Source organism: Bacteroides reticulotermitis JCM 10512 (genome assembly GCF_000517545.1).
In the GTDB taxonomy this organism is placed as follows: domain Bacteria; phylum Bacteroidota; class Bacteroidia; order Bacteroidales; family Bacteroidaceae; genus Bacteroides; species Bacteroides reticulotermitis.
In genome coordinates this window covers 1-57,671 of the sequence record NZ_BAIV01000012.1, presented here as the reverse complement: position 1 = coordinate 57,671, position 57,671 = coordinate 1, and the positions used below count along the sequence as shown (strand labels likewise).

Sequence of the window (57,671 nt, the reverse complement as noted above, 5' to 3'; positions counted from 1 at the left end):
CCCAACCGATAAGAAAGGAACTCCCGAGCCGGATGGGGATTCTATGCTATATTTCATAATAACGATTTTTATAAAATTCCCGACGGAGGAGCCGGAGTGATTTATCCTGATGGTACATATGCTGAAATGCTATTTGAATACCGACCTGGAACAGGCAACCAACGCGAAGCTTTGTTTGGTGCACCGAGTTGTGGAGGTAACGGCAATGGTGGCTATATCTATCACGATATGGTAGAACAATTCCCAATGAAGGATGGTAAGACTATAAATGATCCAAGTTCTAAGTATTCTTATAACCCATTGAAACCTGATGAAGGACGAGATCCGCGTTTTGCTAATACGGTGGTTTGGAATGGATCGAAATTAACTAGTGCAGGTGATATGAATCATGTGGTATATACTCATGTGGGTGCAGGTGTCACCTCCGATTCTTTTGGATCGGGTACGCCAACTGGATACTACATACGTAAATTTGGTCATCGTCAATTGGCCGGTAATCATTGGTTAGCCACTTCTCAGGCATTCGATTTGATTCGTTATGCCGAAATCTTGCTAAACTATGCCGAAGCTGCTAACGAATACTACGGACCAAACCACGAAGAAGTGTTGGGAGAACATATTGTAAGTCCATACAATGTATTGAAGACACTTCGTGAACGTGCTGGAATTGAACCGGGAGACGATGGAATGTACGGATTAAAACAAAATATGACTTACGAAGAGATGCGAGATGCTATTCGTTTGGAACGCTATATTGAGTTGGCCTTCGAGGGGCATCGTTTCTTCGATGTACGGCGCTGGATGATTGCTGAGCAAACTCAGAATAAGCAAATGCGGGGATATAAAATAGAGAGAAGTACTAATGGAATTGAAAAAGGAACAATAGTGAATGTGCGTAAACATACTTTCCGTAAAGCAATGTATTTCTTCCCTATTCCATATAAAGAGACGGTAAAGAGCAAAGAATTGCTACAGAATCCTTATTACGAATAATTTTTTATTTAAAAAGTGTATAATATGAAACTGAATATGCGATTTGTAATTGGGGCATTCTTGACATTGGCTCTAAGTGTCAGCTCTTGCGACACGTTTAAAGATGAAATGAGCCCTGAAAGTTATTCGGAAGCAACTAAACATATAGATGGCAATTGGCAATTGTCCGCTGTTTCCCGAAACGGGGTAGATATAACGAAATATATGGATTTCACTCGCTTCCGCATTGTATTGAACAAAGACAATACATATGAAATGAAAAATTATTTGCCTTTCATTGTGAGAAATAACGGAACATGGCAGGTAGACGATCCACTATATCCATTTCACCTCTCTTTTAAAGAAGAAGGAACGAACAAAGATGTAAAGACTGAAATCGGATTTTTGACCGTAGATGGAGAACGCAGGTTGACTATTAAGTTGAGTCCGGGGTGTTATACAAATAAGTATCTCTATACTTTTAAACAAGTAGCAAAATAACGATTTAATGTAATCTTATGAAAACAAGTAGTAAACAAAAAAATAGAAGTTATAGGGCAGCCGGTCTTCTACTGTCGATTATGTTTATAGTGGTCGGATGTGTTTATCTCGATTATGTCAACATCAATCAAGGTACTGCAGATGAACCTATTTATTGGGTTAAAGCTGGAGAGACTGCCACTTTTACCGTAAAAGGGCATATTGAGGCTGCTGAAGATCAGACAAGAAGATTTCTCGTGGCAATATTAGTTCCTAAAACCTGGAATGCACGCGAAAATACCACGGTAACCTATGTGGCCGATGGTGTGGAAGATGGCGTTACTTCGTTTCCTATGTCACCGGTAGATACCAAATTGGTACCGAAGAATGCAACAGTACCTTGGTCGGAGTTATTGATGGCAGAATATGGAGTAAGCACCAATGTACTCAATGATATGGAATGGGTAGCTTTTCGTACTGATAAGCTCTATCCCATTAAAAATCACGATTACGCCAACATTACGATCACTTTAAAGTGTAAAGCCGGTCCTAAAAATCTGCGTTTCAAACCAGCCTTCTTCATTAATTTCGCGGAAGATGACTTTCCTGGAGATGATAGATATAAGAAGTATAGTCCTGGTAGCCAGTGTTTTGATGTCGTAGAGGGAGATGGGGGAGTAACAGACTTCTGTGCTTTCCATTTCAATAAAGTAGAACCATTGGCAGCATTGCAGGATGATTTTGTCACATTCTCTTTTTTGGGTGACATCTATACCAATGAGCTTGTGAATGCTGATGCTATCTATATGGAAGCTATAGCATACACCGACAATGGCAAAGTATATACCGTGGCTGAAAAGAATGAAAAAACGTTGATGGCCAAAGAAGATCGCGCATTTAGTAATATTTATAATCTTACCATTTGGCCGGCAGGTTTCTTTGGGATCTCGGAGGGTGAGACCATTACTCGAATCGACTATATATTCACAAACGCAGACGGTACGGTCAATATTACTGGAACAGATGACAAAATAGCTGCGGAAGGGGGCGAAGTAGAAGGAGAAGAAGAACCATTTACCAGTGAACTTATATGTGAATAAACTGTCAGTATTATTCTTTTTATTAATATTAAAAGATAGATGAATTATATGTATAATATAGCAACTAAAAGAAATGGTCGGTTTTATTCTGCATTGTTTGCTGTCTGTATGCTTTTGGGATTGATGGCTCCAAATGTATTGGCACAAGAAACAAGTAATACCGCTGATATAACCGGAAGGTAGTCGACCAATATGGTAATCCGGTTTCGGATGTGACGATAACCATGAAGAATAAAGATTTTAAGGTAATAACCGATAGCGATGGCATTTTTAAATTTGAATTGAAGAAGGGAGACGTATTACGTCTGTCGCATCCGGGGTTTCTACATAAAGAGTTGAAGGTGGGCAAACTAAAGAGTACTGAGCGTATTTTTAGAGTGACATTAAGCGAACAGTTTATTAAAGAGACAAAAACGATTAACAGGCCATATGATGTAACAGATAAAAAGAGTTTCTTAGGGGCGGCCTCTACAGTTTATACGGACAAACTCTCGTCTATGATGGGAACCACCATACTTCCTGCTTTGGAAGGTCGTCTTCCTGGTTTAAACGTTACTCAGTATCGAGGTGCACGTGCTCATCAGACTACAGCCAATTTCAAAGGCGATATAATAGGCAATATTCCCTTGTTCGGTACAGGATTTTATAGTGACAATACTGAATTCAATGTCGGCTCACGTGGTATAGGTCCGGTAGTGGTGATTGATGGTATTCAAAGAGAACTTTATTCGATAGATCCGGATGCCATTGAGTCTGTATCTATCCAGAAAGATGCTTTATCATCCATGTTTTTGGGTATGCGCAGTTCGCGTGGTGCATTGGTGATTACAACCAAAGAGCCTATTAACCAAGGATTCCAATTGTCGTTTACCGGACGCTTTGGGGTTCAAAGTGCACTTAAAACGCCTAATCCTTTGTCGTCGCACCAATACGCCTACTTACTGAATGAAGCATTGCAGAACGATGGCAAGGACCCGTTTTATACATATGATGATTTCAATAAGTTTCGCACACAATCCAATCCTTACACGCATCCTGACGTGAACTGGTTTGATGAAATTTTGAATAAGAGTGCCATTACCCAATCATATAATCTGAATGTGACTGGTGGCAACAAATTTGCACAATACTTTGTCAATGTGGGCTATGTGGGCGAAAAAGGGCTATTCTCAAATCCTTCGTCAAGCGATGCACACGACACTAATCTGTCGTTCTCCCGCTATATGATTTCCTCAAAAGTGAATATCAACATAACTGATGATTTTACTGCAAAAGTAACTTTGCTGGGGCGTGTAGAAGACGGTAATCAGCCTGGTGTGTCTTACGGCAATCTAATAAATTCAATCTATACCACTCCCAATAATGCATATCCTATTAAGAATCCAAACGGTACATGGGGTGGTAATGTGTCATTCGACAATAACTTGATATCACAAGCTATTAACTCTGGCTACATTACAGATTCTGCTCGTGATATGGTGGGAGGCATTAACTTGAAGTACAGTTTTGATAAATTGGTGCAAGGATTATCTGCTCGTATGGTGGGCAATATATCTATTCAGAACCGTTCGTATATCCAACGTAGCAAGCGTTCTCCGATATATGCTATAGTATTGATAAAGACGGTAAAGAGATATATACTCAGTATGGATCAAGCGATACGCAGTCTAATAGCTTCAACTCGGTAACTAGCTATCAACAGATGTATGGTCAGCTTGCCATAGACTATAATCGTCGCTTTGGTGCACATGGCGTTAAAGCTACGGTAATGGGAGATACTCGTCATACATTGATAAACTATGATTTGCCACAATTACCCTCTAATATCATCACGGATGTAACTTACGATTATGCTGAGAAGTACTTTGTGCAGGCTGCGTTAAGCGAAAGCTATTACAATCGATATGCTCCGGGCAAACGATGGGGAACTTTTTATGCTTTTGGACTTGGATGGGATATAAGCAAAGAAAATTTCATGGAAAACGCCGATTGGCTTAATCAACTGAAGATACGTGGAACATTTGGTAAAACGGGTAATGGTATGGATAACTCCGGTTACTATATGTATCAGCAAACTTTCTCACACAGTGGAACGTCTGGTTATCCGTTAGGTACTGAAATGTCGAGTTTGGGAAATGTGACGATGGAGAATACTCCGTTGGCGAATCCTTTTATGACTTGGGAGAAGGCGCATAAATTGAATGTGGGAGTAGATGTGGCTATGTTTAATAATCGACTGAAACTTACAGCTGATTACTACAATGATAAATATTTCGATTTATTGCAGAATAGAGGCAAGAGTATCGAACTGATCGGTCAGTCTTATCCGGTAGAGAATATTGGAAAAATGCGTCGCTTTGGTGGAGAATTGTCTGTTACCTATCAGGACCGCGTAAGTGATTTCAACTACTACGTTTCCGCTAATTGGAGTTGTGATCAGAGTAAGTTGCTCTATATGGACGAACAAGAGGTTCCGGAAGAATATTTGCGCCAAACTGGACGTCCTGTAGGGGCTATCTACGGACTGGTAGCCGATGGTTTCTTTACTACTAAAGAAGAGATTGCAGCCAGCCCTGTGATTGACGGATTCGACATCCAACCGGGTGACATTAAGTACAAAGATTTGAATGGTGACAATGTGATCAATGAATTTGACCGTACTGTGATTGGTGGCGATAAACCCTATTCCTATTTCGGAATTGATTTAGGATTTGAATGGAGAGGAGTAGAATTTTCTATGTTCTGGCAAGGAGCTTACAATCGTGATCTTTATTTGCAGGATTGGACTTTATTAGAAGGATTCCAAGCAAATGGACGTTACTACGGACAAGCTTATGAAAATATGTTAGGAAGATGGACACCGGAAACGGCAGGGACCGCTACACTTCCGCGACTGACTGCCGGTGGAAATAATTACAATCGTGGTAATGATTGGAACTCTTCTTTCTGGTTGCGCTCAGGAAACTTTATCCGTCTAAAGAATATTAGCTTGGGATATAATTTACCAGATTCATTCTGCCGCAATTATTTGGGTGGGCTACGTGTAAAAGTATTTGTTAACGGGCAAAATTTGTTCACAAAATCAGCGTGCGATTTGGTCGATCCGGAAGTTGGCTTCACAAGCTATCCATTACAGCGTTGCATTAGTACAGGTATTAATCTCAGATTTTAATGAATTATTGTATGATACGAAATAAATATTTAACATTCTTAGGGGCAAGCTTATTATTCATAGCCTCGGCTTGTAATGATGGATACGAAAAAGATCCGGTAGAACGGTTTACACTCGATTATTTGTTTTCAAGAGTCGATTCGGCAGGAGTACAGTCTCGGTACTTCTTGAACAACATCTATTTAGAACATTTATTCAGTGGATACAACCGTGTAGATGATGACTTCTTAGATGCCGCTTCGGACGATGCAATTTCTATCGATAATACTGATCCTACAGTTTATAAGTTGCTAATAGGACGTTACTCAGCCATTTCGCGATTGACAGATATGGAATGGGGAAGTTACTATCAAGGTATTCGTAAAGCGAATCTCTTGATTGATAATATTGATGTGGTGCCTTTTAACATAAAATACATCAATGCATTGGGGGAAATGAAACCGTTGAATGCTACAATGAAGGCAGAAGCCCGTTTCTTAAGGGCGCATTTCTATTTCGAATTGGTGAAGCGCTATGGAGGTGTTCCTTTGGTGAACGATAATATATATGAATTAGGAGATGATTTGCAGCTTTCGCGTAATACATTTGCACAGTGTATTGACTACATTGTCAGTGAGTTGGACGAAATTAAAGATGATCTTCGTTCGTTACCGATGTCGGACGCTACTGAATTTGCACATGCTCCTACAAAAGAGGCTTGCTTAGCAATGAAAGCTAGAGTGTTGTTGTATGCAGCTAGTCCACTATTCAATGAGAGCCCCTTAAAAGTAGGGAATGAATTAATAGGTTATGCGTCTTACGACCGCGAACGTTGGAATTTGGCAGCTCAGGCAGCTAAGGATCTGATTGATCAATTCGGACCGAAAGGAAAAGGGACGTTGAATTTAGCTCAAGATTATCGCAATATCTTTTTGAATTTCTATGGTGCGAACAATCCGGAACTGATATTCTTTCGTCCGGTAGGCAAAAACAAAGCAATAGAAACGGCTAATGGACCATTAGGATTCTCAGGGAACTCCTTAGGTAACGGAAATACGAATCCTACACAGAATTTGGTAGAATCATTCCCGATGAAAGATGGCAAAATGCCAGGTCAGAGCGATAAATATATCTATAATCCAGTAGATGATCCGTTTAAAAATCGTGATCCGCGCTTGGACTTAACGGTGTTGCACAATGGTTCTAGGTGGCTGAACACGACCCTTGAAACTCAAGTAGGTGGAACACACAATCCTTCGGGAGCAAAATATAGTCGGACGTGTTATTATATAGCGAAGTTTGTAAAGGATTACCAGTCTACCAGTGATTATGCGGATGATACGCACTTATGGGTAATGTATCGTTATGCTGAAGTGTTGCTGAACTATGCCGAAGCACAGAATGAATATTTGTCAGTACCCTCGAAAGAGGTCTATGACGCTATTATTGCATTGAGAATACGTGCGGGTATTGAGTCGGGTGATAACAATTTATATGGTTTGAAAGCGAATATGACACAAACGGAGATGCGTACAGTTATTCAGAATGAGCGTCGTGTAGAAATGGCTTTCGAGGAACAACGTTATTGGGACATTCGCCGTTGGAAAATTGCGGAAAATGTATTCAAGAAGCCTTTGAGAGGTTTAAGCATTCAGATTACGGGTGCTAAAACTAATTATTATGAAATAGATGTGATGTCTGCTACATTTGACGCGAAACGCTATTTCTATCCGATTCCGTATTCGGAAGTGATAAAGAATAAAAATATGGTTCAAAACCCGAATTGGTAATATGCTATGAAAAGAATATTTTTAATATTATTGAGTCTAAATCTGTTTACGCTTGTCTTTGCACAATCGTTAACAGTAAAAGGGAAGGTTTCTTCTACTGATGGAGAATTGCTTCCGGGGGTAAACGTAAAAGTGAGGAATACTGCAATTGGTACAATTACGGATTTTGACGGTAATTATCAGTTGACAGTAAATAAAGGTGATGTGTTGGAATTCACTTACATTGGTTTTAAGAAGCATACGTTGAAAGTAGAAAATCAGCGTAATTGGAATGTGGAACTTATGCCGGATCAGACTAATCTTGACGAAGTGGTAGTCGTAGCATACGGTAAGGCGAAACGCATTACGCTGACCGGTGCAGTGAGCGGTATACAGGCACGTGAGATTCGAAATGTGCCAACTAGTAGTTTGCAGAACGCTTTGACCGGTAAATTACCGGGATTCTTCAGCCAGCAGTCTTCTGGGCAGCCGGGTAAGGATGCTTCCGACTTTTTCATTCGTGGTGTCAGTTCTTTGAATAATGATGGTAATAAACCATTGATTATTGTAGACGATGTGCAGTATACATATGATCAGTTGTCACAAATCAATGTGAATGAAATTGAAAGCATCTCAATCTTAAAAGATGCATCAACAACAGCTATTTATGGGATCAAGGGTGCAAATGGCGTATTGGTGGTGAAAACGCGAAGAGGACAAGAAGGAAAACCGCAGATTAACGTGCGTTTGGAAGGTGGTATGCAGACTCCCGTGCGGACGCCAAACTTTTTAAACTCGTACAATACGGCAATTTTGGTGAATGAAGCATATGAAAATGATGGTATGCCCAGATTGTTCTCGAAGGCAGATGTGATGGCATTTAGAGACCACACTGACCCGTACGGGCATCCGGATGTGAACTGGTATGATGAGATTTTTAAAAAGAGCGCCTTTCAGGAGAATGTGAATGTGGATATTTCTGGAGGTTCTAAAAAATTGAGATATTTTGTTTCTGCCGGTTACTTTTCACAAGATGGTATGGTGAAGAACTTTGGTACAAAAGAAAATGGAGTGAATTCGAACTACTTTTACCGCCGTTTCAATTATCGTACCAATATAGACTTTGATGTGACGGACAAATTGAATATGCGCCTAGACGTATCTTCACGTTTTATGAACATTAATGAGCCGTGTAATATGAACGCAACAGGTGAGATCTATGACTTTTCCAAGATGCATCCCTATTCAGCTCCGGTAATGAACCCAAATGGTTCTTACGCTTTTCTAAATGATACGGAAGGATATAGACCTACGCTGAATGCCCGTTTAGCAAACGAAGGTTACAAACGTACTCGCCGTAATGACAATAATATGTTATATGGAGCTACTTGGAAGATGGATTTCTTGACAGAGGGTCTTGCTGCGAATTTCCGTTTGGCTTATTCAAGTGTAGACGAGAATTACCGACAAGTTAATCGCGGAGATTATCCTACTTATCACTATAATTCATCAACAAACTAACATGTCATTAATCCGAATAAGAAATACGACTATGGGACATACTCGGTAACCAGCGGTACGGAAAAAGCTACCAAGGATTTGAATATTCAGGCCTCGTTGAATTACGCTCGTGTATTTAAAGAAGATCATGATCTTAGTGCTATGTTCTTGTACAACCATCAAAGTACTACGGTGGATAGGGATGGTGGGGTATCAGCGGCTGTTCCTAACAACTTCGAAGGATATACCTTAACAATGGGGTATAAATATAAGAGTAAATATTTGATTGATGTCAATGTTGCTTATAACGGTACCGACCGCTTTGGTAAAAATAACCGCTTTGGGTTCTTCCCAGCTGTAGGTGTTGGTTATGCCATTTCAGAAGAAAACTTCTTTAAAAATGTGGATTGGTTGGAAAAGAACGTTCAGTTACTGAAGGTAAGAGCTTCTTACGGTTTGGTGGGATCGGATGTTGCTGCTGGCAACCGCTATTTGTATGAGCAAGTGTATCAACAGAGTGGCAACTATCAGTTTGGCGACTATCCTGGGGATACACCGATTATCAGAGAAGGTGATTTAGGTACACCCAACGTTACTTGGGAAAAAGCGAAGAAATTTGATGTTGGTTTGGATATGAACTTATTCAATAATATCTCATTTACTATTGACTACTTCCTCGACAAACGCTACGACCAGTTAGTTACAAGAGCTGATGTTCCCTTAGTGATTGGGATTGGATATGCTCCTAGCAATGTGGCTAAAACAACCAATCAAGGTTTTGATGGTCAGATTAGCTATCAGGATCGCTTTGGGAAATTCGATTTCAATACTAGCTTAGTGTTCTCTTACGCAAAGAATAAAGTTGATTTTAAAGCCGAAGCTCAGCAAAAGTATCCATGGTTGACGGAAACCGGAAAGCCACTGAACCAACCGTTTGGATATAAATGGATTGGATATTATACTCCAGAGGATATTGAGATGATAGCTGCTGCAAAAAATGATCCTACGATTAACGCTCCGGCAGTGCCTTATACGGATATGCCTGTTCAGGCTGGTGATTTGAAGTACGCCGATTTAAATGGTGATGGTTCAATCGATGACTTCGATAAAGGTGCTATTGGTAAGCCTAACCTACCTACTACTACATTGGGGTGGTCATTTGGGGGATATTGGAAAGGATTTAGTTTTAATGTCTTGTTCCAAGGGTCATTCGATTATAGTTTCGCAATTAATGGTACTGGTATAGAGTCGTTCAAAAGCCAATTCCAGCCTATCCATACTGGGCGTTGGACATTGGAACGCTATCAAAACGGAGATGAAATAACCTTCCCGCGTTTGACGACGAATCCTTCTACGGTTAATAGTGCGGGTACCTATATGTCTGATTTCTGGTTGATTGACGCATGGTATATTCGTCTGAAAACTGTCGATTTGGGATATCAACTTCCTAAAAAAGTATTGCCAAAATATGTGGATAATATTCGTTTTTATGTGAATGCTTATAACTTACTAACATTGACCGGTTATGACAAGTATCAACAAGATCCTGAGATTAAAACAAATACAGCAGGGGATGCGTATATGAACCAACGTGTTGTGAATTTTGGTGTACAATTGACATTCTAACTAAATGATTAAATGGATATAAATATGAACAGATATAAAATTGGAATATTCTTATTACTTCCTTTGCTGTGTGGCACATTGGCGCTTGCGATAAATTTGATGCTATTCCTTTGGAATATAAGAACACTCCGCAGGATGATGCACAAGAAGAAGTTCTAAAGACCATTGATCCTGCATGGAAATTAGAATTGATGGAACTAATGGTTATGTAATGGCTTTTAAGGATAAAAAGTACGATATGTTGTTTACTCGTACTTTGGGTTGGAACGGAGGTGATGGAGTATTGACTACCCAGTTGCCTGATGGAAATACATTCTGGTCATTTAATGATAGTTTTTATGGGGTTGTGGATGGGAAAACACGTGCACGTGGAAGTTGTAGTTTTCCTCGTAATACTTTAATGGTGCAAACTCCTGGTGATGAGGAGGAAAACCTTGTTTGGTTGGCCGATTTTGTACAGACTACTGACCCGCAAGCTCCTCGCTATTATCAAGCACTTACTCATATTCGTCATCCGAAAGCTAGTTTAGGAGAGGATAAAATTCAAGAAGGAGAGATTGACCAAGATTGGCTGTACTGGCAGGTGATGCCACAATATGCAACAATCAATTGCAAGTGCTTTGGAATGGAGTGGATAATACAAACTCGGCGGCATTGATGAGACATGAAGGCATATGTCTGGCAACATATAGTTTAGAGGGAAAGCCGGGTGATGCTAGTTACATGAAGCTAATTAGTGCAAATCATCATTTCAATGATGCTGATATATACGGATATGGTTCTACGTTATGGGAAGATGAAGATGGTCATATTTATTTATATGGTTCATATAATAATTATGATATGGTAGTCGCTCGTACCGCTAGACACGATCTTAGTAGTCCATGGGAATATTATGTTGGTGATGAACAAGGTAACTTTTCTTGGAAGAGCACTTATCCTACAGAGGCGGAAGTGAAACTTTCTAGAATTCAAGAAACAGATTGTAGTATGCCGTGGGTTTTTAAAAAAGGAGATACTTACTATATGTTGGCGCAAGCTAAATGGTTCGGACGCGAAATGCTGATTTTCCGAAGCAAAACGCCTTATGGACCGTTTGTTGACTGTCGAACTTTGTTTGGATTTTCAGATTACCTAGATAAATTGGGCCCAAAGGAGTATAATAATCTGTATATGATAAACTTGCATCCTAGCTTGTCACGTAATGGCGAATTAGTGTTTTCTACTAATACCGATCCAAAAGACTTTTGGGATAATTTCAATGCTGTAGGTAGTGCTGACTATTATCGTCCTTATTTCTATCGTGTATATAACTGGGAGAAAGTTTATGAAGAGTAATCTTTATCTGTTATAGATATCAGAGAACCATTTCTCGCTTAAATCAAGAAATGGTTCTCTTTTTAATTTAAAGAGTAAAATAGCGGGTATTAGTTTAGTGGTAAACGATGATTGGTTCGTTCCTAAACTGGTAAGATTAGTACCTAATTAATGCATACTTTTGCCATTGCGGTGGCAGAGGTTTACTTATTTGTAAATAATTTATAGATTAATTGATATATGAGAATGAATATGAAAAAGTGTTTTGTCTGGCTCTTTACTATTCTCTTTTCATCAGGAGCATATGCTCAGATGAAAGATCTTGTGCAGTATGTGAATACCTTGCAAGGTACCGATTCTCATTTCGGGTTAAGTTATGGGAACACCTATCCGACGACGGGGATGCCTTATGCCATGCATACTTGGTCTGCGCAGACCGGGAAAAATGGAGAAGGATGGAAATATCAATATGCGGTGGATAGTATAAGAGGCTTCTGTCAGTCACATCAATGTAGTCCGTGGGTGAGTGATTACGCGGTATACTCTTTCATGCCGTTGGTTGGTGAGTTGGTCGTTAATCAGGATAAGCGAGCAACGAAGTTTAGCCACAATAATGAAATAGCTAAACCTCATTATTATAAAGTGACATTAGATAATCATATTACTACAGAAATGGCACCCACTACCCGTGGCGTGCATTTACGTTTCTCATATCCATCCACCGGTGATGCTTACCTTGTCATTGATGGCTATACCGATATGAGCGAAATTAAAATAGATCCGGTAAAAAGGCAGATTTCCGGTTGGGTGAATAACCAGCGTTTTGTCAATGATTCGAAGTCATTTCGCAATTACTTCATAGTTCAATTTGATAAGTTGTTTGAAGACTATGGGGTGTGGGAGAATCAGAAAGATGAACTATTCATGAAGAAACTAGATGGTGCAGGAAAAGGATATGGTGCATACATCAAGTTCAAGAAAGGTTCGAAAGTGCAGGCTAAGGCAGCTTCCTCCTATATTAGCGCTGAGCAGGCTTTGCTTACTTTAAATCAGGAGCTAGGAAAAGATAAAAACTTGGAGGACACGAAAAAACGTGGACAAAAAAGATGGAATGAGTTGCTGAATAGAGTGTTGGTAGAAGGTGGAACGGATGAACAGATGAAGACTTTCTATTCTTGTCTGTTCCGTGCTAATCTATTTTCGCGTAAATTCTATGAACGGAGAGAGAATGGTGAACCTTATTATTATAGTCCTTATAATGGTAAAGTTTATGACGGGTACATGTATACAGATAATGGATTTTGGGACACATTTCGTTCACAATTTCCTTTGACTAATATTCTCCACCCGAGTATGCAGGGGCGCTATATGAATGCTTTACTTGCTGCACAAGAACAATGTGGTTGGTTACCTTCTTGGTCGGCTCCAGGTGAAACTGGAGGAATGCTTGGTAATCATGCAATTTCATTATTAGCAGATGCATGGGCTAAGGGGATACGTTCTTTTGATCCTGAAAAAGCATTGAAAGCTTATGCGCACGAGGCGATGAATAAAGGACCTTGGGGTGGTGCTAATGGACGTGGATTCTGGAAGGAGTATTTCGAACTCGGCTATGTACCTTATCCGGAATCAATGGGATCGAGTGCTCAGACCATGGAATATGCATATGATGATTTCTGTGGATATCAATTAGCTAAAATGGTCGGGAATAAGCATTATCAGGAAGTCTTTGCTCGGCAAATGTATAATTATAAAAATGTTTTTGACTCATCTATCGGGCTTATGCGTGGAAAAGGTGTCGACGGTAAGTGGCAAGAACCATTCGATCCGCTGGAATGGGGTGGACCTTTTTGTGAAGGGAATGCATGGCATTATACATGGTCAGTGTTTCATGATGTGGAAGGACTAATCAACTTATTTGGAAGTGATGAGAAATTTACCACAAAGATCGACTCAGTATTCACTCTACCTAGTACAATCAAACCGGGTACTTATGGTGGCGTTATCCATGAAATGAAGGAGATGGAATTGGCAAATATGGGACAATATGCACATGGAAACCAGCCGATTCAACACATGCCTTATTTGTATTGTTATGCCGGACAGCCGTGGAAAACCCAATATTGGGTACGCCAGATTGTAGAGCGTTTGTATAATTCAACCGAACGTGGGTACCCAGGCGATGAGGATCAAGGAGGTATGTCTTCATGGTATATCTTGAGTTCATTAGGCATCTATTCCGTGTGTCCGGGTACAGATGAGTATGTTATTGGAAGCCCGTTATTTAAAAAAGCTACGATAACAATGGAGAACGGAAATAAATTTGTGATTGAAGCAAATAATAATAGCAAGGAGAATCCATATATCCAATCCGCTACTTTGAATGGACGTGTATTGGATAAGAATTTCATCAGATATGATGATATCGCAGATGGTGGCACTATTCGTTTTGAAATGGGGAATCAGCCGAATAAAGAAAGATGTACCTCGAAATATGCTGCTCCTTTCTCTTTGTCAAAAGAATAAAAATAGTAAAGTATGAAAAATAGAGTATTAGTTGGTTTATTATTGGTCTTGATTGGAGTAGGATGGAGTGTATCGGCACAGAATACGGGTGATAGTTATGCCCGTCAGGTGAATACACTAATAGGTACGAAAGGAATCGGTCTGACTTCGGGATATCTTTATCCCGGAGCAACCTACCCCTATGGCATGGTACAGTTCACTCCTTCTTACTTTTCCAAGCGTTCCGGGTTTGTTATCAACCAACTAAGTGGCGCAGGGTGTGAACATATGGGGAATTTCCCTACTTTTCCGCTAAAGGGGAAGTTGAAAACTTCTCCCGGAAACTTCTTAGATCACCGTATTAATATAACAGAGGAACAGGGGCATGCCGGCTATTACGAAGCTATGGTGCAAGAAAATATCAAAGCAATGCTGACTGTAACTGAGCGAACAGGTATGGCTGCTTATGAGTATCCGGCAGGTCAAGAATATGGTACGGTAATTATTGGTGGAGGGATCTCGGCAACTCCGATTGAGCAGGCGGCTATCGTAATCACTGCACCGAATAAATGTGAAGGGTATGCGGAAGGTGGGAACTTTTGTGGCCTTCGTACACCGTATAAGGTGTATTTTGTTGCGGAATTCAATACAGATGCGTTGGAATCAGGAACTTGGAAAAGAAATGAGTTGAAGCCAAATACGACTTTTGCGGAAGGTGATTACTCCGGCGTTTATTTCACATTTGATGTCAGCAAGAAGAAAAACATCCAATATAAGATTGGCGTTTCTTATGTCTCGGTAGAAAATGCACGTGAAAACCTGAAAGCAGAAAATGGCGGATGGGACTTTGCGCAGATTCAGTCTCAGGCAGAGACAAAATGGAATCACTATTTAGGTAAGATTGAAGTGGAAGGGAGCAATCCTGATCGGATCACTCAGTTCTATACACACCTATATCGCTCTTTTATCCACCCAAATGTATGTAGTGACGTAAATGGAGAATATATAGGAGCTGACTTCAGAGTACATAAGTCGCGTACGAAGCATTATACTTCTTTTAGTAATTGGGATACATATCGTACGCAGATCCAGTTGTTGGCGATGTTAGATCCGGAAGTCGCTTCTGATATAGTTGTCTCTCATCAATTGTTTGCTGAGGAGTCGGGTGGCTCTTTCCCACGCTGGGTGATGGCAAATATAGAAACGGGTGTGATGCAAGGTGATCCGACTTCTGTCTTAATTTCAAATGCATATGCTTTTGGTGCACGCAACTATGATCCGAAACCAATTCTCAAGATAATGAGAAAGGGTGCGGAAGAGCCGGGAGCAAAGTCGCAAGCAATCGAAACGCGTCCGGGGTTGAGGCAGTATTTAGATAAAGGGTACTATGATGCTTCTATACAACTTGAATATACTTCGGCAGACTTTGCTATTGGGCAATTTGCGTTGCGGGCTGTTGGTGATGAGTTTGCCAGTTGGCGTTATTTTCATTTTGCTCGTTCGTGGAAAAATCTATATAATCCAGAAACAAGTTGGCTGCAATCTCGCAATTCTGATGGCTCGTGGAAACCTTTGACTGACGATTTTAGAGAATCGACTTACAAAAATTATTTTTGGATGGTTCCTTATGATATTGCCGGGTTAGTGGAAATTATAGGCGGAAATAGTAAAGCTGAAAAACGACTGGATGAGTTCTTTACTCGTTTGGATGCAGGCTACAATGATGCTTGGTTTGCTTCGGGCAATGAGCCTAGCTTTCATATCCCATGGATATACAATTGGATTGGTTGCCCTTATAAGACGCAGGCTGTGATTAATCGCGTACTAAATGAACAATATTCTAGTAAAATAGATGGGTTGCCCGGTAATGACGATTTAGGGACGATGGGGGCGTGGTATGTTTTTGCCTGTATTGGTTTGTATCCGGAGATACCGGGAATTGGTGGACTGACTATAAACACTCCCATCTTTCCATCAGTTAAAGTACACTTAAAAGAAGGAGACCTTGTGATAAAGGGTGGTTCGGAAAAGAATATCTATATAAAGTCGATGAAACTAGATGGGAAACCGTATGACAGTACATGGCTTGATTGGGAACGACTTTGTAAAGGTGCAACGATTGAGTATGGAACTTCAGGTAAACCGGATATGAAGTGGGGGGCAAAGATACTTCCTCCGTCTTTTCCTTAATTGAGTGAAATGAATAAAAAAGTATTTATAGTATGAAAAAGTCTTTTTTAAATAAGGTATGTTTGTTCGTGACAGTGAGTCTCATGTTGTCGTGTAGTGGAAGTAGCACTAAACATTCATCTGAATTCCCAGATTGGGCGTGGACCGATTTTCAACGTCCGGCAGAGATTAACCCGATTATTTCCCCGGATTCTACCACCTACTTCTATTGCCCGATGAGGCAAGACTCTGTAGCATGGGAAGCTAGTGATACATTCAATCCTGCAGCCACTATTTATGATGGGAAGGTGATCGTTCTTTATCGGGCCGAAGATAATTCGGCTGTAGGAATTGGTAGCCGTACTTCTCGCTTGGGTTATGCTTATTCGGAAGATGGATTGCATTTTTCCAGACAAAGTGTACCGGTTCTTTACCCGGGAGAGGATACCCAGAAGGAGTTAGAGTGCCCGGGAGGTTGCGAAGATCCTCGGGTTGCGGTAACAGAAGATGGTTTGTATGTGATGCTTTATACGCAGTGGAACCGGAAGCAAGCTCGATTGGCGGTAGCTACTTCTCGAAATTTGCAAGAGTGGGAGAAACATGGACCGGCATTTGCCAAAGCATATAATGGTCGTTTTGTGAATGAGTTTTCCAAGTCAGCTTCCATTATAACAAAAGTGGTTAATGGAAAACAAGTGATTGCAAAGATTGACGGCAAATACTGGATGTATTGGGGAGAGAAGTTTGTCAATGTGGCTACTTCTACGGATATGATAAACTGGCAACCCTTATTAGATGTAAACGAGGACTTTCTGAAAGTGATGCTTCCCCGGCAGGGTAAGTTTGATAGCGAACTGACGGAATGTGGTCCTCCGGCAGTAATTACTGAACAAGGTATCTTATTGCTTTATAATGGAAAGAATAAAGCGGGTACTGAAGGGGATACATTATATACTGCTAACTCTTATTGTGCCGGACAAGCTCTGTTCGATGCTAAAGACCCTACTAAACTGATCGATCGTTTGGATAAACCATTCTATATCCCCGAATCGGACTTTGAGAAGAGCGGACAGTATCCGGCCGGAACCGTCTTTATTGAAGGTTTGGTATACCATCACCAGAAATGGTTCTTGTATTATGGTTGTGCTGATTCCCGCGTGGGGGTTGCAGTCTATAATCCTATTAAATAACATATATACAGATGAAAAAGATAGCATACTATTTGTTGTTGACTTTTCTTGTACAGCAGCTTACGGCGCAAGAAAAAACGATATTCAAAAATCCGGTGATTCGTGGAGATATGGCAGATCCTTCGATTATCAGGATAGATGACACGTATTATGCTACTGGGACTTCGTCGGAATGGGCACCCCATTATCCGGTATTCACATCGAAGGATCTGGTTAATTGGAAACAAAAAGGGCATGTCTTTACAAAACAACCGGAGTGGACTCTTAATTCTTTTTGGGCACCGGAACTGTTTTATTATGCTAACAAAGTGTATTGCTACTATACCGCTCGCCAGAAAAGTACCGGAATTTCATATGTTGGAGTAGCTACTGCTAGTTCTCCTTTAAATGAGTTTACGGATCATGGGGCATTGGTGGAATACGGGAAAGAAGCTATTGATGCATTTGTTTACAATGATAACGGTCAGCTTTATGTTAGTTGGAAAGCTTATGGGTTGGATAGACGCCCCATAGAACTACTGGCATCTAGATTGTCGGCTGATGGGTTGAGAATGGAAGGAGAACCTTTTTCTTTATTGATAGATGATGAGGAGATCGGAATGGAAGGACAGTATCACTTTAAGAATGGAGATTATTATTATATCGTCTACTCTACTCATAGTTGTTGTGGTTCTCAGAGTGATTATGATGTCTGTGTAGCCCGAGCAAAGAACTTTGAGGGACCTTATGAGAAATACGCGGGAAACCCTGTCTTGCATGGAGGAGAAGGTGATTATCTCTCATGTGGCCATGGTACGGTTGTGATATCTCCTGATAGGCGGATGTTCTATATGTGTCATGCGTATTTAAAAGGAGAGGGATTCTATGGTGGTAGACAACCGATTCTACAGGAAATGGAAATGACTGCTGATCATTGGGTACGCTTTAAAACCGGAAACTTGGCTATTACCGAACAGCCTGTTCCTTTTAAAGGAGTTATTCAAAAAGAATTGCCTGATTTTGAAGATCGTTTTAATGGGAAAGATTTAAAAGTGGAGTGGACATGGAATTACCCTTACTCAGAAATCCACACAGTGATAAAGAAAGGGAAATTATATTTGTCAGGTAGTTCGAAAGGGGAAAATAAATATGGAACTGCTTTGTGTTTGCGCCCTCAATCTCCTCATTATGCGTGTGAAACGAAGGTTGCTAATGCCAATGAGAGTTTGAAAGGGCTAACCTTATATGGAGATGATAAGAATTTGATTGCATGGGGGCTTTCCGGGCAGCGGCTCTTGTTGAAGAGTGTCAAAGATGGTGTTGAAGTCGTGCACTACGAAGTTGCTTATAGTGCGAAGGACATTTATTTGAAGTTCGAAGTAGAGGGAGGCTGCATCCTCCGATTCTATATGAGTTTGGATGGCAAGAAGTGGCAGGAGGTACTGACGACTCCTTTGCATGGTGAATTTCTAGCTCGTTGGGATAGAGTACAGCGACCAGGTTTATTGCATATTGGTGAGAAAGAAGCACCGGCAGAGTTTGATTACTTTAAGATGATAAATAAATAATATAGTATTATAAAAAATAAGAGCATGAAAAAGATTTTAGTATTGGCGATGGCTATTTTTATCGCATGTGGAACAACATTGGCTCAACATGTGAAACCGTTCCGTGAAGGCGAACGAGCCGTATTCTTAGGAAATAGTATCACAGACGGTGGACATTATCATTCGTATATTTGGCTGTATTATATGACTCATTTCCCCGATATGCCTATACGTATATTAAACGGAGGGATTGGCGGAGATACAGCGTATGATATGAACAAACGATTGGATGGTGATATCTTTAGTATGAAGCCATCTGTGTTGATGGTCACTTTCGGTATGAATGATTCCGGTTATTTTGAATATAATGGAGATAACGGGAAAGAGTTCGGTGAGCAGAAGTACCAGGAGTCTATTAAGAACTATCAGATGATGGAAAAACGTCTGCAAGGATTGCCTGATACGCGTATTGTCATGACGGGAACTTCACCGTATGATGAAACCGCTCAAATCAAAGACAATACTCCTTTCAAGGCTAAAAATGAAACGATGAAGCGAATCATAGACTATCAAAGAGAGTCTGCAGCGAAGAACGGATGGGAGTTCGTTGACTGGAATGCACCAATGGTAGCCTTGAATCAGCAAAACCAGCAGAAAGATCCTTCATTTACACTTTGTGGTAATGATCGAATTCATCCGGATAATGCCGGGCATATGGTTATGGCCTATCTCTTCTTAAAGGCACAAGGCTTTGCTGGAAAAGATGTCGCAAACATCGAAATTAATGCTTCTAAGACACAAACCGTAAAAGCTGAGAACTGTATCGTTTCCAATATAAAGAAGATAGGCAAAGAGCTAAGTTTTGATTATTTAGCTGAATCATTACCTTACCCTTTGGATACGATAGCACGTGGTTGGGGTGCTAAAATGAGTCAGGCAGATGGAGTCAAAGTTGTGCCTTTTATGGACGAGATGAATCGCGAAATGTTGAAAGTCACAGGTCTGAAAGGTGCTTATCGGTTATTGATTGATAACGAGGAAATAGGTACATGGAATGCTGATGAGTTGGCTAAAGGTATCAATCTGGCGGCTGAATCAAAGACTCCTCAATATCAACAGGCATTGACTGTGATGCATCTCAATGAATATCGGTGGGAAATTGAAAAGAATTTCAGAGAATATGTGTGGTGTCAGTTCGGTTTCTTCCAAGAGAAAGGTTTGCTATTTGCTAATGACAGGAAAGCTATTGAAGTAATGGATGAGAATCTGGAGAAGAATATCTGGCTGAAAGGTCGTCGGGATATGTATTCCAAGATGATGTTTGAAGCTGTACGTGATGCTCGCGAACAAGAAATGGACGTTTTCATCAATAAGATTTATGAAGTGAATAAACCAGTTGTCAGAAAAATCGTTCTTCGAAAAGCAGAGAGATGAGAAATAATAGGTAGTTACTGAGTATTCCCCATATCTATATAGTCTAGAGTAGTTACATTACCAGTACGGTAGAGGCTGCTCTAGACTTTTTTTAGTTAGTTTCTTTTCCAGAATCCCGGAGTAAATAGCAGGAGTACCGTGAATAACTCCAGACGTCCGAGTAACATCAGAAAGGACAGTAGCCATTTGGCAGTGTCTGGCAGGTCACTCCACGAATAGGCAGGGCCGCAAAGTCCGAGTCCCGGTCCCATATTTCCGATACTGGAAACAACAGTTCCCAGAGATTCGAGGAAACCGACTCCGAGTCCCATCATCACTAAAGTACTTATGATGATGATTACCAGATAGAGAAACGTAAAAGCTAATACGGTTGATTGTAATGAAGGTGAGATTACTTGTTTGTTTACTCTTACGGGAAGTACTGCGTTGGGGTGGAGTATATGTTTAAACTCATTTTTGGAGACCTTAGTCAATATAACCATGCGAATACATTTAATACCTCCGGTAGTACTTCCGGCACAAGCGCCAATAATCATAACAATGATAAGGCTACCCCAGAGTATAGGAGGCCAAGTCATATAGTCAGTGGTGGCAAATCCGGTGGAAGTATGCAAAGAGATTACCTGAAATAGAGAATCCCGAAAAGCCTTTTCCAGAGTTATCGGATGAGTGTGGTATAAGCATACGGCTATGAATATGGTGAAAACTACCACTGAGGTGGTATACCATTTCAGTTCGTCGTCGTGGATGAATTTCTTTAATTTTCCATTCACTAATAGTAATAAGATCGTGAAGTTGATTCCGGACAAGAATGTGAATATTGAGATTACATATTCTATATACGCGGAGTTGTAGTAAGCAATACTAGCTTGTTTAGTCGAAAAACCACCGGTTCCCGTTGTTGCGAAAGCATGGCATATACTATCAAAAATATCCATTCCTCCCAGTACCAATAAGATGATTAGTAAACCGGTTACTCCGGCATAGATACTCCATATCCATTTAGCAGTAACACCAATCCGGGGATGTACTTTATCGTGAGTCGGTCCACTGGCTTCAGCTGCAAATATCTGAATACCGGCTACACCGAATATGGGAAGTACAGCAATCGTGAAGAATACGATTCCCAGACCACCGATCCATTGAGTCATTGAGCGCCAAAAAAGTAGGCCATGTGGTAGAGACTCTATGTTATTCAGAATTGTGGCTCCGGTACTACTGAAACCAGACATCGTTTCAAAGAAAGCATCTGTGATGTTAGGAATGTATCCACTCAGATAGAAAGGTAACATGCCGAAGAGAGAAAAAGCGATCCAGGATACTGTGACAATAACGTAACCGTCGCGGCGGCTCAACTGTTTTTCCGCGCCTCTTCCAATGAGTAAGAGTAAGAAGCCTACGATGGTGGTGATGGCGGCAGCATATAAAAAACTTTGCAAATCGTTTTCTTTGTAAATCATGGAAACGCCTGCGCAACATAATATCATGGCAGTTTCTATCAATAATAGAAATCCCATGATACGGTATATCATCTTTGAATTGATCATAATGCTATTTAAAGAAAAACTCTTCTGTTAGTTGAAGTATTTTTCGATTTTTTTAATCATCATATCTAGGCAGAATACGACAACGTGATCACCTGCTCTCACCTGCGTATCTCCATTTACCAGCATTCCTTCGCCATTACGGATCATCCCCCCGATAGTGGCTCCCTTAGGAAGGCCCAAGTCTTTGATGAGATGTTTGGTTATTTTAGCTCCTGCCGCTACGGTAAATTCTGCAACATCTGCATTGGCAAAAGTAAGACACTTTACGTTCGATACATCCGCTTCCAACATCATTTGATAGATGTGGCTGGCAGCAATCATTTTTTTATTGATAACAGTTCCTATATCCAGACTTTCTGCCATGCTGATGTAGTCAATATTCTCTACCTCAGCTACGGTTTTTTCCACACCCATGCGTTTGGCGGCCAGGCAGGCGAGAATATTTGTTTCTGAGTTTCCGGTCAGGGCGACAAAGGCTTCTGTGTTTTTTAATCCTTCTTCGATGAGAAGATTCATATCTCGGCCATCCCCATTGATAATCATCGTTTTATCATCTAATAATTCAGTCAGACGATTGCAGCGGTTAAGATCATTCTCTATGATTTTTACTTGCATATAGTCGGGTACATATTGGGCTGTTCGCACAGCGATGCGACTTCCCCCCATAATCATAACGTTGCGTACATCGGCATAGTCTTCTTTTCCGGCTATTTTCCGGATATAAGGGATGTATTTGCGGGTGGTAGTAAAGTAAACAATATCATAGAGCTGGATTACATCATTTCCCCGAGGAATAATGGTTTCTGTTCCTCGTTTGATGGCTACTACATGGTAGGGCGGGTTACTTGCACCTAACTGGTGGAGTGGAATATTGAGAATTTCTGCTTTCTCTCTCATTTTGGCTCCGATTAGGATTAACGCTCCTCCGCAAAACTCCCACCATTGGCGCACCCAACTCATTCGCATGGAAGAGACAATCTCTTTGGCGGCAAGCATCTCGGGATAAATCAGTGAGTCGACACCAAGCTTTTGAAAGAACTCTTTGTTCTTTGGTAGCAGATATTCGTAATTGTCGATACGTGCAACTGTCTTTTTAGCCCCCAGATTGGTAGCTAGCATACATGCGGTCATGTTCCGGCTTTCGTCGGGTGTAACGGCGATAAAGAGATAAGCTCCTTGATTCCTACTTCTTTCAATCCGGCGATAGAAGAAGGAGAAGCTACAACGGTTAATAAGTCGAAATTGGAACTAAGTGTGCTTAGTTTCTCTTCGTCATCATCCATTAAGATAATGTCTAGCTTTTCGCGTGATAGTAGCTTGGCCAAGTGCGTACCGACATTACCGGCACCGGCAATAATAATCTTCATTTCAAATATTTAGTTCTTTTATCTCTGTTAGGCACGGAGCGAATATATGACATTGCTTGAGAAGTGTTTTTAAAAGTCCTTCCTCATCCATACTGCAGAGATGATACAATTGATTCACACAGCCATGTTCCACAAACTGATCAAGAATACCTATCCGTTTTACAGTTGGATTATATCCATTGTCTGCCATAAATTCAAGAATGGCACCTCCCATTCCTCCTTTTATAATGCCGTCTTCAATGGTTATGATATGGCGGAACTTACGGGCTACTTCATGTAGCAACTCCTCGTCCAAAGGTTTGAGGAATCTCAGATCATAATGAGCGATTGAAAGTCCGGTTTTAATTTCCGCCTGTTCTATAGCGCGGGCTGCTGTATTTCCGATTGGCCCGATGGAGATTACTGCGAAATCTTTTCCATCCCGTAGTTTACGCCCTTTGCCGACAGAAACTTCTTCCAATGAGCATTGCCAGTCGACAAGAACACCTCTTCCTCGTGGATAACGAATAACAAAAGGTCCTTTGTCGGGTAATTGTGCGGTATACATAAGTCGCCGTAGTTCATGTTCATCCATTGGTGAAGCAATGGTTAAATTCGGAACCGGACGTAAACAAGCCATATCGAAAACTCCGTGATGCGTAGGTCCATCCTCTCCAACGAGTCCGGCACGATCGAGGCAGAATACTACATTTAGCTTTTGAATAGCTACATCATGGATAATATTGTCATAGGCTCGCTGCATGAATGAAGAATAGATATTGCAGAAAGGTAATAGTCCGTCTTTTGCCATCCTCCGGAGAAGGTGACAGCATGGCCTTCCGCAATACCGACATCAAAAGCCCGTTTAGGCATCTTTGACATTAATATATTCATAGAACATCCGGAGGGCATTGCTGGTGTGACGCCTACTATTTTCGAATTAGCTTTAGCGAGTTCTACCAGTGTGTTACCAAACACATCTTGGTAGAGTGGGGGCATTCCATCGGTATTGGTTACAAAGCGTTTGCCGGTAACCGGATCAAATTTGCCTGGTGCATGCCATTCGGTAGCATGTTTCTCAGCAGGAGCAAACCCTTTTCCTTTTGTCGTGTGTAGATGCAAGATCTTCGGACCTTTCATGTCCTTAATATCATGCAGTACGCGTGTGAGATTCTTTACATCATGTCCATCTATAGGGCCGAAGTAACGAATATTCATTCCTTCAAAAATATTTTGTTGCTGGGCGGCCATTGACTTTAGGCTATTGCCAAAGCGAATTAACGCTTTGCGGCGTTCCTCGTTCAGAATACCCAGTTTGAATAAGATGCGTGATGCTCTGAAACGCAACTGATTATATCGGTTGGATGTAGTTAGGTTAAAGAGATATTGTTTCATTCCACCTACGCTACGATCTATTGCCATTTCGTTATCATTCAGTATGATAAGTAGGTTGTTGGGAGTAGTCGAGGCATTGTTAAGCCCCTCAAAGGCCAAGCCTCCGCTCATCGAACCATCGCCAATAACTGCTACCACATGACGGTCTTTTTCTCCTTTTTGAGAAGCAGCAACGCTCATGCCGAGAGCTGCGGAAATAGAATTAGAAGCATGTCCACACGTAAATGTGTCGTACTCGCTTTCCTCCGGAGATGGAAAAGGACGAATACCTCCTAGTTTCCGGTTGGTGAAAAATGCTTCCCGGCGGCCTGTGAGAATCTTATGACCATAAGCCTGATGCCCTACATCCCACACAATACGGTCATAAGGTGTATTGTAGACGTAATGCAATGCTACAGTCAACTCCACTGTTCCCAAGCTGGCTGCAAAGTGGCCCGGATTACAGGACAGTTCTTTTATGATATCTTGTCTTAATTCATCACATATATCCGGGAGTCGCTCTGCATCTAACCGGCGCAGATCCTCGGGATAGTCGATTGTCTTAAGCAAGTTATATGTCGGTTCATTCTTCATGATTCGAGGAAATTTATGCAAAAGTAGTAAAAGAAAGCGGAAGCTAGTCACTTTTTATATGAAAACTTGTCCGAGAGACCGCTAAAGCCTCTGGTAAAGAACCTTGGCATACTGTGTGAAAAGCCCGATAACCCCGTCCGAATAGGGTGTTACATGTGTTTAGTTCTTATCTCCCATATTTGGTTTACCGGATTGCTTATGATAACAAAGAGAAGTTGGCTTATGTTCCTTTTATCGCATTGTTTTTCTTTTTTTTCATTAATACGGGTTAAAGATATTAGCAAATTCTTAGAAAACGCATAGCAAACGATACTTTCCGAAGTGGAATTTATACCTTTGCATTTAGAAATGGAAAATAAAATGAGATGTCTGTAAAGAACAACATAGAGTTCCGAACAGTAGTGGAATTGCCGAAGAGTCTGCCTGCTATTACATATGAAGGACGTGTACTCATGTTGGGTTCTTGTTTTGCTGAGAATATAGCGCATTACTGACCGCCCGAAAATTCCGGCTGGATATGAATCCATTTGGCATTTTGTATAATCCATGTCTGTGGCAGAAGCATTAAAGACGATTGCCAGCGGATATAATTATACGGAAACCGACTTGTTTTTTTATAAAGAAAACTGGCATAGCCCGATGCATCACGGTTCGTTTTCTGCTTCGACTCAGGAAGCGGCCTTGCATAATATCAACACGCGTATCATTTCCGCTCATCAAACCTATCCCGAACTTGATTGGCTGATGTTGACTTGGGGTACGGCCTATGTTTACGAACAAAAGAAAACTGGAAAGATTGTGGGGAATTGCCATAAACTTCCGGAAGATCAATTTATCCGTCGGCGATTGACGGTGGAAGAAATAGTAACTGAATATACCTCTTTACTAACTGGGATGATTATGCGTAATGATCGTCTGAAAATATTATTAACAGTTAGCCTATTCGCCACGTGCGAGACGGGATGCTGGACAACCAGTTGAGTAAGGCGACTTTATTATTGGCGATTGAGCACTTGAAGCTGCTTTTCCCAGATAAGGTGTTTTACTTTCCTTCCTATGAAATTGTGATAGATGAATTACGTGATTACCGTTTTTATGCAGATGATATGCTTCATCCCTCTACTCTGGCAATTCGTTATTTATGGGAACGCTTTTCGGAGACTTTCTTTTCATCGCAGACCAAGCAGTTGATGGCAGAGGTTGAAGAGATAGAACGTGATTTGGCTCATAAACCTTTTCATCCCGAATCAGAAGCTTATCAGCGCTTTTTAGAACAAATAGTGTTAAAAATAGAACGACTAGGCACAAAATGCCCGTACTTAGAATTTCAAAAAGAAATCGAATTATGTCATATGCGATTGAAACTATAGCCGAATATATCGGTGCACGTCGTATTGGAAAACACGACGCAATGATTGACTGGTTGTTGACCGACAGCCGCTCTCTCTCTTTTCCCGAGGAAACCCTTTTCTTCGCTTTGGTTAGCCACCGTAATAATGGTGCGCGTTATATTTCTGAATTATATGACCGAGGCGTACGAAACTTTGTGGTTAGGGAACAAGACTATGCAAAGATCAAGCAAGAAAACTGGGAGGATCTAAATGTTTTGTTTGTAGCTAACCCGTTGCAAGCTTTACAAAAACTGGCGGAAATACATCGCGAAAAGTTTCAGATACCGGTAATCGGTGTGACAGGAAGTAACGGAAAGACTATTGTGAAAGAGTGGTTGCATCAATTACTCAGTCCCGATCGTAACATTGTTCGTTCGCCACGCAGTTATAATTCGCAAGTAGGTGTTCCACTCTCAGTATGGCAATTGAATGAAGATGCTGAACTCGGAATCTTCGAGGCCGGTATCTCCGAAATGGGAGAGATGGATACTCTTCAGCGAATAATCAAACCATCTATTGGTATCTTGACAAATATAGGTGGTGCACATCAAGAAAACTTCGCTTCTTTACAGGAGAAATGTATGGAGAAACTCAGTCTCTTTAAAGACTGTGAAGTGGTAATTTACAACGGCGACGACGAGTTGATTTGCAATTGTGTTATGAAATCCATGCTTACTGCGCGCGAAATAGCTTGGAGTCGTACGGATATGGAGCGCCCGCTTTATATTAGTAGGGTGATTAAAAAAGAAGATCATTCCGTCATTTCTTACCATTATCTGGGAATGGATAATACTTTTTGCATCCCTTTCGTCGATGATGCTTCTATTGAGAATGCTTTGAACTGCCTTGCTGCCTGTCTCTACTTAATGACCCCAGCCGATCAAGTAACCGAAAGAATGGCTCGTTTAGAACCTATTGCTATGCGGCTTGAAGTAAAAGAAGGTAAACGAGGGTGTGTGCTTATTAATGATAGCTATAATTCTGATCTGGCTTCGTTGGATATCGCACTCGATTTTTTAGTGCGTCGTTCGGAAAAGAATGGTTTGAAGCGAACGCTGATTTTATCCGATTTACTGGAAACCGGGCAAGAACCGCTGTCACTCTATGAACGCGTAGCCCAACTGATACAGAATCGTGGAATAGACAAATTAATAGGAGTTGGCCCTGAACTCTCTCTCTGCGCTTCCTGCTTTGAAGAAACAGACGAACACTATTTCTTTCCCGACACCCCGTCTTTGCTGACTTCCGAAGTGTTTAGAACATTGCGAGATGAAGTAATTCTGGTAAAAGGATCGCGTATCTTCAATTTTGACGTGGTTACCGAAGAATTGGCTCTGAAAGTTCATGAAACCATTCTGGAAGTAAACCTGCAAGCAATGGTCGATAACCTAAACCATTATCGTGCGATGCTGCGGCATCCTGAGACAAAGGTTATTTGTATGGTCAAAGCTTCGGCTTATGGTGCCGGTTCGTATGAAGTGGCTAAGACGTTGCAAGAACACCATGTAGACTACCTTGCTGTAGCCGTAGCCGATGAAGGGTCCGAATTGCGTAAAGCAGGGGTTACCTCTTCTATTATTATAATGGACCCCGAATTGAGTGCTTTCAAAACTATGTTCGACTATAAGCTTGAACCGGAGGTCTATAACTTCTATTTGCTCGATGCTTTAATTCATGCAGCAGAAAAAGAAGGTATAACCAACCTACCTATCCATGTGAAACTAGATACGGGTATGCATCGTTTGGGCTTTGCGATTGAAGATATACCGAAATTGATTCGTCGTCTGAAAAATCAAAGTGCTGTAATACTCCGTTCGGTGTTTTCTCACTTTGTAGGAAGTGATTCGCCGGACTTTGATTTCTTTACTCGTCAGCAAATTGCTTTATTTACGAAAGGTTCACAGGAGTTGCAGAACGCATTTCCGCATAAGGTTTTACGTCACATTTGTAATACGGCGGGTATTGAGCGTTTCCCGGAAGCACAATTTGATATGGTACGTTTGGGTATCGGATTGTATGGCATCAGCCCGATTGATAATTCGATCATTCACAATGTGAGTACATTAAAAACGACCATTCTTCAGGTAAGGGATGTTCCCCAGGAAGATACCGTAGGATACAGCCGTATGGGGCATCTTACCCGACCTTCCCGAATTGCCGCTATTCCGATTGGCTATGCTGACGGATTGAACCGTCATCTCGGGCGTGGGAATTCATATTGCTTGGTAAATGGCAAGAAGGCCTATTATGTCGGCAACATCTGTATGGATGTCTGCATGATCGATGTGACAGATATCGATTGCACTGAAGGAGACAAAGCTATTATCTTTGGAGATGATTTGCCGATAACGGTTTTATCCGATAAACTAGATACAATCCCTTACGAGGTATTGACCAATATCTCGGCGCGGGTAAAACGAGTCTATTATCAGGAATAAATGCAATTATTTCTTCCATACTATGTACCATTTATTGTTTTTATCTATATTTGCACTAATTAATATCACCCTATAAATCTAACCGTATGACGAATTTATTATTAGGCTTTTTGCCAAGTGGTTCCGAATGGATCATTATTGCTCTTGTTATCCTACTCCTTTTCGGGGGAAAGAAGATTCCCGAATTGATGCGTGGCTTGGGTAAAGGAGTCAAAAGTTTCAAAGATGGCGTAAACGAGGCGAAAGATGAGATAAATAAAGCCAAAGACGAAATTGACGAACCTGCCAATACTGCAAAGAAAGAATAAACAATGGCGGAAATGACCTTCTGGGATCATCTGGATGATTTGCGCCGGGTACTTTTTCGCGTTATTGGAGTTTGGTTTGTGCTGGCAATAGGTTATTTTATTGCCATGCCTTACTTATTCGACCATGTAATACTTGCGCCTTGCCACAATGATTTCATTTTCTATGATTTATTGCGATATATAGGTGAAAGGTTTAACTTGACGGATGACTTCTTTACACAAGAGTTTCATGTGAAGTTGGTCAATATCAATCTGGCAGCTCCTTTCTTTATTCACATGTCGACAGCTTTTTGGATGTCGATAGTGACCGCTATGCCTTATTTGTTTTATGAAGTTTGGCGGTTTATCAGTCCTGCTCTTTACCCAAATGAACGAAAAGGAGTGCAAAAAGCATTAACTTTAGGCACTGGAATGTTTTTTATCGGAGTGTTGTTAGGCTACTTCATGGTTTATCCGTTGGCACTTCGTTTTCTGTCGACTTATCAGCTGAGTGCTGAAGTAGAGAATATCCTTTCTCTCAACTCATATATAGACAACTTCATGATGTTGGTGCTCTGTATGGGATTGGCCTTTGAACTACCTTTGGTTACTTGGCTACTTTCATTAATGGGATTGGTGGATCGGACTTTCTTACGTAAATATCGACGTCATGCAATCGTTATAATTGTTGTTGCATCTGCTATTATTACTCCGACAGGCGATCCTTTTACCTTGAGTGTAGTTGCTATTCCGCTTTATCTTTTATACGAGATGAGTATTCTTATGATAAAAGACAAAAAGAAAACGGAAGACGACATCGAACTTGTAGAAGAGTAATTTAGGATATGGAGCAGAACGAAGGAAGAGAATCTTATGATTTGCTTCAGGCGGTTTGCAACCTGTCTGATTTACAACTGGGGGTTGGTTATAAACAGATGCGCGATCTGCTTGATAGGCTTTGTCGCACTCAAATGCATAACGAAAGTTTGCAGATGACCGACCTTTCCGCTCGCATCAGTTTTGTTTCGGCAAAAGTTGGGCTTACTGTGGTGGAGCAAAACCGGCTTCATACATTTCGTTTGATGTCCAATGCAATTCTGAACCGTCGGGCAGAGCCGGAACGGACAAATTTGTTGCGGGATGCAAAAACACTGGCTTTCTTTATTCGTAAACTATCCGGTGAGGAAATACCGGCTGAGTTGTATCGTTTACTGCCGCGAACTGATGCTACTTATATCGTAGCACCTCCTGCTCGTAAACGGGTACAGCGAATGCGGGTCTGCTTTCAGTACGCGGACGAACAATATCTATATGTAACGGGTTTAGACGACATTGCCGAGCAGCCTTTGCGTGTACGTTATAATGTTCCGCAGGTAAACGAAGAGTTTGCCGACACCTGTCGATTGCTTTGGAAGCATGCACAAGTCAACCTGTTGGATGTAGGAATTGACGATTCCGGTCTGCTTACCCCTTCCTTTATTGTATTGGAGCCCGATTTCCTGCTTGATATCAGTTCGTTGGCCGAATGTTATCGGGATTACGGGCATCATCCCGGCAACTATTTCCTTTCTCGTTTACAGCCGATAGAGAATGCGCGTCCATTACTTCTGGGAAATATAGCCAACCTTTTTTTGGACGAATGGATTCACGCTGACGGAGAAGTCGATTACCGGAAGAGTATGCAGAAAGCTTTCCGTCGCTATCCTATTGAATTGGCCGCTTGCTCCGACCTGCGTGATCAGGAGAAAGAGCGCCAGTTCTTTGATGATTGTAAACTCCATTTTGATCATATTCGTGAAACAGTTCATGAAACGTTTCATGCTCCGGGCTACGAATTGGATAAAACTGATGCGGTGCTGGAACCTGCTTATATCTGTGAAGCGCTTGGACTTCAGGGGCGGCTTGACTATATGCAACGTGATATGTCCTCGTTCATTGAAATGAAGTCGGGTAAGGCCGATGAATATGCGATTCGCGGAAAGATTGAGCCGAAAGAGAATAATAAAGTTCAGATGCTATTGTATCAGGCAGTACTTCAGTACTCTATGGGAATGGATCACCGAAAGGTGAAAGCTTACTTGCTATATACGCGCTATCCGTTGCTCTATCCGGCACGTCCTTCCTGGGCTATGGTGCGTCGTGTGATCAACTTGCGCAATCGTATCGTAGCTGATGAATTTGCGGTTCAACTTCGGAATAGCCTGGAGTTCACCGCTCAAAAGCTAAATGAGATCAATGCTTCCGTTTTAAATGAACGTGGTTTGTCGGGACGTTTTTGGGAAACCTATCTTCGTCCATCCATTGATCAGTTTCAAGTGAAGCTTCAGCGATTATCCGATTTGGAGAGGAAATACTTTTATGCGCTTTACAATTTTATCACCAAAGAACTTTATACGGCTAAATCCGGTGACGTAAATTATGAAGGACGTACCGGATCAGCAGCTTTATGGCTCTCTACTTTTACTGAAAAATGTGAGTCCGGAGAGATTCTATGTGATTTGCGTATGACGGACAATAATGCAGCCAATGAGCATAAAGCAAGTATTACATTTGCTATTCCGGTCGCCTCTTACGATGAAGAGCAGGCTCTTCCTAATTTCCGACAGGGAGATGCTGTGGTTCTTTATGAACGCAATGTGACTGCGGACAACGTTACCAATAAAATGATTTTTAAAGGTAATATTGAAATATTGACCGAACAGGAAATTTGCATTCGCCTGCGAGCTACTCAGCAAAACATCTCTGTTCTTCCTGCCGATAGTCTTTATGCTGTTGAGCATGATGTAATGGATACAACCTTTCGCGGTATGTATCACGGGTTATATGCTTTTATGTCGGCTACACAAAGTCGGCGTGACCTTTTATTGTCGCAGCGCGAACCACGGTTTGATAAATCATTGGATGCACGGATAGCCGATGCTTCGGATGACTTCACGCGTGTGGCTTTGAAGGCGAAAGCCGCGCAGGATTATTTCTTGCTGGTTGGTCCTCCGGGTACAGGTAAGACTTCATGCGCTCTTAAGAAGATGGTAGAGATGTTCCACCAGGAGAAGTCCACACAGATTTTGTTGCTGTCTTATACGAACCGGGCAGTTGACGAGATTTGCAAGGCGCTTACTGCCATTTCGCCGGTAGTCGACTTTATCCGTGTAGGTAGTGAACTCTCCTGCGATGAGGCTTATCGCGATCATCTGATCGAAAACGAATTAGCCTCTGTACGCGTCGTTCGGAAGTTTACGACCGTATTCAGAAGTGCCGCATCTTTGTGGGCACAGTGAGCGCTATTTCGGGTAAACCGGAGTTGTTTAAGTTGAAGTGCTTTGATGTAGCGATTGTAGATGAGGCTACACAGATTCTGGAACCACAATTGTTGGGCATATTATCTGCCCGCAGAGATAGTGGAGAAGATGCTGTTGGACGCTTTATTTTGATTGGAGACCACAAACAGCTTCCTGCTGTTGTTATGCAGAACTCGCAACAGTCTGAAATATATGATGAAGAATTGCTTGCGATTGGTTTGCGTAATTTGCAAGATTCACTATTTCAGAGACTTTATCGTACATCTCTTTCCACACCCCGTTCTTACGATATGCTTTGTCGGCAGGGACGTATGCATCCTGAGGTCGCTAATTTTGTGAATCATACTTTCTATAATGGTAAATTGATATCGGTGGGGCTTCCTCATCAGTTGGAAGAAAGTAAAAGCCCCCGTTTGATTTTTTATCCATCTCAAGCTGAACCATTTGGAACATCGGCCAAAGTCAATCGTTCGGAAGCTCGGATTGCCGCTCAAATTGCTTTCCGAATCTATGAACAACATAAAGAAAACTTCAATGTGTCTCGCAGTTTGGGAATCATTACTCCCTATCGAAGTCAGATTGCGTTGATTAAAAAGGAGATAGAAACGTTAGGAATACCTTCTCTATGTCAAATCTTAGTGGATACCGTTGAGCGTTTTCAAGGAAGTGAACGTGATATTATCATTTATTCATTCTGTGTGAATCATCCTTATCAGTTGAAATTTCTTTCGAATCTTACAGAAGAGGAGGGGGTGTTAGTCGATCGTAAACTGAATGTGGCCTTGACTCGTGCACGGAAACGAATGTTCATAACAGGCGTGCCCGAGCTATTGAAACTGAACCCTCTCTACGAAAGTTTGTTAAAATTAATAGCTGGGCCTCAGCTAATTGGCTAATTTTTGCAGTTGTTAGTTTTTATTCTTTCTTTATGCAATTCATTAACACCTATATATTTTGCAAACGCGTATATTTGCAACACGTTTTTTTCATAGAGATTTAGATTTAAGGTTAGAAGAATTGTGGAAGTCGTGAGACTTCCCTTTTTTCATCTTAACGTTTGCTATCCTTTCTTTATTTATATGTTTCCCTAAGTGTGTTACAAAAAAAATAAAAGGATAAGTAAACCTAAAAAGCCATCTTCGTGAGAAGGGGCTTTTTTATTTTATACCAATTCGAGTCTGTTTACTATTGAATCGAAAGCTTTATTTGCACATATCTTTCATATTAAAATAAGTAGAGACGGATTAACTTCTTCTTTTATTTGCTCATCCTTTGTAAATGTTTATCTGGAACCAAGGGGAACTTGAAATTTAAAGGATGTGATTTGGATTACTAAGCTAGTCATTCGGTATGATCCTAAACCATGAAAGCTTTCATTAATCGGTATGATACGCTATTTTTCTATGCTAGGAGTTGTTTCTTGAGAACTACTTAATTTTCGGCTTCTTTTGTACACCGTACAATATCCATATGGCCGATCTGTGTCCAAAATTTCATCTTTAGGGTTTGATAGAAGTACTTTGCACAATGATACATCACTTTATGTTATAGTCACTTTTTTGTATATCGCGCTGTTTATCAGTGAGTTATTTTGCGTCTTCTTTTTAATATCACTTTATTCCGATGTTTGTTCCTGATTTCATCATCGGTGTGTGACATAAGTACTTTGTATGTTAAGGCTTCAGTTTGTTGTATTCGTCACATTCTTGCCTTTTTCTCAGGTGTTTCTCCCTTATGAAACAAAATTCTCTTCGTGATGAAACAACTGTTTCACCCTTATGAAACAAAATTCTCATGCCTATGAAACAGTTGATAACTCTGGATGAAACTAATTTTCGAGGCGGCGAAACTGTATACTCCTAACTGCTAGTTATGTAAAAGGACCCAATGAGTTGACTTTGTGTAGCTTCTACCTGTTATCAATTGACTTGTCTTTTTCTAGTTCTTTACGACTTAATACCGAAGAGGGTACTAAGTACACAGCTTTTGGAAATCGGTATTGTCTAGTGAATAGGTCAGTCTCAGAAAAGTAGGCGCATTGTATCGATTTGTCAATCAGTAGTTTGTGGTAAAAAGTGACTATGACTAGATATGCTTTTCCATTCTATCACTGACTTAAATTGCGTAATTTACTGATTAATTAGTTTATAGATGTAGTCTATCGTCCTAGATTTCATGCTGATCTCAGTTGCATACATTCTTCTGCCTGCATACTTCTACGACGTTTTGTGGTGAAGTGTGTCTGTATATATAATGTAGGACTCCCCTTAACTTTCCCGAGTCTAAACTGAAGCGGGAATAATTAAGAGGAGTCCTTTTATAAGAAGTTGTATCAGTCGATTAATTAATCAGTTTTGATTCAACTCCTTTTGATTAATTGGATTAATCCAAAATGATAGGTTTGTACTTTGGTACTAATGCCTTCATAACAATCCAACCGGTAAGGTAAGCTAATGCACATATGCAGAAGATTATAAAGTAACCGGCAGGTTTTCCTTGGAAGCCCATAAATGTCATTTGTGTGGCATCTGCATGCGTAAACAACATACCCGATCCCTTATTAATAAGGAAAGCACCTACACCTCCTGCCATACCGCCGATACCTGTTACAGTTGCAATGGCTGTTTTGGGGAACATATCACTTACAGTAGAGAATATGTTGGCTGACCATGATTGGTGAGCAGCACCGGCAATACCGATAATGATAATAGGGAACCAATAAGCATGTTCACCGAATACTTCTTTATTTCCCAATGGTTGGGCAAACAAAGCTAATAGAGGGAAGAATGCAAAGATCAGCATCGCACGCATACGGGCGGCATATGGATCCATTCCGGTTTTATTCATAATGATCGTTGGAAGTTTACCACCGTAGATAGACAACATGGTGATGGCGTACAGTACAAAGATCAAAGACATGGCTGTTCCGCTATCAGAAGAGAATCCGTATACATCACTAATGTAAGCCGGAGTCCAGAAAAGGAAGAACCACCATACACCGTCTGTCATGAACTTGCCGAAAGCAAAAGCCCAGGTTTGTTTATAGGTAAAGCATTGCATGAAACTCATTTTCTTTTCCTCTTTCTCGGTAGTGGATGATTGAGGTACTGTTTCATTGTCTTGCTCGATATAGTCTAATTCTGCTTGGTTTACATGCTTGCTCTTAGAGGGTTCGCTATACATAAATACCCACATAGCCATCCAGATAAAACCAAGTGCACCAATTACGATAAACGCCATTTCCCAACCATTTCCAACACCGATTCCTTTGAAATACTTAGCAAGCAACGGAATGGTTAACGGAGCGGCAAGAGCTCCTACGGTTGCACCGGCATTGAAGATACTGGTTGCATAGGCGCGGTCTTTTTTAGGGAAATATTCAGCGGTTACTTTGATGGCTGCCGGAAAGTTACCGGCTTCTCCAAGTGCTAAAACGAATCGGGCAGCAATAAAGAAGTATACACTGACAGTAGCAATTGTGAGCGCTAAAGTTGATCCTGCTTGTACAGCAATCAGCGCATCTGAGCTTTCAACACCTACCCATAGTTCGGTGGCGTATCCACAAACGGCATGGAGACATGCGCCTACCGACCATACACCGATAGCCCATAAATAACCTTTTTTAGTACCCATCCAGTCGATGAAACGTCCGGCAAATAACATACTAAAAGCATAGATGATAGAGAATACTGAGGTAATTGTTCCGTAGTCGTTGTCGGTCCAATGGAATTCGGGAGCGATAAAATCTTTCCAAGTCAAAGAGAGGACTTGGCGGTCGAGATAGTTAACTGTAGTAGCGAAAAAAAGCATGGCGCAGATTGTCCATCTGTAGTTTGTCTTTTTCTCGCCTGTTTTTTGAGATGCATTCATGATAGCGGATTTAAATAATTTTTAGTTTGCTGACAAAGGTCGGTATTTCTGCTGGGAAATATTTGTAATATTTGGTCGAATTCATGTATTAATCGTTAAATAACATTGCAACTCAAGTGTTTTCATGCTGTTATTTTCAAATCATACAAAATTCTGGTGGGGGATAAAGGTTACTAAAATGCAGAAAAGCTCCATCCTCTTTTGTGAAGAGAATGAAGCTTTCTGATATTATAAATATAGTTCAGAGGGATGCACTGAATTAGCGCATTTCTGTATATTTGATCTTGTCCATATCGCCGTAATCGAGGTTTTCACCTGCATACCCCAGATAAACATATAGTTGCTTGTTCCGGCAGCAGCGTGGATAGACCATTCAGGAGCCATGATAGCTTGTTCATTATGCATCCAAACGATACGCTCTTCTTGTGGTTCACCCATAAAGTGACAGATTGCGTTATCTTGAGGAACATTGAAGTAGAAGTAAGCTTCAACACGACGAGCGTGTACGTGAGCCGGCATTGTATTCCATACGCTTCCTGCTTTCAGCTCTGTCAATCCCATTTGTAGTTGACATGGACCTTCTTCCAATACGTTGTTTACGATTAATTGGTTGATCACGCGGTCGTTGCTTTCTTCCATCTTACCTGCTGCGAACGAGTTAGCTTTCAATGAGCCTTTGCGTCCGTCAATAGTAATCAGCTGAGTCTTATACTCTTTGTGAGCAAGAGCTGAGTTGATATAGAATTTAGCCGGATTGCTGGAATCTTTGCTTTTGAAAGTAACTTTTTGTTTGCCTCTACCTACATAGAGAGCTTCTTTAAAGTTCAGCGTATATTCTTTGCCATCCACAGTTACGATACCTACACCACCTACGTTAATCACACCTAATTCGCGTGAAAATAAGAAGTAAGGAGCTTTCAGAGGATCGATTGTTTCCAATACCAATTCTTTAGTAGCAGGTACTGCACCACCGAAAATGAATCGGTCGTACATTGAGTAAGTTACATTAATTTCGTTTGGCACCATTACCTTTTCCATCAAGAAGCTGCCACGCAGACGGTTTGTGTCGTACGTCTTTACATCTTGCGGGTTGCAAGCTACCTGCATCTTGTAATTCACCTGGGCTGAAGCAGATACTGCTGCAAGACCCAACATCATTGCAATTGCTAATTTCTTCATTTTTAAAAACTTTATATTAATACAATTTATATTGTTTGATTTTTTGCGGCTGCATCATTTCTAGTCATACGGATACGGTTGTAAATAGCCATTCCGAGTGCAAGAACTACTAAAATAATGGGGCCGATTATTTTTACGGTGTAAGTCAGGTGGAAAATACCCCAGCAGAAAAGGCTGGAAGCGAAGTCCAAAGCTCCTCCTTGGAAACCTTCGGGGATATTAACCGTTGGGTCGCCTGTAGCTAAATATACATCTTTAGCAGCAGCGGTAAAGAACCCGGCTAATTCAGTTACAAAGTATAAACCTACAATTAATGCTACTAAGCCAATGATGAATGATTTTATAACATTACCGTTTGTAATAGGTAGAATCATCGGGAATAAGTAGAACATACCTGCCAGAGATGCCAGTGGTAAAAACTGGTTGCCAGGTAGGATAACTGCTAAGAAGATAGTTACCGGAATCAAAAGTAGTGAAACAACCAAAGTTGTCGGGTGTCCGATAACCAATGCAGGGCTCATACCGATATTCAGACCGGTACTGTTTTTGTATTTCTTGGCGATTAATTCGCGTGTTGCATCCGAAATAGGTTTCAAACCTTCAATAAATAAGCTAGTGATACGCGGAATCAATTCCATCACAGCCCCCATTTTAATACCTAATCCTAAAATTGCGGGGATACTGTCTAAAGCTTCTTTCCAACTACTGCATCCCAATGCGCCGATACCACAACCGATTACGATACCTAAGAATAATGGCTCACCCATTAATCCGAATTTCTTCTTCATTCCTTCCGAGTCGATATTGAGTTTGTCGAATCCGGGGATCTTATCCAATAATTTGTTGATTACAATAGCGAATGGTACAAAGCTTTGGCAAAATGGTTGTGGAATGGATATTCCCTCCATCTTATCATAGAACTTTTGAAAAGCCGGTGCTGTCATATCGGCCATTACTAAGGTTATGATGTAGCAAATGATAGCGGCGAAAAAGCCCCAAAGAATACTTCCGGAAGCAAAATAGACAATGGCACCGATAAAGCAAAGTGCCAATAGTTCCACAAGTCGATATTTACAGTACGGGTTGTTTTGGTTAATAACATGATTAGGTTAACTCCTAAACAAACGGGAATAATGAGCGCACCTACCGATGTGTTATAGGCTACTGCTGCTGCAGAAGGCCATCCCATATCGAATATACCCAATTCTAGTCCATAGATTTCGACCATTTTACTTAAGGCGGGGCCTAAACTGCTGGTCAACAAAGCTGTAACAACTGATAAGCCGACAAAACCGACTCCTACCAGAAGCCCACTTTTAAGTGCCTTGGCGAACTTAATACGAATACATACTCCTAAAATCGTGAAGATAACCGGCATCATTACAGCCGCACCTAATCCGATGATGTACTTAAAGACTTCTTCCATTCTATACTCTATTAATGATAAATTACTGTGTTTCTCTGAGGGGAAAAGTTGTAAATCGGCTCAAAAGTACTATCTTTTCTGATTTAAACCAAAATGAAACTCTTAATTTATTAGATATTGCATTAAAAATGGACATATTTGACGTTTGCGTGCACAAAAATGATTGTTTTCGTGCACGAAAAACAAATAATCCACCTTCTTAACTAAAAACTACTAACCGTTTTGAAAGAAAAGCGCTACTTTCGTAACATAAATAGAACGATGTATAATCCTTATAATAACAAACCATGAAACGAAACTTTTTTTATGCTCTTTTTTCCTTAGGAGTATGTCTAACTTTAGGCAATTCGGCCTCTGCACAACAGGTTGATGCGAAACTTCCCTGGTCGGTGCGAATCACTGAATCGGAAATGATCCGTTGGCCTGAATCTTGGCAGCTCGATTTTCAACCGAAACTGAAATGGGACTATTGCCATGGGCTGGAATTGCAAGCGATGTTGGATGTCTATGATACCTATGGTGATCAGAAAATTGCTGATTATGCGATTGCTTATGCCGATACCATGATACACGACGACGGGAGCATTACTGCTTATAAACTTTCTGAGCAGAGTCTCGATCGGGTAAACTCCGGCAAAATGTTATTCCGTATCTACGAACAGACTAAAAATGAAAAATATAAGAAAGCGTTAGACTTACTGTATAGTCAGTTTGCCGTGCAACCTCGCAATGCAGACGGTGGATTCTGGCACAAAAAGATTTATCCGAATCAAATGTGGCTTGATGGACTTTATATGGGAGCACCTTTCTACGCTGAATATGCTTTCCGCAATACTCGTCCGAACGACTATGCCGATGTAATCAATCAATTCATCACTTCCGCTCGCCATACCTACGACCCGAAAAACGGTCTTTATCGTCACGCTTGTGATGTGAGCCGCACGGAACGTTGGGCAGATCCGGTGACTGGACAGTCCAAACATAGTTGGGGACGTGCCATGGGATGGTATGCGATGGCGTTGGTCGATGCTTTGGATTTTATACCTAAACATGAAGCCGGTAGAGATTCCGTGCTCGCTATCCTGAATAATGTTGCTGTACAAGTGAAAAGACTGCAAGATCCCAAAACCGGAGGATGGTATCAAGTATTGGATAAAAGTGGTGAGAAAGGAAATTATCTAGAATCATCTTGCTCGGCTATGTTTGTTTACAGCATGTTTAAGGCTGTGCGCATGGGATATATCGATAAATCTTATTTAGATGTGGCTTTGAAAGGATACAAAGGTTTTCTGGAAAACTTCATTCAAGTAGATAAAAACGGTTTGGTAACAATAACAAGAGCTTGTGCAGTTGCCGGGCTTGGTGGTAAAGTGTATCGCTCGGGCGATTATGAATATTATATCAATGAAACGATTCGGGATAATGATCCTAAAGCGGTAGGTCCGTTCATTATGGCCTGTCTGGAATTCGAACGTCTACAAAAATAACATCGATATATGAAAAGAAATATTTTAGGGATAGCAATCTTATTTGCTATCCTTGGCTTGGGTAGTAGCGACCTTTGTGCGCAACAACAGCAGCAAGATACAATTGTCGTAGCTCGTGATGGCACAGCTAAGTATCGCACGGTTCAGGAAGCTGTTGAATCGGTACGCGCTTTTATGGATTATACAGTTACCATTTATATTAAAAAAGGTGTGTATAAAGAAAAGGTGGTCATCCCTTCATGGGTCAAGAATGTGGAACTGGTTGGCGAAAATGCCGAAAATACCATCATTACTTACGATGATCATGCAAATATCAACAAGATGGGAACCTTTCGGACTTATACAGTAAAGGTGGAAGGGAATGCTATTACTTTTAAAAACCTGACGATCGAAAACAATGCGGCTCCTTTGGGGCAGGCTGTTGCTCTACATACCGAAGGAGATCAATTGACGTTTATTAATTGTCGTTTCTTAGGCAATCAGGACACCATATATACTGGGGCTGAGAAAACTCGTTTGTTGTTTACAGGTTGCTATATCGAGGGGACAACCGACTTTATATTTGGTCCGGCAACTGCCTTGTTCGAGAATTGTGAGATTTATAGCAAACGCGATTCGTATATTACCGCCGCCTCAACTCCCAAAGTGGCCGAATATGGTTATGTTTTTAAGAACTGCAAGCTGACAGCTTCATCGGACGTGAAGAAGGTTTATCTGGGACGTCCTTGGCGCCCATACGCTGCGACTGTTTTTCTTAATTGTGAATTTGGAAAACATATTCGTATCGAAGGGTGGCATAACTGGGGCAATCCGGAAAATGAAAAAACGGCTCGCTATGCCGAATATGGTAATACCGGTGAAGGAGCAAATATAGAAGGGCGCGTAAAGTGGTCCAAGCAGCTGACTAAAAAAGATGCCGGACAATATACCCTACAAAATATATTTAAAGAAGGCAGCGTTTGGATACCGTCAATCTAATTAATAGGGTTGTTTATCCTATATTTCGGATCTTTGGATAAAGTAAAATAGAATTTACACATGAAAGATTAATAAGTACACATAAAGCCCACCCCTTTCAGATACTTTTGTGCTTGATAACGGTTAGTTATCAACCTATTGTTAATTTTAAAATTTAAAACAATGAAAAAAGGCAAAAGTCCTGCGAGGGGGAGTACTTTTCTCTCGAGCAAGTATTTATTTTCGCTGCTAACAGCGTTCGTGTTATTCTTTTCTATATGGGGATGTAAATACAATGATGATGAGTTATGGGATGAGATTGGAGGGATCAAAGATGAACTTGCAACTATTAAATCTCAAATCAACTCTTTACGTGCGCTTGTGGATGCTGCAAATAACGGCAAGTCCATAACGGAAATCAAACAAACAGAAATAGGCTATACGATCACCTTTAGTGATGGGCAGACGATTGAGATCAATCATGGTCAGGATGGTGCGGACGCTCCGGAAATAGGCATTGCTCTTCATGAAGGCGTTTATTATTGGACGAAGGGTAAGGGAACTAACAATTGGCTGACTGACACCTCCGGTAATAAAATAGCTGTTGCCGGGACCGATGGAATCACTCCGAAGATGAAAATCGATGAAGGGTATTGGTATGTTTCGGTAGATAATGGTGCCAATTGGGAGAAATTAGGAGCAGCTACTGCGGAACAAGCAGGCAGTTCTTTCTTTACCGATGTTACTCATGACGATGATTACGCTTGTTTCACGTTGAAAGACGGTACAAAACTAAAAATTCCGATGGCTATCCGGTTGAAGATAGAACTTGCTGCTACAAGTCTGTCAATGGAATCCGGCAAAGAAGTCAAAGTCGCCTATAAACTTCTGAATGCGACAGGCGAAACCCAAGTGGAAGTTATATCTTCGGAAGCTGTTAAAGCAAGAGTTATTGATCCGAAAGCTTCTGAGGGAGAAATCTCACTTTATACCAATAATTTTGATGCGATTGACGAATATACGAAAGTCATCGTATTAGCCAGCGACGATGTTCGCGTAGCAATATCCACTATAACATTTAATAAGGAGGAGGGAGTTCTTCAGATCACCGAAACCCATGAAGTCAGTGCGGATGAGCAGCTGCTTACGATTTCGGTAGAGACGAATCTAATAAGTTATGATATTGAAATAGAAGAAGCTGCGAAAACGTGGCTGTCCAAATCCCTAACTCAGACGAGAGCCATTCGTACGGAGACAGAAGTTTTTAAAGTAAAAGCAAATAGCAGTAATGAAATGCGTTCGGCAATTGTCACCTTCACCGGAGGAGATATTGTTCGCAAAGTTGTGGTCTTTCAGCTGGCAGGAAATGATAATCCAGGTCCGGTGGACCCACCTGTAGGGAATGTGGAAATAGATAAACTTTATGGATATGCTATTGCCACTACCGGTGGTGAAGGAGCAACTTTGGCTAACACTTTCCATTTTGACGACGGTACTTGCTTCCGCGATTATTTGAAGTTGCGTGAAAAGAATAAAGACACCACACCAGCCATTATCTATTTGAGTGGGAAGTTTACTAAAGATCAAGGCCGTGGCAGTGGCAGTCCTTGGTTCGATATTAAAGATACACACAACCTTTCTATCTATGGAGTCAAAGGCTTTGTGATGCAGAATGTGGGTTTCTTCCTCAAGCGGGCAAGCAATATTATGATTCGTAATATCCACATCCAACAACCTAAAGCAGACAATGGGGCGGATGGAATATCCATGCAGGAATGCAACAACATTTGGGTAGACCACTGTACGTTCGAATCGATGAATCAGATTAAGGACTATGAAGATGGTTCGTGCGATATAACGCATGCCACATACAATGTGACTGTATCTTGGTGCCATTTTATAAAGACGCAGAAAACCTGCTTGGTAGGACACTCCAATAGTGCTACTGCCGACACTCAGATTACAGCAACATTCCATCATAACTATTTTGATCTTTCCAATTCACGTCATCCGCGGGTGCGTTTCGGAAATGTACATGTGTACAATAACTATTTTAAGGAAGTATCGACTTATGGAGTGGGTAGTGCTTACGGTGCCAAGGTATTGGTTGAAGACAACTTCTTTGAAGCTGTTCGTTTGCCGATTGATATCTGTACGTATCCGGCCAAGCCTAGTGGGAGCAGTTGGGTTTCTAATCTGACAGGAAGCGTTGCCGGCTATGTTTATGAACGTGGAAATACGTATGCCAATAAACCTGAAAATGCCGGAGATGTTTATCCGTTTACTAATTTGGAATATAAAGCGTATAATGGGGAGAAGCTAGCTACACCTTATACACATAACGACTTCAAGCCGACTTATGAATATGTAGTAGATGAAACAGAACAGCTTCCGGCAATTGTTCCCTCATCTGCCGGTGCCGGTAAACTTGCCAAATACGATACAGCTCCTATTGACGTGAACAACGCAGGATTAACTCCGAATCCCGGAGAACCTGAGCCGGGAGAACCGGAACCGGGTGGAAATGACTTAAGCAATGGTTGGAAATGGATCTCTTATGGAGGCAGTACAGTACTACCTGCTACTTCTTCCGGTGTACTGACGCTTGAAGCGAATGGCAAATTCGAAGGCTCTAATCAAGTGTTCGGGTTTGTTTATCAGGAAGTAACCGGGGATTTTGTGGCAACAGTTCAGGTAGACTCTTATGAAACGGCATCTACCAGTAATCAGTCTCTTGCCGGACTGATGATTACTCCGGATTTCGCTGCGGCTGGAGCCGATTTCTTACATTGCATGGCAGCACAAGGTCATAGTACAACCTTTTATCGTTCAACCCGGATGGTGTCCGGAAGCTCTAATCGTGGTGGTTTGACTGCGCCGGACGCTATCAATGAAGGTGTTAAACCAATTCTTAAAGTTACACGTTCGGGCAATGAATGCACCCTTAGTTATTCGCGTGATGGTGGTGTTACTTTTGGAAAGGTTAATGCTGCAACATTTACGGATCTTGCCGATACTGTTTATTTGGGACTGGCATTAAGTAGTGGCAACAGTAAAGCTACTGCCAAAGGGGTATTCAGTAACTTTGTTCTGAATGATGAGCCAATGGATTTTTGATGACTGCGAATCATAAAAGAATAGAAAGAATCATATGGAGTAAATACTAGTTAATAGTATTACTTCGATGAAACTTATGCGGGGGGATTGTCAGTTAATGGCGTTCCCTCGCTTTGTTATAATAGACGGTTGGTGTATGACTCAATCAGGCGAGTTATCTATAATTAGTAACTGATAAGTTGCATCCTAAGTCCGGTTTACATCATGTAGCGTGGATCTCAATATTCAGTTTTATAGAATAAAATTACTTAATTAAACAATTATTCCACCTAAAGGAACTAATTATCTTCTGCTTCTTTCCTAAAAACTTTGTAATATTGCATCTTCTAATTGATATGCGATATAAACAAATAACAAACCATGAAAAAGATAAACCAGCTGACGCTATTACTTACTTTTCTAATTCTCTTTTCTGCTTTTCGGGCAGACCGGTCTACAATAACTGTTTTTATGATTGGCGACTCAACCATGGCAAATAAAAAGCTCGATGGGGGAAGTCCTGAGCGAGGATGGGGAATGATGCTTCCCGGCTTTTTCAGTGAAGATGTGGTTGTTGATAATCATGCACAAAATGGACGTAGCTCTAAGAGTTTTATAAGCGAAGGCCGCTGGGAAAAGGTTCTTTCAAAAGTGAAGAAGGGCGATTATGTTTTCATTCAGTTTGGTCATAATGATGAAAAGACAGACTCAACACGCCATACTGTCCCCGGAACTACATTCGATGCCAATCTACGTCGATTTGTGAATGAAACGCGTGCAAAAGGAGGGATACCAGTTTTGTTTAACTCCATCGTAAGACGTAATTTTGTACGTGCTTCGGATGAATCTATTAGTAAAGATGCCCGGAAAGAACCCGGAAAAGAATCATTGCCTACCGAAGGAACGCAATTGTTTGATACGCACGGTGCTTACCTTGACTCACCTCGCAATGTGGCGAAAGAAATGGGGGTGGTTTTCATCGATATGAATAAAATTACGCATGATCTCGTACAGGGACTTGGACCGGTGGAGTCGAAGAAACTATTCATGTGGGTGGAGCCTAACACGGTACCTGCCTTACCTAAGGGACGCGAAGATAACACACACTTGAATGTGTATGGCGGACGTGTTGTAGCCGGATTGGCTGCTGACGCTATCAGTCAAGCTATTCCCGAATTGTCGAAATTTGTTAGACGCTATGATTATGTGGTAGCGCAAGATGGCAGTGGAGATTTCTTTTCTATCCAGGAAGCGATCAATGCGGTACCCGATTTTCGCAAAAATGTGCGTACCACTATTCTGATTCGCAAAGGAACTTATAAAGAGAAGGTTGTGATTCCTGAAAGCAAGATTAATGTATCGTTGATTGGCGAAGACGGAGCTGTGCTGACTTACGACGATTTTGCCAATAAACCAAACGCTTTCGGTGAGAATCTGGGTACTTCCGGTTCTTCAACTTGCTATATTTATTCGCCGGACTTTTATGCAGAGAACCTGACTTTTGAGAATAGCTCGGGCCCGGTGGGGCAGGCCGTTGCTTGCTTTGTGTCCGGTGATCGTGTTTATTTCAAAAACTGTCGTTTCCTGGGATTCCAGGACACACTTTACACATATGGCAAGAATAGTCGTCAATATTATGAGAACTGTTACATTGAAGGTACGGTAGATTTCATCTTCGGTTGGTCTACGGCCGTGTTTAATAAGTGTCACATTCATAGTAAAGGAGATGGATATGTTACTGCTCCTTCTACCGATCAGGGGAAAAAGTATGGATACGTATTCTTTGATTGCCGCCTTACAGCTGATGCGGGTGTAGAAAAAGTGTTTCTCTCTCGTCCATGGCGTCCTTATGCGCAGGCTGTCTTTGTTCGTTGTGAACTTGGTAAACAGATTGTTGCCAAAGGATGGAATAATTGGGGGAAGAAAGATGCCGAGAAAACGGTTAATTATGCTGAGTATGAAAGTCGTGGAGCGGGAGCTAATCCAGAAGCGCGTGCTGCCTTCTCTCATCAATTAAAAAGTCTGAAAGGCTATGAACTGGAATCCATATTGGTGGGAGAAGATGGTTGGAACCCAACGAAGGATGGTCATAAACTAATAGAAGTTAAGCGTTGATATATAAGTTTGATTTGATTTTTATTTTATACTCGATTCTGTTAAATAGACTGTAAGAGTACGATGGAGAAGTGAGTTTTTTCTATCTTTACGCCATAGAATCGAGTAAAATAATGAAAAGAATCTTATATACAATTATATTTTTGTGGGTTGCTGTAACATATACACATGCCCAACAACATTGCTTTTTTACCCATTATTCGACTGAAGATGGTTTATCCCAAAATACAGTAATGAGTATTTTGCAGGATCACAAAGATAATCTTTGGTTTGCAACCTGGGATGGTATTAATCGCTTTGATGGTTATACATTTAAAGTTTATAAAGCACGCCAAGGAAACTATATCAGTCTGGCTAATAACCGAGTCGATCGTTTATATGAGGACTGTAATGGCTTCCTATGGCTGATGACCTATGATAATCGTGTTCACCGCTTTGATCCGCGAACGGAGACTTTTGAGCAAGTTCCGAAAGCGGGTGATAAGGGCAGTTACTTAAATATTCATCGCGTAGAAGTCTTGGCTAACGGAACCGTATGGCTCTTTACGGAAAATGATGGGGCGATTCGGGTTACTATTTCTGAGCAAGGCTCACGCTTCTCTTGCGATATCTATTCGGCTGAGTCCGGTCTGTTTCCTGCACTTTATGTAAACCGGGTATATCTGGATAAAGCCGGTAATGAATGGCTGCTGACCGATAATGGGCTAGGCATGATCCCGGCCGGTGAGAAGCGTGCTATTTCTTATTTCGTCGATACCAGTGAAAAGGCTAAAGGCTTAAAACAGGCTTTCTATGCGTGATGGAGACAGAGACAGATCTTTGTTTCGGTTCAGATAGAGGACGGATTTGGTGTTATAAGAAGAAAGATGGAGAGTTCAGCTTGTTGGAGATCCCGACTAAAGCGCGGGTGACCTCAATTCATATGGCAACTTCTACTCAGGCTATTGTAACCACTGATAAGGATGGTTTCTTTAGCCACAACCTAAAGACAAAAGCCAACATACATTACTCCCCTATAACTTGTAAGGAACTGCCCGATAAACCGATTTTGTCGGCTTATGTCGATCGACATAAGGAGGTGTGGTTTGAGCAGGAAGAACCTGGTGTTGTCGCCCATTTCAATCCGGCTACTGGCATTGTTAAGTGTGAGCGTGTAAAGACCGAATATTCCAGTGCTGAGCGTTCACGTCCCGCTTTCCATATCCACGAAGATGTGAATGGATATCTTTGGGTGCACCCATTTGGCGGTGGCTTTTCTTATTTTGATAGAGAAAAAAATAGTCTTGTTCCTTTTTATAATGAACTAGGGAGTCGTGAATGGAAGTTCTCCAATAAGATTCATTCAGCCTTTTCAGATAAACAAGGCAACTTATGGCTTTCGTCTCACACAAAAGGATTGGAAAAGATAACCTTTCGAAATGTTCCTTTTTCCATGTTGACTCCCGAGCCACACGAATATGAATCCATCAATAATGAGGTCAGATCCCTTTTTGAAGATAAAGAAGGCAACTTATGGGTTGGGTTGAAGGATGGAATGATCCGTGTTTACGATGCTCATCGAAAGTATATGGGATATTTGACTGCGTCCGGTACGATTTCTCTTTCGGGTACGCCGGTAAAAGGTACTGCCTATTTTATCATGCAGGACTCCAAAGGCATCATGTGGATAGCGACTAAGGGAGATGGTCTGATTCGTGCAGAGCGAACAGGAGAGACCTATAAACTGACACGCTTCCTGCACAATGAAGACGATATGTACAGCCTGAGTGATAATAATGTATATTGTGTATACGAAGATCACTACGGACGTATTTGGGTTGCAACATTTGCCGGAGGAATTAACTATTTGTCGAAGAGCAAAGATGGAGCGACGGTTTTTATCAACCATCGGAATAACCTGAAAGGGTATCCCATTGATCCCTGTAATAAGACACGTTTTATTACATCTGACAATAATGGACACTTATGGGTGGGGACTACCACAGGGGCTATAACTTTTGCCGAAAATTTTAAAAAGCCGGAGGATCTTAAATTCTATCACTTCTCGCGAGTACCGAATGATACGAAGAGTCTGAGCAATAATGATGTGCATTGGATTCTGCCGACTCGTAAACAAGAAATATACTTGGCTACTTTCGGTGGTGGGCTGAATAAAGTGGTTTCGATCAGTAAAGACGGGCATGGTGAATTTAAGTCGTACTCGGTGATAGACGGGCTTCCTTCCGACGTGCTGCTCTCTATGCGAGAGGATTCTAAGGGATACCTTTGGTTGAGTACGGAGAATGGAATTTGCAAGTTCAATCCAAACGAGGAGAGGTTCGAGAATTTTGATGAGCGTAGCATTACTTTCCCGGTACGTTTTAGCGAAGCGGCTTCTACATTGACATCCAGAGGAGAGATGATGTTCGGGTCTAGTAACGGGATTTTTATATTTAGTCCGGACTCTATCCGAAAAAGTAGCTATGTACCGCCTATTGTCTTTTCGAAGTTAATGATTGCCAACCAAACAGTCGATCCGGGCGAGAACTCCCTGTTGACAGTTGATTTGGATGATACACGTGAACTCACACTTTCTCATGATGAGAATATCTTTTCTGTTCAGTATGCAGCACTCGACTTTACGAATCCGCAGAGTGTACAATATATGTATAAACTCGAAGGGCTGGAGAAGGAGTGGATACTGGCCGATAAGCAACGCAGTGTAACGTATACAAACCTTGCAAAAGGGCATTATGTGTTTCGGGTGCGGTCTACAAATAGCGATGGAGTGTGGGTAAACAACGAACGAACTTTGGATATTGTTATACTACCCTCGTTTTGGGAAACTCCGTTGGCATTCGTTTTGTATGTCTGTATGGTCTTATTGATTATATTCATAACCGTTTATATTCTGTTTACGATTTATCGACTGAAGCACGAAGTATCTGTGGAACAGCAGATCTCGGATATTAAACTTCGTTTCTTTACAAATATTTCACACGAACTACGCACCCCGCTTACTTTGATCGTTGGCCCGGTAGAACAAGTCCTGAGGAATGATAAACTTCCGGCCGATGTTCACGAACAGCTTGTTGTGGTGGAGCGGAATACCAATCGTATGCTTCGACTGGTAAACCAGATTCTGGACTTCCGGAAGATACAGAATAAGAAGATGAAGATGCAGGTGCAGCAGGTGGATGTTGTTTCATTTGTGCGTAGAGTGATGGAAAATTTCGAAGCGGTAGCCGAAGAACACCATATTGATTTTCTGTTTCAGGCCGAGAAAAGCCAGTTGTATCTTTGGTTGGATGTTGATAAGTTGGAGAAGATTGTCTTCAATCTACTTTCCAATGCATTTAAATATACGCCTAAAGGCAAGATGATCACAGTGTTTGTTCGAGAAGACGAGCATACTGTCTCCATTGGTGTGCAAGATCAAGGTATTGGTATTGCCGAAGGGAGGAAGAAATCACTGTTTGTTCGTTTCGAGAATTTAGTCGACAGACACTCTGCCGCCAATCAGGCTAGTACCGGCATCGGGCTGTCATTGGTTAAGGAACTGGTAGAGATGCATAAAGCTACCATTACCGTAGATAGCCATTTGGGAGAAGGGAGCTGTTTTAAGATTGATTTCTTAAAGGGCAAAGAGCATTACGACAAAGAAATTGAGTTTATTCTTGACGATACGGATGTACCATTGCGGATGGGACAAGTGGTTGATATAGCCAACTCCTCTATTCTATCTGAAACAACCGTGACTGATGAAGGTGAGACTTTCTCTGTTGTCTCAGAGGTCGAAGAGAGTGAGGTGCAGGAGACTGATGGTACTGAAATTATGCTGTTGGTTGAAGACAATCAAGAGTTGCGTAACTTTTTGCGAAGTCTTTTCTCATCGACTTATCGGGTTATTGAAGCAGTTGACGGTATCGATGGATGGAGTAAAGCCTTGAAATACTTACCGGATATTATCATCAGTGATGTGATGATGCCTGGCAAAGATGGTATTGAATTGACGCGAGAACTACGTGAGGAAATGACGACCAGTCATATTCCAATAATTCTTTTAACAGCTAAAACAACGATAGAAAGCAAACTGGAAGGATTGGAGTACGGTGCTGATGACTATATCACGAAGCCGTTTAGCGCTACCTATTTACAAGCCCGCGTGGAGAATTTATTGGCACAGCGGCGGAAACTGCAAGATTATTACCGGGATAGTTTGATGAGTATTGTTGTCTCTCCTGCTCAGCCGGTTGAGGTACCCGTTTTGGAGGAAGGAAATGTCGAAGAAGAGATTCTGCCTGAAGAGCCTATGATGCCCGAAATGTCTTCTAATGACCGGAAATTTATGGAGAAACTAGTTGAATTGATGGAGCAACATATAGATAATGGTGAGTTGGTTGTTGACGATTTAGTTCGTGAACTGGCCGTGAGTCGTTCGGTGTTCTTTAAGAAGTTGAAGACTTTGACCGGATTGGCTCCCATTGAATTTATCAAAGAGATGCGTATCAAACGGGCTGCTCAGTTAATTGAATCCGGAGAGTTTAATATGACTCAGATATCTTATATGGTAGGAATCAATGATCCTCGCTATTTCAGTAAGTGCTTCAAAGCTAAAACGGGTATGACTCCAACAGAATATCGGGATAAAATAGGAAGATAGCCCGATTGGCTGTCTTCCTATCTCTCTCCCTCCATACAAGAAAAAATATTTTATCTCTCATGCTCTCATTGTTTTTCGCTTAATAGGCAATAATTCAATGTGTTAGGCAATGAGAGGTACTTTTTCAAAGCGGTATCTCTCATCATTTTCCCGCATTTTTGCCCTTTTTTGGACGTATCTCTCATCATTTTTGAGGGATCTCTCATTCTTTTTAGCTGTATTCTGTCTTAGAGAGGACTTCATTTTAGCACTTTACTACTATACGCCCCATTAGGCAATTTACGAGACAAGCGAAAGCTAATTTATAAAAACAAGTTCATCTTCAATTTTAGTACAAGGTAACTTGAAAAGACGCCACTAGCTTGAAGGCGCAACAACCCATTGCCACCCGAATGTACCTTAGTGTCACAACAGTTCTTTATAGTTGGCACGACAGTGCACTGCGATGGCACAGTTGTGCCACCGGCTTGGCACAGTTGTGACACGGGCATGGCACAGTCTAATTCAGTACTTGTTTTCAGCAAGAACAGCCATGCAGAATCCAAAAAGGTATTACCTAAAACAACTCTTAGTAGGAGAAATAGTGTGTTCTACCGATTGTGGAAGTATCTAAATAAGACCCATAAAAAAACTAGGGTACCTCTGTTAGAAGCACCCTAGTCATTTTATTTAAAATTCTTGATTAGTACCATTTGGGAGCACCAATCTTTTCATAAATTAAATCTTCATTGGAGAGAGTAAAATCACCGTTTTCCAGATCCTTAAAGCCTGGGTCTAAGGTTGTGTACTTACCACTGACATCATTTTGTGCATTATTTACTGTACTACCAGTAAAATTGGGTGCATTAAAATAATTATTTTTACTCATTGTTGCCATATTAGTACTTGATTGATTTGTATAATATGCATTCGTGTTGGCTAGTATATTATTCGTAAAGGTTATATCATTTCCTTTCCAACGAACATAAAGTAAACGCTTTCCACTATTATTAGATACATTATTAAATGTATTATGATCCACTAATAAAACTGGGGCTGCCGAGAGATTAGCTGATTTATCATCTATCCGGAAAAAGTCTCGAGCAGTATTTGCACAGTTGTATACAGTATTGTTAGTGAAATTAACAACCTTAGCTGTTCCTTCACGACAGTCAAAGAAATCTCCACCTGTACAAACAATATCATAAATCGTACAATTGCTTATAGTGATTGATTCTGCTAATGCTGTAACATTCAAATACAAAAGCCCTTTTTCATAATTCCTGATGGTACATCCATTGATCGCAATATTTCCATATGACACACCGGCAGTATTGAATTGAATCGCTTGGTCTGCGTTTTTAGCAACATCTATCGCTTCATATCCATCTAAAATTAAATCTTTCAATTCGAACGACACGCCTGCTTCTAGTGAGATCAAAGCCGATAACACTGGTTTATCTGCCGGTTTGGCAGCTTTGATAGATATGTTTTTCTGGATAGATAGTTTTCCTGCTATATGCGTACCCGCTAACAGGGCAAATACATCCCCGTCTTTTGCTTCTGCGAGCATTGCACTTAAGTTATCATCGGGTTTAACGGGAATAGCACCTTCTAAATTCAGAAGTGTTTCAAATGTAGCTGTACCACGCGTCTTATTTCCATTTTTGAGCATGGCTGTGTATTTGGTCTCATCAGCTAGCCCCGTAATAGTAGCTGAACCAGAAGCGATATCACCAGCTGTTACTGTGTAGCTTATTTCTCCGGGAGTAAGCTCTATTTTTGTAGCAACTTGTCCGGCAGGCCAACGAAGTGTTACCTGAGTAGCTTCAATATCCTCGTCCACTACTGCATATAGAATTTGCTCTGCATCTGTTGAGCGTGTAGCGCTAACCCATTTGGAGTCGGCGATTCCTTCAGCTACACTTTTCACACGGATAGAATACGATGTTTCGCCTTCCAATCCATAAACGGTATAAGAACCTTTTTCAGATTCAAACGTAGCAACGGGAGTTCCTGCAAAATCGGGATCTTCCTTAAATACCTCGATTACATAAGATTGGGCCTTATCCATAGCATCCCACGTCAATTCGATGTCGACTTTGTTTCTAACTCTTGCAACCAGGTTGGTAGGAGACAATAGACGATCCAGATTCAATTCCTTCACATCGTCAATATCTTCACATGAGGTGAATGTTATGCTTCCTGACAGCATTGTGACGAAAGCAAATGCTGCGATTATATATTTTTTCATACTGTTCTAAATTAAGGTGTAATTAATTGCCATACCATGAATAATTCTCCAATAAGATGTTGGCGTCCAAATTATATTGGAAGATTGGCCAATACATAAACTTATCAGGATTTTGCACATAGATAGTCTCTATTTTATCATCTTTTAGATTATCTTCTTTTATCCACAGTGTGGCTGCTCCTTTACTATCGGTGTATTCGGTGAATCCCGTTGGCACATTTTCGGCAAGTTCGCCGTGGTTGAGACCAAATAGTTCCAGTCCACCTCCTACAATTGTCCGGGTTGTGCCGCCACGTGTCCATTTGTAATCAACATTCTTGTAGAATAAGCGGCCACTTAAATCGGCATATTCACCCGCTAAAGTACGGAGACGATACATTTTTTCTTTAGCTTCATCTAGTTTTACTTTTAAGAGATTCCAGCGAATCAAGTCAGCACGGCGTATAAATTCACCACAGAACTCAAAAGCACGTTCATCAACGATGGCATTGAACATCGCTGTTTTATCGCCTGATACATTGCTGACATATTGGTCCACTTCTGTACTCCAGTCGGCCTGATCAAATGCACGTTGACGAATTTGTTTTAAGTACGGAGCGGCAGCTGCTGCGCCGTTTAATTCATTTTCTAGTTCTGCTCTCATTAATACTATATCCGCATAACGCATATATTGCTTGTTAATACCGTCATCGTTGCCACTGGCTTTACGCTCCATCCATTCATAGCGAAGTTTACCAAAGTACCATGTGTTGAGAGAGTTAACTCCTTGGACACCCTTATCCCATTTGTAAGGTATACATGAAATATCTCTCCGTTTATCTTTGACAGAATAGTCGAAGAAGAAGAAGGGGGTAGGACCCGCTTGTCCACCTTGAGCAACGTCAGTCATGTCATCTGTTGTATTATGCTTGAGACCAAAAGTATATACCATACGTCCACGTGCAGAGGGTGCGTTAGCATAAGGTATTTCCCATAGAGATTCACTTCCTGCGGAGATTACATCCCGACAAATATCCTGAAAGATATCTTCGAATTTATCTTTTAACGCAACGTATACTCCTTCTTGATCCATCACATCTTTACATGCTTGAAGAGCGATAGGATATAATACTGATTTATCTAATTCCGGATCATTGCTTTTTTCAGAAGTACCGTTTGCTGTTAAAGAATAGCCTGATGCTTGTAGACAAACACGTGCTAAAAGGCCTTTTACAAAAGCTTTGTTGATACGTTCTGCTGTTTGAGTTATTGTAGATTCATTAGGCCAAGCAACCAAATTCTCCGCTTCTTGTAAATCTTTAATTAGCTGTTTGTAAATCTGATATTTGTCAGTTCTCGCCATGTATATAGTAGGCGTAGTAACAGGCTCAAAACGACTCGGCACATCTCCCCATGCATTGATAAGGTCAACGTAGGCCATGGCTCTTAAAGTAAGGCTTCGCCGTAGAGTTGTTTCAGTTTACTGTTAGTCAGGTCTGCTGAAGCTTTTAAGCCTTGGATTGCTAAGTTAGCCTTTTCAATTCCGTTATAAATATTGGACCAAGGCTCTTTGCTTTCGGCTATGTTCATTTGCGTATTATTTGGTAAAGCATTGAACGTTACCAAATGGGCTTTATCATCGCCTTTTTCTGAAGAATTATACCACTCAATGTCGGTATTCATTCCGTACCATGGTAAATAACGTGCCCGGTAATTCTGCTCTCCGTAATATGTGTATATACCTTTGATAGCTCCTTCGGCTAGGTCAGGGTCGGAGAAAATTACGCTATTCTCCAAAGAGGATGGAGATTTAGTGTCTAACAGGTCATCACAGGAAGTCATGAAAGCACTTCCACAAAATGACAATATGGCAATTGTTGTATATATTTTATTTTTCATTGCTATCTTAGTTTTAGAAGGTTAAATTCAAGCCAATTACGAACTGACGGCTCTTGGGGTATGCCGAATAATCAACGCCCGGAGTTAAAGCGGTCTTGGTGCGTGTAGACACTTCAGGATCGAAGCCGCTGTAGCTGGTTATGCAGAATAAATTATAACCTGTTGCGTAGAAGCGTAAATTCTGAATACCTACTTTTCTAGTCAAATCTACTGGGACAGTATATCCGATAGACAGAGAAGAAAGACGGAGGAATGAGCCGTCTTCAATGGCCCAATCAGTTAGTGTCATTTGACTCATCCAAGGAGACCACATGCTTGTATTAGCATTCATAGCAGCTAATTGAGTAGGGTCATTACAAATAGTTCCATCCGGGTTAAGATTGTTCCAGCGCGAGCCTTCAGCCATGACATCAATCATGTTACGGTATTTGTATTTACCGGCTGTTGTATATTCAATTTTGTTGGCGTTATAAATATCATTGCCAATGCTATAGGTGAAGTTGGCACTTAAATCAAAACCATATAAGCGTCCATTGATTGTGAAACCACCACTACAGAGCGGATTGGTATCACCAATCTTGGTAACATCCGAAGTAGTAACTTTATTGTCTTCACTACCGTCTACATTCTTCAACTTTAAGGCTCCCGGACGAAGATACTTTGCACCGCCGATAACCGAAGTATTGTCTACATTGCCTGGGGTTAGCTTCCACTTTCCATCAATGAAACCTTCAAAATCCGATACTTCATAACGACCGTCAGAAACATATCCATATATTTCTCCAACTGCATATCCGGGACGTACCATAAAGTCAGACGAAATTTCTGAGGAAGCCCATCCTGAAGCTGCTGGATATTGCTCAAGTCCACCTAATGAGTTTACTTTATTTTTATTGAAACCAACATTAGCACCCAGCTTAGACCATAATTCTTTTTATTGATTGGATTCCAGTTGAGAGTAACTTCCCAACCTCTATTTTCAGTCTCTCCAATATTACGGTATTGAGTAGAGTAGCCAACTCCTGATACCGGAAATTCGAGTAACAAGTCTTTGGTTGTATTCCAATAGTATTCTACAGTACCACTGAGCTTACCGTTCAACAAGGTGAAGTCTAAACCGAAGTTACGCGTATAGGTCGTTTCCCATTTCAAATCAGGATTCGTCATTGATGAACCTGTAGTCCAGAAGCTATTTACGTTGTTTATCCATCCGGTGTTGGGGCTTGTACCGCCTGACCAAATTGTACGGGTTTGATCACTGGGGATATTATTGTTACCGGCCGTACCGTAACTAGCGCGAATCTTTAAATCATCCAACCAAGAGTGGGTGCTTTCCATAAAACTTTCACTTGAAATACGCCAAGCTAAGGCAGCTGATGGAAAATATCCCCAACGATTGCCTTCGGAAAACTTAGAAGAACCATCAGCACGGAATGTCGCACTCGCCAAATATTTGCCTTCGAAATCGTAGTTTACACGAGCAAAATAAGAGAGGAGGATATCATCTGCATTGCGGAATTTATCTGTAGAGAAAGGAGTCCCTTGGGTCGATAAATTGAATGCTTGGTCTGCCGTGAATAATTTGGGGTAGAAGCGTACTTCATCCGTATCGACAGTACTTTTTATTTTAATTAATTCATGACCGGCTAAAGCGGTAAGATGGTGGCTGTCGTTTTTAAGTAGTTTCTTAAAATCGTAGTTTACAGTATTTGTGTTGCGGAATGTTTTTCTTTCATTTGAGATGAATAGAACAATCGGTTGAGCACTACTGTT

26 protein-coding genes and 9 pseudogenes (1 of these 35 running past the window's edge) are annotated in these 57,671 nt (G+C 41.1%); 24 read left to right on the top strand and 11 right to left on the bottom strand.

What is annotated here, in order from left to right:
- From JCM10512_RS23695 to JCM10512_RS08765, 13 genes and pseudogenes are all read left to right on the top strand, one after another.
- Nucleotides 1–100: the final stretch of a hypothetical protein gene (locus JCM10512_RS23695; RefSeq protein WP_148298333.1), read on the top strand. Its footprint begins 179 nt before the window's first position; 100 of the gene's 279 nt are visible here — the last part of the coding sequence; its start codon lies off the left edge, out of view; its stop codon occupies nucleotides 98–100.
- Nucleotides 97–993: a RagB/SusD family nutrient uptake outer membrane protein gene (locus JCM10512_RS23690; protein ID WP_244437047.1), complete on the top strand. Its 897-nt coding sequence runs from the start codon at nucleotides 97–99 to the stop codon at nucleotides 991–993. The genes JCM10512_RS23695 and JCM10512_RS23690 overlap by 4 nt, the downstream gene beginning before the upstream one ends.
- 24 nt (nucleotides 994–1,017) lie before the next feature.
- A complete protein-coding gene (locus JCM10512_RS08815; protein WP_044162297.1) occupies nucleotides 1,018–1,473 on the top strand; it encodes a DUF5004 domain-containing protein in 456 nt (151 codons plus the stop codon).
- A gap of 80 nt (nucleotides 1,474–1,553) precedes the next feature.
- Nucleotides 1,554–2,552: a DUF4961 domain-containing protein gene (locus JCM10512_RS08810; RefSeq protein ID WP_158332194.1), complete on the top strand. Its 999-nt coding sequence runs from the start codon at nucleotides 1,554–1,556 to the stop codon at nucleotides 2,550–2,552.
- A 48-nt stretch (nucleotides 2,553–2,600) separates the two neighbouring features.
- Nucleotides 2,601–5,724: pseudogene (locus JCM10512_RS25060) on the top strand (SusC/RagA family TonB-linked outer membrane protein).
- An 11-nt stretch (nucleotides 5,725–5,735) separates the two neighbouring features.
- Nucleotides 5,736–7,493, top strand: coding sequence for a RagB/SusD family nutrient uptake outer membrane protein (locus JCM10512_RS08800; protein ID WP_044162386.1), 1,758 nt, complete (start codon nucleotides 5,736–5,738; stop codon nucleotides 7,491–7,493).
- Nucleotides 7,494–7,499: 6 nt separating this feature from the next.
- Nucleotides 7,500–10,598, top strand: a pseudogene (locus JCM10512_RS08795) (SusC/RagA family TonB-linked outer membrane protein).
- Nucleotides 10,599–10,773: 175 nt separating this feature from the next.
- Nucleotides 10,774–11,936 (top strand): annotated as a pseudogene (locus JCM10512_RS24815) (DUF5005 domain-containing protein).
- A 231-nt stretch (nucleotides 11,937–12,167) separates the two neighbouring features.
- Nucleotides 12,168–14,441 carry a GH92 family glycosyl hydrolase gene (locus JCM10512_RS08785; protein ID WP_148298331.1) on the top strand — a complete coding sequence of 758 codons (2,274 nt, stop codon included), beginning with the start codon at nucleotides 12,168–12,170 and terminating at the stop codon, nucleotides 14,439–14,441.
- Between the two features lie 12 nt (nucleotides 14,442–14,453).
- Nucleotides 14,454–16,610 carry a GH92 family glycosyl hydrolase gene (locus tag JCM10512_RS08780; RefSeq protein WP_044162290.1) on the top strand — a complete coding sequence of 719 codons (2,157 nt, stop codon included), beginning with the start codon at nucleotides 14,454–14,456 and terminating at the stop codon, nucleotides 16,608–16,610.
- Nucleotides 16,611–16,642: 32 nt separating this feature from the next.
- A complete protein-coding gene (locus tag JCM10512_RS08775; RefSeq protein ID WP_044162288.1) occupies nucleotides 16,643–17,779 on the top strand; it encodes a beta-1,2-mannosidase in 1,137 nt (378 codons plus the stop codon).
- Nucleotides 17,780–17,790: 11 nt separating this feature from the next.
- The gene (locus tag JCM10512_RS08770) at nucleotides 17,791–19,326 is read left to right on the top strand and encodes a family 43 glycosylhydrolase (RefSeq protein WP_044162286.1); all 1,536 of its coding nucleotides are present in this window, start codon (nucleotides 17,791–17,793) and stop codon (nucleotides 19,324–19,326) included.
- A gap of 24 nt (nucleotides 19,327–19,350) precedes the next feature.
- Entirely contained in the window at nucleotides 19,351–20,739 is a 1,389-nt protein-coding gene (locus JCM10512_RS08765) for an SGNH/GDSL hydrolase family protein (RefSeq protein WP_044162284.1), read from the top strand.
- Between the two features lie 95 nt (nucleotides 20,740–20,834).
- On the opposite strand, the gene JCM10512_RS08760 is transcribed toward JCM10512_RS08765, so the two are convergent.
- The 3 genes and pseudogenes from JCM10512_RS08760 to dxs form a co-directional block, all read right to left on the bottom strand.
- Nucleotides 20,835–22,286 carry a TrkH family potassium uptake protein gene (locus JCM10512_RS08760; protein ID WP_148298330.1) on the bottom strand — a complete coding sequence of 484 codons (1,452 nt, stop codon included), beginning with the start codon at nucleotides 22,284–22,286 and terminating at the stop codon, nucleotides 20,835–20,837.
- A gap of 27 nt (nucleotides 22,287–22,313) precedes the next feature.
- A pseudogene (trkA, locus tag JCM10512_RS08755) lies at nucleotides 22,314–23,653 on the bottom strand (Trk system potassium transporter TrkA).
- A 1-nt stretch (nucleotide 23,654) separates the two neighbouring features.
- Nucleotides 23,655–25,600 (bottom strand): annotated as a pseudogene (dxs, locus tag JCM10512_RS08750) (1-deoxy-D-xylulose-5-phosphate synthase).
- A gap of 383 nt (nucleotides 25,601–25,983) precedes the next feature.
- Between dxs and JCM10512_RS08745 the strand changes: the two are divergent.
- From JCM10512_RS08745 to JCM10512_RS08725, 5 genes and pseudogenes are all read left to right on the top strand, one after another.
- Nucleotides 25,984–26,970 (top strand): annotated as a pseudogene (locus tag JCM10512_RS08745) (GSCFA domain-containing protein).
- Nucleotides 26,946–29,429, top strand: a complete 2,484-nt coding sequence (locus JCM10512_RS08740; RefSeq protein ID WP_044162281.1) for a bifunctional UDP-N-acetylmuramoyl-tripeptide:D-alanyl-D-alanine ligase/alanine racemase — start codon at nucleotides 26,946–26,948, stop codon at nucleotides 29,427–29,429. Before JCM10512_RS08745 ends, JCM10512_RS08740 begins: the two are co-directional and overlap by 25 nt.
- Nucleotides 29,430–29,515: 86 nt before the next feature.
- Nucleotides 29,516–29,737: a Sec-independent protein translocase subunit TatA/TatB gene (locus JCM10512_RS08735; RefSeq protein ID WP_044162279.1), complete on the top strand. Its 222-nt coding sequence runs from the start codon at nucleotides 29,516–29,518 to the stop codon at nucleotides 29,735–29,737.
- A 3-nt stretch (nucleotides 29,738–29,740) separates the two neighbouring features.
- The gene (gene tatC / locus JCM10512_RS08730; RefSeq protein ID WP_044162277.1) at nucleotides 29,741–30,553 is read left to right on the top strand and encodes a twin-arginine translocase subunit TatC; all 813 of its coding nucleotides are present in this window, start codon (nucleotides 29,741–29,743) and stop codon (nucleotides 30,551–30,553) included.
- Between the two features lie 8 nt (nucleotides 30,554–30,561).
- Nucleotides 30,562–33,911: pseudogene (locus JCM10512_RS08725) on the top strand (DEAD/DEAH box helicase).
- A 1,486-nt stretch (nucleotides 33,912–35,397) separates the two neighbouring features.
- On the opposite strand, the gene JCM10512_RS08720 reads toward JCM10512_RS08725, so the two are convergent.
- The 3 genes and pseudogenes from JCM10512_RS08720 to JCM10512_RS08710 all read right to left on the bottom strand — a co-directional run bounded on the left by JCM10512_RS08720 (nucleotide 35,398) and on the right by JCM10512_RS08710 (nucleotide 39,490).
- Nucleotides 35,398–36,885: an MFS transporter gene (locus JCM10512_RS08720; protein ID WP_044162275.1), complete on the bottom strand. Its 1,488-nt coding sequence runs from the start codon at nucleotides 36,883–36,885 to the stop codon at nucleotides 35,398–35,400.
- A 259-nt stretch (nucleotides 36,886–37,144) separates the two neighbouring features.
- Nucleotides 37,145–38,064: pseudogene (gene kduI, locus JCM10512_RS08715) on the bottom strand (5-dehydro-4-deoxy-D-glucuronate isomerase).
- Between the two features lie 26 nt (nucleotides 38,065–38,090).
- Nucleotides 38,091–39,490, bottom strand: a pseudogene (locus JCM10512_RS08710) (PTS galactitol transporter subunit IIC).
- 287 nt (nucleotides 39,491–39,777) lie between these two features.
- Between JCM10512_RS08710 and JCM10512_RS08705 the strand changes: the two are divergent.
- The 6 genes from JCM10512_RS08705 (at nucleotide 39,778) to JCM10512_RS08685 (ending at nucleotide 51,787) form a co-directional block, all read left to right on the top strand.
- Nucleotides 39,778–40,977, top strand: coding sequence for a glycoside hydrolase family 88/105 protein (locus JCM10512_RS08705; RefSeq protein WP_044162273.1), 1,200 nt, complete (start codon nucleotides 39,778–39,780; stop codon nucleotides 40,975–40,977).
- Nucleotides 40,978–40,986: 9 nt separating this feature from the next.
- Nucleotides 40,987–41,955 carry a pectinesterase family protein gene (locus tag JCM10512_RS08700; RefSeq protein ID WP_044162270.1) on the top strand — a complete coding sequence of 323 codons (969 nt, stop codon included), beginning with the start codon at nucleotides 40,987–40,989 and terminating at the stop codon, nucleotides 41,953–41,955.
- Between the two features lie 162 nt (nucleotides 41,956–42,117).
- Entirely contained in the window at nucleotides 42,118–45,051 is a 2,934-nt protein-coding gene (locus tag JCM10512_RS21320; RefSeq protein ID WP_052517152.1) for a pectate lyase family protein, read from the top strand.
- Between the two features lie 360 nt (nucleotides 45,052–45,411).
- Nucleotides 45,412–47,145: a pectinesterase family protein gene (locus JCM10512_RS08690; protein WP_044162267.1), complete on the top strand. Its 1,734-nt coding sequence runs from the start codon at nucleotides 45,412–45,414 to the stop codon at nucleotides 47,143–47,145.
- A gap of 113 nt (nucleotides 47,146–47,258) precedes the next feature.
- Nucleotides 47,259–47,945 carry a ligand-binding sensor domain-containing protein gene (locus JCM10512_RS25055; protein ID WP_439644367.1) on the top strand — a complete coding sequence of 229 codons (687 nt, stop codon included), beginning with the start codon at nucleotides 47,259–47,261 and terminating at the stop codon, nucleotides 47,943–47,945.
- On the top strand, nucleotides 47,945–51,787 hold the full coding sequence (locus tag JCM10512_RS08685; protein ID WP_439644366.1) for a hybrid sensor histidine kinase/response regulator transcription factor: 3,843 nt from the start codon (nucleotides 47,945–47,947) through the stop codon (nucleotides 51,785–51,787). The genes JCM10512_RS25055 and JCM10512_RS08685 overlap by 1 nt, the downstream gene beginning before the upstream one ends.
- Before the next feature lie 682 nt (nucleotides 51,788–52,469).
- Here JCM10512_RS08685 and JCM10512_RS08680 read toward each other — a convergent pair.
- From JCM10512_RS08680 to JCM10512_RS25045, 5 genes are all read right to left on the bottom strand, one after another.
- Nucleotides 52,470–54,020 carry a DUF4957 domain-containing protein gene (locus JCM10512_RS08680; RefSeq protein ID WP_044162265.1) on the bottom strand — a complete coding sequence of 517 codons (1,551 nt, stop codon included), beginning with the start codon at nucleotides 54,018–54,020 and terminating at the stop codon, nucleotides 52,470–52,472.
- Nucleotides 54,021–54,042: 22 nt separating this feature from the next.
- Complete coding sequence (locus JCM10512_RS25230; RefSeq protein WP_500778526.1) at nucleotides 54,043–55,440, bottom strand: RagB/SusD family nutrient uptake outer membrane protein; 1,398 nt, start codon at nucleotides 55,438–55,440, stop codon at nucleotides 54,043–54,045.
- 5 nt (nucleotides 55,441–55,445) lie between these two features.
- Nucleotides 55,446–55,898 (bottom strand): RagB/SusD family nutrient uptake outer membrane protein, encoded by a 453-nt coding sequence (locus JCM10512_RS23660; RefSeq protein WP_500778525.1) that lies wholly within the window; start codon nucleotides 55,896–55,898, stop codon nucleotides 55,446–55,448.
- A gap of 13 nt (nucleotides 55,899–55,911) precedes the next feature.
- Nucleotides 55,912–56,706: a SusC/RagA family TonB-linked outer membrane protein gene (locus JCM10512_RS25050; RefSeq protein WP_439644365.1), complete on the bottom strand. Its 795-nt coding sequence runs from the start codon at nucleotides 56,704–56,706 to the stop codon at nucleotides 55,912–55,914.
- A gap of 71 nt (nucleotides 56,707–56,777) precedes the next feature.
- A partial coding sequence (locus JCM10512_RS25045; RefSeq protein ID WP_439644364.1) for a TonB-dependent receptor domain-containing protein occupies nucleotides 56,778–57,671 on the bottom strand: 894 nt, incomplete at its 5' end.

What these genes read in the sequence shown, in the direction of transcription:
- JCM10512_RS08815 (WP_044162297.1), top strand. Translation starts at nt 1,018, where the DNA reads ATGAAACTGAATATGCGATTTGTAATTGGGGCATTCTTGACATTGGCT.
- JCM10512_RS08810 (WP_158332194.1), top strand. Translation starts at nt 1,554, where the DNA reads ATGTTTATAGTGGTCGGATGTGTTTATCTCGATTATGTCAACATCAAT.
- JCM10512_RS08800 (WP_044162386.1), top strand. Translation starts at nt 5,736, where the DNA reads ATGATACGAAATAAATATTTAACATTCTTAGGGGCAAGCTTATTATTC.
- JCM10512_RS08785 (WP_148298331.1), top strand. Translation starts at nt 12,168, where the DNA reads ATGAAAAAGTGTTTTGTCTGGCTCTTTACTATTCTCTTTTCATCAGGA.
- JCM10512_RS08780 (WP_044162290.1), top strand. Translation starts at nt 14,454, where the DNA reads ATGAAAAATAGAGTATTAGTTGGTTTATTATTGGTCTTGATTGGAGTA.
- JCM10512_RS08775 (WP_044162288.1), top strand. Translation starts at nt 16,643, where the DNA reads ATGAAAAAGTCTTTTTTAAATAAGGTATGTTTGTTCGTGACAGTGAGT.
- JCM10512_RS08770 (WP_044162286.1), top strand. Translation starts at nt 17,791, where the DNA reads ATGAAAAAGATAGCATACTATTTGTTGTTGACTTTTCTTGTACAGCAG.
- JCM10512_RS08765 (WP_044162284.1), top strand. Translation starts at nt 19,351, where the DNA reads ATGAAAAAGATTTTAGTATTGGCGATGGCTATTTTTATCGCATGTGGA.
- JCM10512_RS08760 (WP_148298330.1), bottom strand. Translation starts at nt 22,286, where the DNA reads ATGATCAATTCAAAGATGATATACCGTATCATGGGATTTCTATTATTG.
- JCM10512_RS08740 (WP_044162281.1), top strand. Translation starts at nt 26,946, where the DNA reads ATGTCATATGCGATTGAAACTATAGCCGAATATATCGGTGCACGTCGT.
- JCM10512_RS08735 (WP_044162279.1), top strand. Translation starts at nt 29,516, where the DNA reads ATGACGAATTTATTATTAGGCTTTTTGCCAAGTGGTTCCGAATGGATC.
- tatC (WP_044162277.1), top strand. Translation starts at nt 29,741, where the DNA reads ATGGCGGAAATGACCTTCTGGGATCATCTGGATGATTTGCGCCGGGTA.
- JCM10512_RS08720 (WP_044162275.1), bottom strand. Translation starts at nt 36,885, where the DNA reads ATGAATGCATCTCAAAAAACAGGCGAGAAAAAGACAAACTACAGATGG.
- JCM10512_RS08705 (WP_044162273.1), top strand. Translation starts at nt 39,778, where the DNA reads ATGAAACGAAACTTTTTTTATGCTCTTTTTTCCTTAGGAGTATGTCTA.
- JCM10512_RS08700 (WP_044162270.1), top strand. Translation starts at nt 40,987, where the DNA reads ATGAAAAGAAATATTTTAGGGATAGCAATCTTATTTGCTATCCTTGGC.
- JCM10512_RS21320 (WP_052517152.1), top strand. Translation starts at nt 42,118, where the DNA reads ATGAAAAAAGGCAAAAGTCCTGCGAGGGGGAGTACTTTTCTCTCGAGC.
- JCM10512_RS08690 (WP_044162267.1), top strand. Translation starts at nt 45,412, where the DNA reads ATGAAAAAGATAAACCAGCTGACGCTATTACTTACTTTTCTAATTCTC.
- JCM10512_RS25055 (WP_439644367.1), top strand. Translation starts at nt 47,259, where the DNA reads ATGAAAAGAATCTTATATACAATTATATTTTTGTGGGTTGCTGTAACA.
- JCM10512_RS08685 (WP_439644366.1), top strand. Translation starts at nt 47,945, where the DNA reads ATGGAGACAGAGACAGATCTTTGTTTCGGTTCAGATAGAGGACGGATT.
- JCM10512_RS08680 (WP_044162265.1), bottom strand. Translation starts at nt 54,020, where the DNA reads ATGAAAAAATATATAATCGCAGCATTTGCTTTCGTCACAATGCTGTCA.
- JCM10512_RS25230 (WP_500778526.1), bottom strand. Translation starts at nt 55,440, where the DNA reads ATGGCCTACGTTGACCTTATCAATGCATGGGGAGATGTGCCGAGTCGT.
- JCM10512_RS23660 (WP_500778525.1), bottom strand. Translation starts at nt 55,898, where the DNA reads ATGAAAAATAAAATATATACAACAATTGCCATATTGTCATTTTGTGGA.
- JCM10512_RS25050 (WP_439644365.1), bottom strand. Translation starts at nt 56,706, where the DNA reads ATGGTACGTCCCGGATATGCAGTTGGAGAAATATATGGATATGTTTCT.